Source organism: Streptomyces sp. T028 (assembly GCF_048159505.1).
Lineage (GTDB): Bacteria > Actinomycetota > Actinomycetes > Streptomycetales > Streptomycetaceae > Streptomyces.
This window is the reverse complement of the sequence record NZ_JBLRVZ010000038.1, coordinates 135,666-191,970: the sequence shown is the minus strand read 5'-3', so window position 1 is coordinate 191,970 and position 56,305 is coordinate 135,666. Positions and strand designations below refer to the sequence as shown.

Sequence of the window (56,305 nt, the reverse complement as noted above, 5' to 3'; positions counted from 1 at the left end):
CCGTCATCGGTCGTTCCGGAGCCGCTGGACTTGCTGGGGCTGCTGCCCGTACCCGTGCCGCCGGTCTGGGAGGTGTCGCCGGCGCTGGGGGGCGCCGAGCGGCCCGTGCCCGTCGAGGTGTCGGCGGACGAGGAGCCCGAGCCCTGTCCGCCGGTGCCGCCCTGGGCGGGGGGGTGGGGGAGCAGGGACTGCAGCGGGGCGACCTCTTCGTCTATGGCTTCGAAGACCGACGACACCTGCTGACTGACGTCGCCCAGCTGGACGGGCAGCTTCTCGCGCAGGGCGCCCCAGGCCTCGCGGTGGGAGCGGGAGAAGGCGTCCAGGGCCTGGATGGGGCCCAGGGAGTCCGGGTCGCGCTCGTACGCCTCGTGGAGCAGTCGGTGGCCCTCGGAGGCGTCGTGCCGCATGCCACTGAGGGCGCGGCGGACCTCGCCGAGGGACTCGTGGTCGAGGTGGCCGCCGCGGCCGCGCTCCATGAGGCGGCGGGCCTCGCTGAGCCGGGTGGAGGCCTGGTCGAGGTAGGTCCGGCCGCGCTCGTCGTCGCCGTCGGACAAATAGTCGAGCTTGAACTCCTCGATGCCGCGCTTGAGGCCGTAGAGCCCGTCACCGGGGAGGGCGTCGGAACTCGCGGCCGCCACCCCGCCGAAGGCTCCCGCGGCCACGCCCACGCTCAGGCCGCCCGCGGTGAGACCCTTGGCGATCCGGCTGCGCGGCCGGAACTTTCCCAGGGGGCTCGCCCGGTGCGCGCCGCCCTTGGCGCGATGGGATCGCTGTTCGGGTACCGGCGTGTCCGCCGCCTCGCCTCCCGCGGTGCCCGCCTGCAGCATGGCCTCCATCGCGGCGACCAACTGGGCCCGCTGGACGACCTTGACCTCGGGGTCGAGCTCCGGCTTGGGCAGCTCGGCGAGACTCGTCGCGAGGGCCAGGAGGCGGCCCTGCTCGGTCTGGTCCGCAGCGGCCGGCGCCGGCGGTGATCCTTCGGTCTGCTCGGCCGCAGTGTCCTGGTCGGACTGCTCCTCCAGGGCCTGGGCGAAGGCGTTCGCCCGCCGGTGCGCCGATACGTTCGCGATCACTGGCGGCACCTCCTCTCGTCATGACGGTCGACTCCCCGGGGATCTCGAGGGTTGCACGGCCCGTTCCGCTTTCCCTCGATCGAGTGATCGGGGTCGGCCGGGACGTGACCACAGGGAGCCTGTATCCCGCACAACGACTGGCGCGGCACTTGGGTTACGGACGGCGGATGATCGGATGGGGAAGGCAACGGACTTTCACTGACCGTGAGTTGGGGATTGCCGACAGTTGGTGTGCCGGGCCCTCGCCGGGCCCGGGCCGGGTCAGCGGGCGTCGTCCGGAAGGAGCCGGGCGAGGGTGCGGACGGCGCGGTACTGGAGGGTCTTGATGGCACCCTCGTTCTTGCCCATCACGCGCGCGGTCTCGGCGACGGACAGGCCCTGGAGGAAGCGGAGGGTGACGCACTCCTGCTGCTGGGGGTTGAGCCGGCGTACGGCGTCCAGCAGGGCGGCGTTGGAGAGGGACTCCAGGACGGAGTCCTCGGGGGAGCGCTCGACCTCGTTGGCGTCGAGCATCTCGCCGGTGGTGACCTCCAGCCGGAAGCGGCTGGACTTGAAGTGGTCGGCGACGAGGTTGCGGGCGATGGTGACGAGCCAGGCGCCGAAGTCGCGGCCCTGCCAGGTGAAGGTGCCGATGCGGCGCAGGGCGCGCAGGAACGTCTCACTGGTGAGGTCCTCGGCGGTCGCCTTGCCGCCGACGCGGTAGTAGATGTAGCGGTAGACGGTGTCGCTGTACTGGTCGTACAGGCGCCCGAACGCGTCGGCTTCGCCGGCCTGGGCCCGTTCGACGAGGTCCATCATCCGGGCGCTGTCGCTGTCGGCGGCGGGCCGTCGGGCCGCGGTGGTCGCGCCGCTGGTCGAGCGTCCCCTTCTGCTGACCGCGGCGCTGCTTTCCGCCAGCGCGTAGCACGGGCCCGCGGGTCCCGCCGGGACGGCGGTGGCGAGGGCCGGGACGCCGTACGCGGTGGGGACGCGCAGCGACTCTTTGATCGTGGCGACTGTTGCGCGCAGCGTAGCCAGGCCCGAGGCGTCAACCCCGACGTGTGGGTACACGGGACTCCCAGAGGCAGAGCTTCCATCACGTACAGTGCGGGACCTTTCACCCGTCGTGGCGACAGGGGGGTACCGGTTTGCGTCTGAGGAGAATAACGCTTCGTGTAGGTGCTGCTACACCGAGTTGCTCAAAACTTCGATTACGTCGCTTCTGTGCCCGAATGGCGCGCGATCAAGTTGCGCAGGGTGAGCGGTTATTGATCGGAAAGGTTTGGGTTTCGGGTCGGTCGGGCGCGTGTTGTGGCTGTGCGCGGACAACGCGAGTAGACGGCCGTCGTGGGGGGTACGACCGTCTGTTTGGTGCGGGTCCGTTGTGGCTTGTCGCGCAGTTCCCCGCGCCCCTGAAGACCTGCGCAGTTCCCCGCGCCCCTGAAGACCTGCGCAGTTCCCCGCGCCCCTGAAGACCTGCGCAGTTCCCCGCGCCCCCGAAAACCTCAGCGGCGTCGCTTGTGCAGGGCGATTGCCGCTGCTGTGCCGCCTGCCACCGCTCCCACGCCCGCCGCCGCCGGGATGCCGACCTTCGCCGCCTTGCGGCCCGTGCGGTAGTCGCGGAGGCGCCAGTCGAGGCCTCGGGCGTGTTTGCGGAGTTTGGAGTCGGGGTTGATGGCGTAGGGGTGGCCGACGAGGGAGAGCATCGGGATGTCGTTGTGGGAGTCGCTGTAGGCGGCGCAGCGGGAGAGGTCGAGGCCCTCCGCCGCGGCCAGGGCGCGGACCGCCTCCGCCTTGGCGGGGCCGTGCAGCGGCTCGCCGACGAGCTTGCCCGTGTAGACGCCGTCGACCGACTCGGCGACCGTGCCGAGGGCGCCGGTGAGGCCGAGGCGGCGGGCGATCACCGTGGCGATCTCCACCGGGGCGGCTGTGACCAACCACACCTTCTGGCCGGCGTCCAGATGGGCCTGGGCGAGGGCCCGGGTGCCCGGCCAGATGCGCTCGGCCATGTACTCGTCGTAGATCTCCTCGCCGATCGACTGGAGCTCGGCGACACGGTGGCCCTTGACGATCGACAGCGCCGAGTCGCGGGCGTCCTGCATGTGCTCGGGGTCCTCGACGCCGGCCAGCCGGAACCACGCCTGCTGCCAGGCGAACCGGACCAGGTCGCGGGTCTCGAAGAACTTGCGTTTGTACAGGCCACGGCCGAAGTGGAACAGGGCGGCGCCCTGCATCACCGTGTTGTCCAGGTCGAAGAAGGCGGCGGCCAGCGCGTCGCCGTGGACCGGGAACTGCGGTTCGGTCCCCTCTTCTTCCGGGGTCTGCTGCTGTTCTTCCTGAGTGGACTTGCGGGCGGCCTCAGCCGAGGCCTCGCCAGCCAACACGCTCCGCGCCGTGGCGGAGCGCCTACGGGGGGTGAGCCATCCGAGAGCGGCCATGGCGTGAGCATAGCCAGTTTGTTCGGTGGTTCCGGAGCCACGAGGTTCGGAGGGCGTGAACTCTCCGCGACCGCGTCGTTAAAGAGGTGCGAGGAACGGGGCGGGGACGGGGTGGGGACGACGGCGGGACGGGGCGGGAAGGAGGGGTGAGAATGGCCCGTATGAGTCCCCTCTTTCGACGGAAGGGGCCGGCCGCGCAGGACCGGCTCGTCACGCTCATCGGGAAGCCCGACTGCCATCTGTGCGAGGACGCGCACGCCGTGATCGCGAAGGTCTGCGGTGAACTCGGCGTGTCCTGGGAGCAGAAGGACATCACACAGGACAAGGCGCTGCACGACGAGTACTGGGAGCAGATCCCGGTGGTGCTCGTGGACGGCAGGCAGCACACCTTCTGGCGGGTGGACGAGGTTCGCCTCCGCAAGGAACTGGCCGGCTAGGAGCCGCCCGCCAGGAGCCGGCCGCCCCGGAAGTGACCGACCCGGAACTGACCGATCGGTACAAGACACGCCCGGCGTCGCTTAGGATCGATGGCGCTTTGGTCTCGGGGGCGGGATTCACGAGGAGTGTGTCGGTTTTGCCCCCAGGGATGTCCCTAGGAACGACGCGCGTGACCCCGGTCACGTTGGCCGGGCAAATCGGACACCATCTTTGTGCACGCGTTCACAAAGACATAGCCTGCTGTCGACGGGGCGGTCTGGGGACGCATGACCGCCCGCAGCCCCGCTCTACCCGCAGGAGCACCGTGGCAACTGGCCGAACTCACCGACCGGCGACCCGTAGCCGAGGGATTCCCGAGGCCACTGTCGCCAGGCTTCCGCTGTATCTCCGCGCGCTGACCGCACTGTCGGAGCGCTCGGTACCCACGGTCTCCTCCGAGGAACTGGCCGCGGCCGCGGGGGTCAACTCCGCCAAGCTGCGCAAGGACTTCTCCTACCTGGGTTCTTACGGAACGCGCGGTGTCGGCTACGACGTCGAGTATCTCGTCTACCAGATCTCCCGTGAGCTCGGGCTCACCCAGGACTGGCCGGTAGTGATCGTCGGCATCGGAAACCTGGGTGCCGCCCTGGCCAACTACGGCGGGTTCGCCTCCCGTGGTTTCCGGGTCGCCGCGCTCATCGACGCCGATCCCGCGATGGCCGGAAAGCCCGTCGCCGGTATCCCCGTGCAGCACACCGACGACCTCGAGAAGATCATCAACGACAACGGCGTGTCGATCGGTGTCATCGCCACGCCCGCCGGTGCCGCCCAGCAGGTCTGCGACCGGCTCGTGGCCGCCGGGGTCACCTCCATCCTGAACTTCGCGCCGACCGTCCTGTCCGTCCCGGACGGCGTCGACGTGCGCAAGGTCGACCTCTCCATCGAGCTGCAGATCCTTGCCTTCCACGAGCAGCGCAAGGCCGGCGAGGACAACGCCGCGCACGAGGGCGCCGTGGCGGCGCCGGTCGCCCACGACACCACCGACCAGGGGCCCGACGGGGACGTACCCGCCGTGATGCCGGCATGAGTCTCCTCGTCGTCGGTCTGAGCCACCGCAGCGCCCCCGTCAGCGTCCTGGAGCGGGCCTCCCTCTCCGAGGACGCGCAGTTCAAGCTGCTCCAGGACACGGTCGCCGCCGAGCCGGCCACCGAGGCCGCCGTCCTCGCCACCTGCAACCGCATCGAGCTCTACGCCGACGTGGACAAGTTCCACGCCGGTGTCGCCGAGCTGTCCACGCTGCTCGCCCAGCACAGCGGGGTGGGGCTGGAGGAGCTGACCCCCTACCTCTACGTCCACTACGAGGACCGGGCCGTCCACCATCTGTTCTCGGTGGCCTGCGGGCTGGACTCCATGGTCGTCGGCGAGGGGCAGATCCTCGGGCAGCTCAAGGACTCCCTGGCCAGGGCGCAGGAGCTGCACACCGCCGGCCGGCTGATGAACGACCTGTTCCAGCAGGGACTCAGAGTCGGCAAGCGCGCCCACTCCGAGACCGGCATCGACCGGGCCGGGCAGTCGCTGGTGACCTTCGGGCTGGAACAGTTCGCCGCCGGCGGTGAGGTGCGGGACTGGGCGCGGGGCAAGAGAGCGCTGGTCATCGGCGCGGGCTCGATGTCCTCGCTGGCCGCCGCGACCCTCGCGCGCGCCGGGGTCGCCGAGGTCGTCGTCGCCAACCGCACCTTCGACCGCGCCGAACGCCTCGCCCAGATACTGGCCGAGGACGAGAACACGGACGTGGTGGCCCGCGCGGTCCCGATCGAATCGGTGCCGGCCGAGCTGACACGTGCCGACGTCGCCGTCTCCTGCACGGGGGCGACGGGGCTCGTCCTCACGGCGGAGGCCGTCGCCGTGGCCGTCGAGGGCCGCACCGGCGAGCCCGTCGTCTTCGACGAGGAGAACCCCTCCGTACGGCCCCTGCCGCCGACCTCCCTCGGCACCGACGAGGGCTGCCCGCTGGACCTGTCCGCCGTGCAGCAGCAGCCCGGCTTCTCCGTGATGGGCGAGGCCGCCGTCGCCGGCATGGACGCCGCGACCCTGGAGCAGCACGCGGCCTGGGTCGACAACGCGAGCGTGGACCGCCGTACGGCAGGCCGCCGCGGCCCCGAGGCCGACGCCGAACTGATCACCGCGCTCGCCGCGCTCGCCGCCACCGTCGGCCGTATCCCCGAGCGCCGCAGGCCCGAGCCGGTCGCCACGCCCGTACGCCCCGAGCCGGTGCTGTTCCTGCTGGACCTGGCGATGCCGCGGGACGTCGACGCGGCCGCCCACCGGCTGGCCGGGGTGCGGCTGGTCGACATCGAGTCGCTCGCCGAGGCCTCCGCCGACGCGCCGATGGCCACCGACGTGGACCTCGTACGGCGGATCGTCGGCGACGAGGTCGCCGCGTTCGGCGCCGCCCAGCGCGCCGCGCACATCACGCCGACCGTGGTCGCGCTGCGCTCCATGGCCGCCGACGTCGTCGCCGGTGAGATCGCCCGCCTCGAAGGGCGGCTGCCCGGCCTCGACGACAAGCACCGCGCCGAGATCACCCAGACCGTCAAGCGTGTCGTCGACAAGCTGCTGCACGCGCCGACCGTCAGGGTCAAGCAGCTCGCGGCCGAGCCCGGCGGCGCCGGGTACGCCGACGCCCTGCGGACCCTGTTCGACCTCGACCAGGAGGCGGTGGCCGCCGTGTCCCGGGCCGAGGACAGCACCGAGAAGAACGCAGAGAACCGAGGGCCGGCATGAGCGGCATGAGTACGAGAGCACTGAGGCTCGGGACCAGGCGGAGCAAGCTCGCCATGGCCCAGTCCGGGCAGGTCGCCGACGACGTGCGCCGGGCGACCGGCCGGCCGGTCGAGCTCGTCGAGATCACCACCTACGGCGATGTCTCCCGCGAGCAGCTCGCGCAGATCGGCGGCACCGGTGTGTTCGTCACGGCCCTGCGCGACGCGCTGCTCAAGGGGGAGGTCGACTTCGCGGTTCACTCGCTGAAGGACCTGCCGACCACGCAGCCCGAGGACCTGGTCCTGGCCGCCGTACCGGAGCGCGAGGACCCCCGCGACGTGATCGTCGCCCGGGACGCGCTGAAGTTCACCGACCTGCCGCGCGGCTCGCGCATAGGCACCGGTTCTCCGCGCCGCATGGCGCAGCTGAACGCGTACGCCCGCGCTCACGGCCTCGACATCGAGACGGTCCCGATCCGCGGCAATGTCGACACGCGCATCGGATACGTCCGTGACGGCGTGCTGGACGCGGTGGTGCTGGCCGCCGCCGGGCTGAGCCGCATGGGCCGGATCGACGAGGTCACCGACTTCCTGTCGGTGGACACCGTGCTGCCCGCCCCCGGCCAGGGAGCACTGGCCATCGAATGTGCCGCGGACGCCGCGGACCTGATCGCCGCGCTCGGCGCGCTCGACGACCCGTTCACCCGGGTCGCCGTGACCGCCGAACGGTCACTGCTCGCCGCCCTGGAGGCCGGTTGCAGCGCCCCTGTGGGCGCGCTGGCCGACCTTCTGGCCGACGGGCAGATTGTCAAGGAAATGCGCCTGCGGGCCGTCGTCGGGACCACCGACGGCACCCGTACGGTGCAGTTGTCCACCACCGGTCCCGTGCCCGAGACGCACGACGGGGCAATGGCGCTCGGTCGCGAACTCGCCGCCGAGATGCTTGCCCAGGGCGCGGCCGGTCTGATGGGGGAGCGAGCACAGTGAGCCCCACCGCCCTTCCTGCCGCCGCCGTTCCTGAGCACGGGCACGTCACCTTCCTGGGTGCCGGACCCGGGGATCCGGGACTGCTGACTCTGCGCGCCGTGGAGGCGCTGGCGAACGCGGACGTCCTCGTCGCCGAGCACGAGGTGCTCGACGTCGTACGGACGCACGCGCGGCCCGGCGTGTCCGTCGTGAACACGGAATCGGGTCCTTCGTCGGACCCGCTTCCGGGCACAGGCACGCCTCACCCCAAGCTCGTTGACGGCACGTCAACAAGCGTCGAGGTACCCGCTGTGCGGGATGCCTCACATCTTGTCATGGAGGCCGCGCGGGGCGGCAGGCGGGTCGTCCGTGCGGTGTCCGGGGACCCGGGACTGGATACGTACGCGGCGGAGGAAATGCTCGCCTGCGCCGCCGCCGGGGTGCCGTTCGAGGTGGTCCCGGGCGTCGCGGCGGCCGTCGGCGTGCCCGCGTACGCCGGGGTGCCGCTGCGGGACGCGCAGGGCGCGGACGTCCGGTTCGTGGACGCGCGCACGGCGTCCGACCGCTGCTGGACGGAGGTCGGCGCCTCCGACGGGACGGTGGTCGTCTCCACGACCCTCGACTCCGTCGCCGCGGCGGCCGGTGAGCTGGTCTCGGCGGGCCGCAAGCCCGACACCCCGATGACGGTCACGGTCGCCGGTACGACGACCCGCCAGCGCACCTGGTCGGCCACCCTCGGCACGATCGCGCAGACGCTGAAGCAGGCGAAGGTGCTGCCCTCGCCGGACGGCGGCCGCCCGGTGATAGTCGTGGTCGGCGAGCGTTCCGCCCCCGCCCAGCGCGACCGGCTGGCGTGGTTCGAGTCCAAGCCGCTGTTCGGCTGGAAGGTCCTCGTCCCGCGCACGAAGGAGCAGGCGGCGTCGCTCTCCGACCAACTGCGGTCCTACGGCGCCGTCCCGCACGAGGTGCCGACGATCGCCGTCGAACCGCCGCGGACCCCGCAGCAGATGGAGCGGGCCGTCAAGGGCCTGGTCACCGGCCGCTACGAGTGGATCGCCTTCACCTCGGTCAACGCGGTCAAGGCCGTCCGGGAGAAGTTCGAGGAGTACGGCCTCGACGCCCGCGCCTTCGCCGGCATCAAGGTGGCCGCGGTGGGCGAGCAGACCGCCAAGGCGCTGATCGCCTTCGGCGTGAAGCCGGACCTGGTGCCGAGCGGCGAGCAGAGCGCCGCCGGTCTCCTGGAGGACTGGCCGCCGTACGACCCGGTGTTCGACCCGATCGACCGTGTCTTCCTGCCGCGTGCCGACATCGCCACGGAGACCCTCGTAGCCGGGCTGATCGAGCTCGGCTGGGAGGTCGACGACGTCACGGCCTACCGCACCGTGCGGGCCTCACCGCCGCCGGCGGAGACCCGCGAGGCGATCAAGGGCGGCGGCTTCGACGCGGTGCTCTTCACGTCGTCCTCGACCGTCCGCAACCTGGTGGGCATCGCGGGCAAGCCGCACAACGTGACGGTCATCGCGTGTATTGGTCCCGCTACCGCCAAAACGGCTGAGGAGCACGGGCTGCGGGTCGACGTCATGGCCCCCGAGCCGTCCGCGCTCAAGCTGGCGGAGGCCCTGGCCGACTTCGGCCTGCGCCGCCGCACCGCGGCCCTGGAGGCGGGGGACCCGGTGACCCGGCCGAGCGAGCGGAGGCCGGGGTCGCGGAGGCGTCGGGCGACCTGATCAACCGGTCCGTCCGAGTGACGTGTGTGAGGCCTGCTCCCGAAGTGACGCGAGAGTCTCAGCGACACGCCGTCGGCACGGCGTGTCGCTGAGACTGTGCGCACACTTCCCCCAGCCTTCTACGACGCCCTCGCCGCGACCGATCCGTCGGAGCCCGGAGGCGTACGGCAGGAAGGTCGCCCAGGTGGTGAGGGTGAGGGGCTGCGAACGTCCCTTCCGCGGCCCGCAGCCCAGCGGGAGCGTGAGCGCGGTCAGGACCCACGCCGCGGTGGCTATCAGCATGGACCACACTCCGTGCCGTCCGCGCACGGCACGGACCAGCGCCCACGCGTTCGCCGGGACGCGGGTGGGGGGCGCGCCCCGCCAGGACGGGGGCCACAGGATGCGGTGGGTGCGGACGCCCTTCCCCGGGCTCACGGCCCCTCGCAGGCGGTCACCGACCACACGCCTCACAGCGGTCCTCCTCTCGTGCTCGGCCGGCCGGCCCCTCACGCGGAACGGCGGCGGCCTTCACGATCGGATGTGATCGTGAAGGCCGCCTCCGTTTGCCTTGTCCGCGGACCTACTTGAGGTACACCAGCCCGTCGGTTGTGATCGTCGGGCGGCCGCTGGTGCCCACGACCACGATCTTGATCGTGTGCTTGGCGCTGGTCGACCAGGTCTTGGTCCAGATCGCCTGGCGGTACAGGGTGGTGGAGGACATCAGGTCGACCGTCGCGGTCTTGACGCCGTCGACGTAGACGTACGCCTGGCCGGAGGTGGACGCGCGGGAGACCACCCAGGAGGCGGAGCGGCCGGTGAAGGTCCAGGTCAGGGACGCGCCCTTGGAGCCGCTGGAGTACGACTTGCCGCCGAGGTAGCTGGTCGACGAACGGCTGGTCCAGGTGCCGGACTTGACCGCGGAGGTCTCCTGGAGGATCACCGGGGTGACCGACGTCGAAGCCGTGCGGTAGTTGCCGGCGTAGTCGTAGGCCCGCAGGGACCAGGTGGTGGCGGTGCCCGGCTTGGCCGTACGGCTGGAGCTGGTGACCGTCGGGCCGAAGGTCGCGGTGGTCGGAGCCAGCAGCTTCACGTAGCGCAGGGCCTTGTCGTCGGCGGCCTTCCAGCCCAGGGTGACCGGGACGGCGGTGGAGCTGACGGTGCCGGTGCGCAGGGAGAGCTTCGGGGCGGTGGTGAAGGTGGGGGCCGTGGTCTCGGCGACGAGGTTCAGCGCGGCGGTCGTCGTCACCTTGCCGGACTGGTGCACCGCCCGTACGGCGAGGGTGTGGCTGCCCACCGGGAGGGTGGCGCTCGCGGAGGTGGCGGTGCCCGAGGCGGTGGCCACGGCCTTGCCGTCGGCCAGCAGCTCGAACTTCGAGATCAGTGTGCCGGGCGTGGTCGTCGTCCACTTCACCGTGACGGCGCCCTTGGTGTAGTACGTCGAGCCCGACAGGGTCGCGCCACCGGCCACCGAGGTGACCTTCAGGCCCTGCACCGGACCGGCGGCCCAGGCGCGGACGGTGGGCAGCTGGTCGTAGAGCAGACCGCCGGGGCACTGCGTGTTGTAGCCGTCGCGGTGGCCCGAGATCCGGTTGAAGGTGTAGCGGGTGCCCGAGGTGAAGCTCTTGCCGAAGTAGTTCGTCTGGGTCGCGCCCGCGGTGAGCTGGACGGTACCGGCCGGGTCGGCGCCGTACTGGCCGAGCTTCCAGGCCGCCAGGCGCGCGATGGAGGTCAGCGCGGCGTTGGTGGCGGTCGTCTGGGTGTAGTCGCCGAGGACGGCGACGGCCGCGGCCTCACGGTTCCAGCCGTAGGTGTGGGCGCCGAGCACCGGCAGGTCCACGCCGCCCTTGCGGCCCTCGTACAGGGTGCCGCACTTGTCGACGAGGAAGTTGTAGCCGATGTCCTTCCAGCCGCTGACCTGCACGTGGTACGCGTAGATGCTGCGGATGATCGACGGCGTCTGGTCGCAGGTGTAGTTGTTGGTGCCGTCCGTGTGGTGCACGAACATCGCCTTGACGTCGGCGTTGTACTCCGGCGCGTCCGGGCTGATCGACTCGTCGGCGCCCCAGTCGGCGCGCGAGAGGATCGGCGGCTGGGGGACGGTGGACTTCGGGGCGGTGGGGGTCGTGGGGGTGGGGGAGGCGGTGGCCGACGGGGTCGTGGTCGGGGACGCGCTGCCCGTCGAGGGGTTCGCCGTGACCTCGGGTGCGGTGTCCGTGGGGGAGGCCGAGGCCGTGTCGGTGGCGGTGTCCGTCGGGGAGGCGGAGGCCGTGTCGGTGGGCGAGGCGGACGGGTCGGCCGTCGCCGAGGAGGTGTCGCCGGGGCTCGGCTCCATGACGAAGGCCGCGGGCTCGGTGCCGGTCCTCGTCTCGGCGTCGGTCGCCACGCCCGGGTCGACCAGGTCGACCCGCAGGCCCTTGGGCAGCGCGGCGGTGGTGCCGTTCTTGCGGACGACCTGCACCTGGACACCGTCGGAGGGGCCGACCCAGGCCGGCTCGGACGCGCCGCGCACCTTCGGGCCGGGCTCGTCCAGCGGGTCGACGTCCAGCTCGAGGTCGTGCCAGGCGCTCCACTCGCCGGTCGCCACACTGCGGGTGCGTACCTGCGCTGTGCCGGCCAGCCGCTTGGCGCCCCCGGTCCAGGTGACGCCGAGCAGCGAGAACTCCTCGGTGTCCGTGCGCGGCAGCTCCTGGCGGTCGGCCGAGGCGCCCTTCAGCGCGAGGCCGTAGACCTTCACCGGCCGCTTGGGCCTGGTGCCCTGGTCGGCGGACGGGCCTGCGACGGCGTACGTCACCACACCCCCGCTGCCCAGCAGCACCGCACCGAGCGTCAGCCAGGCTCTTCTGCGCACGCTCAGCGGTCTGTACGCGCGTGTCCCACCCCGGCGTCGACGTCGAGTCACGACGAAACCCCACCCTTATTCAACAAAAATGGTCATTGGGGGCACAGCTGATCAACAGGTGGCCCGTAGAGAGAGCGCTCACGGGTGAAAAAACGTCACACCTGTCCCAGGAGGGCCGACTCGGCGTCGGCAAAGGCAGGGTCGGGACGGGCGTAGCGTGGACGCATGACGAAGTACGGATCCTTCCCCGGTTCGCGTCCGCGGCGGCTGCGGACCACCCCCGTCATGCGGCGCATGGTCGCCGAGACCCGGCTGCACCCGGCGGACTTCATCCTGCCCGCGTTCGTGCGGGAGGGCGTGAGCGAGCCGGTGCCGATCCAGGCGATGCCCGGGGTCGTGCAGCACACGCGCGACAGTCTGAAGAAGGCCGCGCTGGAGGCCGTGGAGGCCGGGGTCTCCGGGATCATGCTCTTCGGTGTGCCGGAGGAGTCGAAGAAGGACGCGCTGGGCACGCCGGGGACCGACCCGGACGGGATCCTCCAGGTCGCCCTCCGGGACGTGCGCGCCGAGGTCGGCGACGACCTGCTCGTCATGTCCGACCTGTGCCTCGACGAGACGACCGATCACGGGCACTGCGGTGTGCTCGACGCGCAAGGGCGTGTCGACAACGACGCGACCCTGGAGCGGTACGCGGAGATGGCGCAGGTGCAGGCCGACGCCGGAGCCCATGTGGTGGGGCCCAGCGGGATGATGGACGGGCAGATCGGGGTCGTCCGCGACGCGCTCGACCAGATCGGGCGGGAGGACGTGGCGATCCTCGCCTACACCGCCAAGTATTCGTCCGCCTTCTACGGGCCGTTCCGGGAGGCCGTCGGCTCGTCCCTGAAGGGCGACCGGAAGACGTACCAGCAGGACCCCGCCAACTTCCGTGAGTCCATGCGGGAGCTGGCGCTGGATCTGGAGGAGGGCGCCGACATGGTGATGGTCAAGCCGGCCGGCCCCTACCTCGACATCCTGGCGCGGGTCGCGGACGCCGTGGACGTGCCGGTGGCGGCGTACCAGATCTCCGGGGAGTACTCGATGGTCGAGGCCGCCGCGGAGAAGGGCTGGGTCGACCGGGACCGGGCGATCTTTGAGACGCTCACCGGGATCAAGCGGGCGGGGGCGCGGAACATTCTTACGTATTGGGCTACTGAGGCGGCACTGAAGCTGCGCTTGTAGTGCCGGGGCAGGTCGTTGGTTCGCTGCGGCTCCGTCGTGGCTGGTCGCGCCCACGCGGCGGAGCCGCACATCGATACGGCCCCGCGCCCCTTTAGGGAGTTGCTGGGGCCGGAGTTGAGATTGGTCCGGTGTTGGAGGGGCCCTCGTCTCGTAGGCCCTGGCCGTCGTTGCAGGCGGTGAGGGTCAGGGCCGCCGTCGCGGTGAGGGCGGCGGCGAGGAGGCGGATGCGTCGTCGGGGCATGGGGCAAGCGTGGGTCGTGGGGCCTCCGGTCTTCCATGTCTGCCGGGCAAGTCGGGACGCTGATCCGGTCCCATGCCGGGTGACCTGCGGAAACGGTGTCCTTTCGGGACGGGTTGTGGGACGCGGACGGGGTAGGGGCGCCGTCCATATGCCAGAAGGTCATGTGTAGGCGGCACCTATCTCTCTAGGGTGCCGTCATGACTCTCAGATCCGTCTCCGCCCCCGTCTCCGCCCCGCCTCCGCTCGCCGCGCGCGCCCGGTCGACCGGGGGCTCTCCCGTCCGGGACATTCTCGCCGTCACCGCCCGCCCCGAGATGATCAACTTCGCGGGCGGGCTTCCCGCGCCGGAACTCTTCGACCGGGACGGCGTGGCCGCGGCCTTCCGGCACGTCCTGGAGGAGACCCCGGCGCAGGCCCTGCAGTACGCCACCACCGAGGGCGAGCCCGCGCTGCGCGAGGCGCTCGCGGCGCGGACCTCGGCACGGGGGCTCGCGACCGCCGCCGACGACCTCCTCGTCACCACCGGCAGCCAGCAGGCCCTCTCCCTCCTCGCCACGGCCCTCCTCGACCTCGGCGACACGGTCCTGGTCGAGGCCCCCTGCTATCTCGCCGCCCTCCAAGTCTTCGGCCTCGCCGGAGCCCGGATCGTCGCCGTGCCGGGGGATGCGGACGGGCCCGATCCCGAGGCCCTGGCCGAGCTGGTGGTGCGCGAGCGGCCCAAGCTGCTCTACACCGTCCCCACCTTCCAGAACCCCACCGGCCGCACCCTGCCCGCCGGCCGCCGCGCCGCGATCGCCTCCGTCGCCGCCCGCCACGGCCTGTGGATCGTCGAGGACGACCCGTACGGCGAACTCCGCTACGACGGTGAGCGCGTCCCCTGGATCGCCGCCCACCCCGACGCCCTCGACCGCACGGTGCTGCTCGGCTCCTTCTCCAAGGTCATGGCGCCGGGCCTGCGGCTGGGCTGGCTGCGCGGGCCCGCCGAACTGCGCCGCGCCTGTGTCGTCGCCAAGCAGGCGGCCGACCTGCACACCCCGACCGTCAACCAGCTCGCCGCGGCCCGCTATCTCGCCGTCAACGACCTCGACGCGCATGTGGCGAAGGTGGCCGCCGTCTACCGCGAGCGGCGGGACGCCATGCTGGCCGGGCTCGGCGAGGCCCTGCCGGACGGCTCGGTCTGGAACCGGCCCGAGGGCGGCATGTTCCTCTGGGTCCGGCTGCCGGAGTCGTACGACACGACCGCCCTGCTTCCGCAGGTGGTGCGGCAGGACGTGGCGTACGTCCCCGGCGCCCCCTTCTACGCCGGCGAGCCCGACCGCTCCACACTCCGGCTCTGCTTCGTGACCCAGACACCGGAGGAGATAGGGGAGGGACTGCGCAGGCTGGGGAAGGGCCTCAAGCGGTAGCGCGGCGCGCTCAGTCCCACCAGAACGACCAGATGTGCTCTCCGACGAGCTGATCGGCGTAGGACTCCGGCGATCCCGGGCCCTGCGTGATGTTGTCCGGGCAGAACGCGAAGTGCTCCGCTGCCACCGCCCGCGCCTCCTCCACCGTGGTCGGCGGGGCGGCGACGGACAGCACGAGAACGTCGAAGCCGAGCCCCACCACCCGTATGCCGAAGCGGTCCTCCCACGAGCGCAGGACGGCCGACAACCGGGCCGTGTCGCCCTCGTAGTTGGCCGGGCCCGCCCAGCCGATGGCCGTGGGCACGTCCGCGCTGCGCCGGGCCGGGACGAGGGCGAGATGCGGCGTCCGGAACCAGGGCGGCACCTCGCTCGTCAGCAGGTCGGCGATGTGCGCGGCGCGGGTGTCCGGATCGGAGGTGAGCGCCGGGCTCGCGGCAGGCCCCGGCCACTCCTCGCCCTCTGCGGCGACCTCCGCCCAGTACTCCGCGAGGACCTCCTCGGCGTCATGGTCACCGGGGTAGGACACCTCCCCCGGCATCAGCTCCCACTCGTCCGGACCGCCCTGCGAACCGCCCAGGTCGACCAGGACCGGCAGCAGCCCCGCCCGCGCCGAACGCGCCCCCAGCGCCGACCAGTTGCCCGCCGCGGCCGGCCGCTCGGCATGCCACAGCAACGGCTCGTGCCACGGTCCCTCGTCGGTCGCGTCGATCAGTCTCCCCGGCGGGAGTTGGAGCCCCAGCGAGCGACCGCTCGGGTCGGAGGCCAACTTGGGCAGCGGGTTGGGAAGAGTCGCCATGCCCGTGACTGTAAGGGCAGGCACTGACAACGAACGGCCTGCCGGCCGCCACGGCGGCGGTCGCCCAGCGGCCCCTGCTATGTCGGGGCGACTTCCAGGACGTAGACACGGGCCAGGTCCTCGACGCGTTTGGGCACGAGTGCCGCCTCGGCCGTCGCGAGGAACACCAGGCCGGTGGTGGAAGCCGAGTGCAGCCGGGTGCCGATGGTGTCGCCGGTTCGTGTGGACATCCGCACCTCGATCACGTCCGGCACCCGGGCCAACTCGTCGGGGGTGGAGACGCGTACGACACGGCCGGGTCGCACCGGCAGGTCACAGTTGGCGATGATCTCGTCCCGTAGGGGTGCGACCGGGCCACTCACCCCGGCCGGGCGACCGAGCGAGGTGTCCATGAACACCCGCCAGAGGTCGATGCCGTACTTCATCTTCACCGCGTCGACGATTCCCCCGCCCGCCGGGCGGCAGGAGATCTCGCCGATCACGAACCCGTCGCCGGTCCCGAACAGTTCCATGTGCGTCACGCCGGTGTCGAGCCCGAGGGCGTTCACCGTCGCCTGGTGCAGTTCGCGGATCACCCCGACAGCCGGGTCGTCCTCCGGCAGCAGATACGAGCCGGTGAAGGCGTCCGTCCGGCCCAGGAGCGGCATGAAGTAGCGCTGCACGGCCGCGAATTCGACTCGTCCGTCCGAGACCACCCCGTCACAGTGGTACTCACCCTCCATCTCGACGAACCGCTCGACCAGCAGCGGGCACTGCGCACGGCGCAGACCGTCCGCGGCGGACGAGGCCAGCAGCTCGGTCAGTTCCTGGGCCGAGGACAGCCGGAAGGTGTTCATCGAGCCGGTACCGAGGGCCGGTTTGAGCACCACCGGCCAGCCGAGCTCGGCCGCCGCGGCGGGCGCCTGCGACAGCGATCCGATCACCCGGTGTGCCGCGACCGGCAGGCCCGCCGCGGTGAGCGCCGACTTCATCACCGCCTTGTTGGAGAACCTGTTCGCCGTCTCGAAGCCGATCCCGCCCAGTCCGAGGAACGAACGCAGATAGCCGCCGGCGGGGAGGCTCCGCTCGGAAGGAGCCACCACATGGTCGATCGGCTGACGCGCCAGCAGATCCAGGGCGACCCGGCGGACGGCGGTCAGGTCGGCGATGTCGTCGACGAAGTGCAGCCGTACGTCCGGGGTGTACATCCGTGCGTACGAGCTTTCGGTGACGACGTCGATCTCGGCATCGGGTGCGGCCTCGCGGAGCCGGTCCACCGCCTCCGACTTGCCGGAGTTCACCACCAACACGTGCTCGCTCATGCCAGCTCCGTCCGTGCGCGGTCGAGGTACCACAGGACATAGGCGTAGACAGCGAGCCAGGTCTGTGCGGTGGCGAGCGCCCGCTCGTACTTCAGCCAGCCCGCGAGGGCGTTCGCCGCACCGACGTACAGCCTGGCGCGCAGGATCGAGGGATCGTTCGGGCCGAGTCCGGCGAGCAGCCGTTCCTCGAGCCGCTTCAGGTTGCCGTCCACCGTGAACGGGGTCGTCAGTCCGGAAAGGTCGAGCGTGCCGTCCGGCACCGAGGGCAGCTCGGGCAGCAGCGACTCGGACGTGCCGTCGGCGACGGCCTGGAGGAGTCCGCTCATCGGCAGCGCGCTGTGCAGCAGGGTCGCGAAGTCGTAGCTGGGATCGCCGAACCCGATGTCCGGCCGGTCCCGGCCGTCCCACACCGTGCGCGGGTCGACGAACACCGGGGAGCCGTCCGCACGGCGCAGCATGTTCTTCAGGTGGACGTCCCCGTGCACCAGACATCCGGAGTCCGGCAGCAGCGAGGCCGAGGCATCGTCCAGCCAGCGAGTCGTCGCCGTGTACCCCGGCAGCCGTTCACCGGTCGGAAGAACCACGTCCGCAGCGAGTACGGCCGTCGGCTCCCAGTCGGGGAAGAAGGCCCGGAAGGTGTCGACGAAGCCCTCGTGCGACACCACGGCGTGGAAGCGCTCACGGAAGAGATAGTCGGCGACGGTGGGCCTTCGCGGTTTCGCCGTCGCCGTGTAGAGGACACTCAGCAACCGAAGGTGCGGTTCGAGCTCCTGCAGCGCGCCCTCGGCGAGTGCGAATTTCGCCTTGTCACCGAAGACGACGTTGTCGAGGGTGAGCGGCTCGACCTGCTCCATCAGGGACGTCGCCTGCGTGCCCTCACGGTGCACACCGTGCAGCACCGGGAACAACGGGCCGGTCCCCTGTGCCGCGAGCCGGGTGTTGACCTCATCGACGAACGCGGTCTCCGCGTCGATGACCGCGCGCGGTCCGACCTTCGCCACGAGCGGGATGCCCGCCTCGAAGGCCACGATGCCCAGTGAGTCCGCACCGTTGGCGTACGTGGCCGTCACACCGGCGGACGCGGAGGCCGGGTCGGCCCCGGCGGCCGTGGCCCAGTCACGCAGGCGGTCCGCGGTGAGCAGGTCGATCACCGCGCGGGTGTGCGCCACGCTGTCGGTGATGCCGGTGACGAGCAGACCGTCGCGCGGCCCGCCGAGCACCATCGTCCAGCGCAGGAGGAAGCGGCCCTCGTCGACATCGGTGTGCGGCACCAACGCCGCGTCGTCCTCCGTGAACCGGGCGATGGACCGGCTGAGTCCGCCCAGATGGACGTGCCTGTCAGGAGGCTCGGTGCTGGCCGCGGCGACGGTGATGCCCAGGTGCGACAGCCGGGCCGACGCGGTGGACAGCAGCAGCATCTGGTTGGTGCAGCCGGACAACTGCGGATGCCGTTCACCGACTCCGTGGCCGGGATAGGCGAACACCACGGTCACCGTGCCCGGGGGCAGGGGTGTGCCGTGCCGCTCGAAGACCGCGTGGACGGCGGCGCGCTCCTCGTCGGTCGTGATGCGCGCGGTACCGTGCAGGTCGGTGGCCGTTGCGGCCGGGATGCTCACGGGTTCGGTGCTCCTAACGGGACTCGACGGACGCGTTCTCGGCGATGGACTGGACAATGTCCGCGGCTCGCATGGGCATCAGGGACAGCAGCACTTCGCTGAACCCGTGCGTGGCCTCCGCGAAGCCCTGGAGGAAGATCCGCGGCCCGAAGCCCTCGACACTCTCGATGGCGTAGTCGCGCCGGATCGCGTACCGCTCCGGGGTCTCCATGCGCAGATACTGATCGAGTCCGGCGAGTGCGGGGATCGGCATCGGATAGCGGTAACCGGTGGCGAGGATGACAGCGTCGGCGTCGACCTCGCTGGTCTCTCCGCTGTCGAGGTGGAAGTAGGTGGCCACCGCGCGCTCGGCATCCGAGCGGGCCCCGACCAGTTCGGTGAACCGGTGGAGGGTGACGAAATGCGTGTCGTCCTCGGGGCGCATGGCGAAACCGCGGATGTTCGTGGTGATCCGCGCGTTCGGATAGGAACGGCGGAGGTGCATGAACACATCGGCGGAGGTCTGGCCGGAGCCGACGACGTTGAAGTGGTACGGCGCGGACAGGTCGTCGAAGGAGCGCTCCAAACGCTCCCGGGTCTCCGAGGCATGGAACACCCGCTCGCCGAGCCCGGCGCCCTCGGGGACGTACGGGGTGCCACCGGGCGCGATCAGCAGATTGCGGGTGAGTACGGAATCCGTCTCCCCGGTGGCCTGATCGCGTAAGACCACCCGCAGCAGCTCTGCGTCGTGCTCGCCCGGAGGTACGGCGGTCACCTCGAGGACGTCGGTACCCCACCGGACCTGCTTGTCGAACTGCTGGGCGGCCCAGGCGTAGTAGTCGTTGAACTCTACGCGCGTCGGGTAGAACGTGCGCAGGTTGATGAACTTCGCCAGCCGGTCCCGGCCACTCCTCGCCCTCCGCGGCGACCTCCGCCCAGTACTTCGCGAGGACCTCCTCGGCGTCATGGTCACCGGGGTAGGACACCTCCCCCGGCATCAGCTCCCACTCGTCCGGACCGCCCTGCGAACCGCCCAGGTCGACCAGGACCGGCAGCAGCCCCGCCCGCGCCGAACGCGTCCCCAGCGTCGACCAGCCGCCCCGGCGGGAGTTGAAGCCCCAGCGAGCGACCACTCGGGTCGGAGGCCAACTTGGGCAGCGGGTTGGGAAGAGTCGCCATGCCGGTGACTGTAGGGGCAGCCACTGACAACGGGGTTACTTCAGGGCGGCGGTGAAGTCGGTCCAGGTGGTGGGGGAGAGGCGGAGGGTGGGGCCGCTGTGGGGGGTGTGCTTGGAGTCGCGGATGTGGATGGCGGAGGGGGTGAGGGCGACTTCGAGGCAGGCGCCGCCTTCGCTGCCGCTGTAGCTCGACTTCCGCCACTCGAAGGCGACTTCGAGGCACTGGCCGCCCTGGTCGCTGCTGTATGTCGACTTGAACCACTGAAGTGCTTCGGCGCTCATCGCTCTCCTAGCAGGCGGTCGAGCAGGCCCAGTGAATCCTGGGTGGTCAGGGCCTGTGTTCGCAGCATCGCATACTTGCGCGCCAGGATGGACACCTCATCTGCGTCGGAAACCCACTGGCTGCCGCGTTGACCCTCGGCATACGCCAGGTGCTGGTGATCCGGTGTTTCGACCAGGATGAAGGGTCCGTCCAAGCCTGCGTTGCACGGGCTCCGCATCGGTAGGAACTGCAAGGAAACGCACGGCAGTTCGGCAAGCTCCCGCAGATACCGAAGTTGCGCCCGCCGATCCCCGATCTCCATGCACAGCACCGGCTCCCACACCACGAAACTCAAGGTGGGCGGGTTCTTTCGGCGCAGGATCTCCTGGCGGTCCAGCCGGAGTGCCGTGTACGTCTCGATCTCGTCCTCGTCGTACGCCGGAACCCTGTTGCGCAGTACGGCCCGGACGTACGGCTCGTTCTGGAGGAGGCCCGGCAGGACCGCGTTGTCGTACCAGGACAGCGCGATCGCCTCCCGCTCATGTTCCATGTACAGCTCGGCCCACAGGGGGAACTGGTCGATCTCCGGGAGGTTGGCCACGCCGGTCGCCAACATCCCCTTCGTGTCGAGGACTTCGTCCAGCAGCGCCGCCAGATCCGGCTTCAGGGCCCGTCTGCCCTGTTCGATCGAGGCGATGGTCTCCTCGTCCAGCCGGACGAGTTCGGCGAGACCGCCCTGGGTGTGGCCTGCCTCGCGGCGGGCCGTGCCGAGCTGTTTGCCCAGCATCCTCATGGTCGAGTGGTTCTTCCTGCGCTGGCTCATGGTGCTGCCCATCCCCGTGTGCGACGGTGCCTGACCCGGGCGGGGCCGTACAGAAATTCCGTACGACCTCACGCACTGCTCAATGATAGTCACTCTCCGCAACTCTCGTCCCGTGAACGAGACGATCCAACTCCCGCCCCTCCGCGAGAGGTTCTTCCGCCGGGAACGGCGCTCCGTGCCGGCCGCGCGGCTGTTCGCGACGGAGACCCTCGCCGGGTGGGGGCTCGCCGGCACCGAGCGGGCCGACGACGTGCTGCTCTGTGTCAGCGAGCTGGTGACCAACGCGCTGTTGCACGGCGTACCGCCCGGCCGTCAGTTCCTGCTGTTCCTGCGGTATGACGGGCAGGTGATCCACGTCGAGGTGCACGACAGCGGGCCCGGGGTGCCCCGGGTGGTCGAGCCGGAGGGTGAAGGCGGGCGGGGGCTGTTGCTGGTCGCCGCGCTGAGTGACGACTGGGGTGTCCGGGAACGTCCGCTCGGGAAGGCCGTGTGGTGCGAGTTCGTCAGCTCGGGTCGCGGTCCCGGACATAGACGGTGACTCGCGCCCCGTTGACGTGCGTCGTCCCGTACTCGCGGAAATGGCGCCGCAGGGTGCTTGTTTTCGCTTCGTTCTGCGGGTCGGTCGGCGCGGGCGCACCCGCCGGGTCGCGGACTGCGACGATCCGGTCGAATTCCAGCATGCGTGCCGCTATTTCCTGGGCGGGAAGCTCGACACCTGCAAGGGTGTTCGACGAAACGGGGTCCTGAGCCAGGGCCAGATCCGTCAGGGAACGGGTGTCCTCGGGGTCGGCCGCTGTCCAGGCCCGGTACCGGCCGGAGACATAGAGCAGCCCGTCGCCGGGACGGCCTTCCTCGCGTACGGCGTCGCCGATGGCGGTGGCGTCATTGCTCCGGCTCTGGGGCGTCCTCAGCGACAGGCTCGGCTGGACGAGCGCGGCGAGTGCGACGACCGCCGCGGTCCACGCGATCCACGCGTTGTGGGAAGCCCGCTGCCGCCGATGGAAGTAGTCCATCCAGGCGCCCAGCAGCAACGCGATTCCGATATTGCCGAAGAGCACATACCGGTCGACGAAAAGGGGCTTGACCAGTGAGGTGATCAGCAGCAGAAGCCCCGGAAGCACAAGGATCGGCACAGCCAGTGCGGAAAGCGGCACGGGCCCCCTCCTCCCCAGAGGCGCCAGGGCACACACCACGCCCACGACCGCCCCGACCACGAAATACTGAAGCCGCACCGGTCCGCCGATCCAGGACACCTGCTCCGACTGCCCGGCACTGAAGATCGCCAGCGGCGCCAACCCGGCCACCACCCCCGCGGCAGCCGCACTCCACGCTCTCAGCACCGGTCGTGGAACACGGGAGACGACCAGGGTGACGCCGTGTGCGACCAGGGCGAGGACCGCGAACTCATGGAGAAGACAGGCCAGCAGCATGGTCGAGCCGTAGACCGCCCACCGCCACCGGGCGCGCTGCGGAACGCTGACCACGAGCGCATAGGTCGCCCAGGTGACCAGGGCGCAGACCATGGCGTACGAGCGGCCTTCCTGCGCGTACTTCTGTACCTGGGGAAGGAGCGGGAACACCAGCCCCGCCAGCAGCCCGACACGGGGTCCCGCCAGGCGTAGCCCCAGAAGCCCGACTCCGCTCGCCGCCACCGACATCGCCAGCACGGACGGCAGCCGCAACGTCAGCAGCCCTCCGCCGAAGAGACCGAAGATCCCGTGCATCACGGCGTAGTGGAGGGCATGGACCAGATCAATGTGCTGGGCGGTGAGCCAGATCTGCGAAAGATCGCGGTGCGCGACCTGATAGGTGACGGCCTCGTCCCCCCACATCGTGTTCTTCCTGCGGATGCCCCAGAGCCCCAGAGCGATGGTCAGGGTCAAGGGCACGATGACGACAACGGCTCCGGCCGGGCTCGGTGCTCGTCGACGGGCGGGTACGGGAGGGAGGACCGCCTCGTCCATGGCGGGGGCACGTTCATCAACGGACATCGGTGGCAGGGCCTTTCAGCAGTGGCGAAGAAACGCCGCCAGCGTGCCGGGACCTCGTTGACCGGATGCTGATCCAACCTGACCGGACGATCAGGAAGGCGGGCCCGCGTTGTGCGAGGCTGCACCGCATGCGCATCCTGGTGGTCGAAGACGAGGTGGACCTCGCCCACACCCTGCACACCGGTCTGACCGCCGAGGGCTACAGCGTCGACCTCGCCCATGACGGCCGGCAGGGACTGTGGATGGCCAGGACCGGTGAATACGCCCTTGTCGTACTGGACTTGATGCTCCCCGGACTCAACGGCTACAAGGTCTGCGCCCAGTTGCGCCGGGAGGGCAACGCGACCCCCATCCTGGTGCTCACCGCCAAGGACGGGGAATGGGATCAGGCGGAGGCCCTGGACACGGGGGCCGACGACTACCTGGCCAAACCCTTCTCCTACATGGTGCTCGTCGCACGGCTGCGGGCCCTGGTCAGACGGGCTGCCGCGGTCGCCCCGCCCGTCCTCGCCGTGGGCGACCTCTCGTTGGACGTCGCCGGCCGGGTCTGCCGCCGGGCCGGGACCCGAGTGGAACTCACACCCCGGGAGTTCGCCGTACTGGAACTGCTGGCCCGCCGGGCGGGCCAGGCGGTCTCCAAAGCGGATCTGCTCTATCACGCATGGCCCGACGAAGCCCTGGATCCCAACCTGGTGGAGGCGCGCGTCAGCGCACTGCGCAAGAAGGTGGACGCCGCGTTCGACCGGCAGTCCCTGCAGACCGTACGGGGCACCGGCTACCGACTGGTGGACGACCGTGAACGCGACTGAGCCGCGACGCCGCTGGTGGCCGCGCTCGGTACGGGCCCGTACGGCCCTGGCCGCCGCTTCGACCGCCGCCGTCATCCTGCTCGGCATCGGCTGGTGGGTGCACCACGAGGTCTACCGCCAGAGCACGCAGATCGCCGAAGACCAGGCCAAGGCACAGCTCTGGGCTCTCTGCGATCAGTTGAGCCAGGGTGTCGTTCCCGACTCCACAAGCACCGTGCCGTACGAGGTCGTCGCGACCGGCCGACGCGGCGCTGTCGCCTATGGCGGAGGCATGGCCGACTTCGATCCCGGCACCCACCACGTGATGCCCGCCCCGCCGAAAGCCCTGCGGGTCGAACGCATCACCACCGTCCGCCTGCCTGCGAACCCCGACTACGACCCCAGTGACAAACTCTCCGTGGCCGGTGGGACCCATCGGGTCGTCACATCCGACATCGAGGCCGATGAACTGAGCAGCGCCAAAGCCGCCGCTCTGGGCGTCGCCGCCGATGCCAAGCTGCGGGTCTATGTCGTGGTGCTCCCGAACACGGCCGAGGCGATCGCCAGGACCACCGACGGCCTGCTGCTGTGGGCCGGGCTCGTCGGCCTCGTACTGATCGCCGCCGTCACCTACTTCGCCGTCCGCATCGCGCTGCGGCCGGTCGAAGCCATCCGCGTCCTCACCGCCTCGGTCACCGCGAACGACCCCCGCGAACGCGTCACCGTCCCCGCCTCGGGACACGAGATCACCGCCCTGGCCACCACCATCAACAGCACCCTCCAACGCCTCGACAACGCCGCAGCCCAGCAACGCCGCTTCGTCGCGGACGCCGCCCACGAACTGCGCAGCCCCCTCACCACCCTGCTGGCCAGCCTGGAGGTCGCGCTCGCCTACCCGGAACGCACCGACTGGCCCGCCGCGGCCACCACCGCCGCACGACAGACCCGCCGCCTCCAGGCCCTCGCCGAAGACCTGCTGCTCCTCGCCCGCCTCGACACCCGTGCCCCCACAGCCGATCCCGAGACCGTCGACCTGACAGCACTCGCCTCCCGGTTGGCCGAGCAATACCCGCTCACCGAACGACCGTTGACCCTCACCTGCGACAGCACCACCCCCGCACGCGCACACGGAAACCCCGACGAATACGAACGGCTGCTGCGCAACCTCGTCGACAACGCCGCCCGCCACGCCGCCCACCGCATCCAGATCACCGTCCGGAACGAGGACGACTGGGTCGTCCTCACGGTGCACGACGACGGACCGGGCGTGCCCACCGAGGACGCCGAGCGCGTCTTCGAACGCTTCGTCCGGCTCGACGACGCCCGCTCCCGCGACCACGGCGGCACCGGCCTGGGTCTCGCCATCGCCCGCGACCTGGCCCACCGCCACGGGGGCACCCTCACCCTCACCCCCCGGACCCTCGGAGCATGCTTCCAGCTGCGTCTTCCCCGGGCCCCCGCCGGTCTGCCGTGCTGAGGCCGGTGAGGCCGCTCAGAGCTTCTCGGGCGTCCGGATGCCCAGCAGGGCCATGCCCTGGTGCAGCGTGCGGGCCGTGACATCGCACAGGAAGAGACGGTTCCCCACCTGCTCCGGCGTCTCGGCCTTCAGGACCGGGCACTTGTCGTAGAAGGCCGTGTAGAGCGACGCCAGCTGGTACAGGTACGCCGCCACCTTGTGTGGGGCGTACTCCGCCGCCGCCTCGAAGACCGTGTCGCCGAACGCGTCCAGGTGCAGGCCCAGCGCCCGCTCCGCCGGGTGCAGTTCGAGCTCCGGGTGGGCGGCCGGGCGTACGTCGCCCGCCTTGCGGAGGATCGACTGGATACGGGCGTACGCGTACTGGAGGTAGACGGAGGTGTCGCCGTTCAGCGAGACCATCTGGTCCAGGTCGAACTTGTAGTCGCGGTTCGCCGACGTCGACAGGTCCGCGTACTTCACGGCGCCGATGCCGACCTGGGCGGCCCGCTCCTGGATCTCGTCCTCGGTGAGGTCCTGCGCCTTCTCCCGGACGACCTCGGCGGCCCGCTGCACCGCCTCGTCCAGCAGGTCCTCCAGCCGTACGGTCTCGCCCTCACGCGTCTTGAACGGCTTGCCGTCCGCGCCCAGCACCGTGCCGTAGCCCATGTTGTGCGCGGTGACGTCGTCGGTGAGCCAGCCCGCCCGCCGGGCCGTCTCGAAGACCATCTTGAAGTGGAGGGACTGGCGGACGTCCACGACGTAGATCAGCGACGTGGCGTGCAGGTCCTGGACCCGGTTGCGGATCGCGGTCAGGTCCGAGGCCGCGTAGCCGAAGCCGCCGTCGGCCTTCTGGACGATCAGCGGGACCGGCTGGTCGTCCTTGCCCCGGATGTCGTCGAAGAAGACCACGAGCGCGCCCTCGGAGCGGACCGCGACGCCCATCTCCTCCAGGATGCGGGCGGTCTCGGGCATGCCGTCGTTGTACGCCGACTCGCCGACGATCTCGTCGTCGCGGATCTCCATGTCGAGCTTCTCGAAGACCGAGTAGAAGTAGACCTTCGACTCGTCCACGAACTGCTGCCAGAAGTCCAGGGTCTCCTTGTCGCCCGACTGGAGGGCCACGACCCTCTTGCGCGCCCGCTCCTTGAACTCCTCGTCCGCGTCGAAGACCGCGCGCGACGCCTTGTACACCCGGTTCAGGTTCGACATGGCCTGCTCGCCGTCGACCTCCGACGCCGGCGCCAGCTCACCCGGGTGCTCCAGCAGGTACTGGATGAGCATGCCGAACTGGGTGCCCCAGTCGCCGATGTGGTGCCGGCCGATCGTCTGCTCGCCGGTGAAGTCGAGCATGCCGCGCAGCGCGTCGCCGATCACCGCCGACCGCAGATGGCCGACGTGCATCTCCTTGGCCACGTTCGGCTGGGCGTAGTCGATGACCGTGATGCCGGGGTCCGCCTTGGCCGGTACGCCGAGACGGTCGCCGTCCGCGTACCGCGCGGCGAGGTTCTCGGTGATCGCCTTGTCGGTGAGGGTGATGTTGAGGAAGCCGGGGCCGGAGACCTCGATGTCCTTGATCACATCACCGGTGGTGATGCCGGAGACGACCTGCGTGGCCAGGTCCCGGGGGTTGGCCTTGTTCTTCTTCGCGAGCGCCAGGATCCCGTTCGCCTGGTAGTCCGCCCGGTCGCTACGTCGCAGCAGCGGGTCCGCGTCGGCCCCCGGCAGGGCGGCGGAGATCGCGGAGGTGAGCTGCTGCTGGACGGAGTCGCTGAGGGACGTGACCGAGGCCATGAGGTGGGTGCCGTTCCGCTCGTAGGGCTATGGAAAACGACACCAGTCTCCCACGCGGGCGGACGGGCGGTCGCATGGATTCCCGCCCGCCCGCGTGGGCGACGCGTCAGGCCGTCGGCGCCAGCGCCACCGCCGTGAGCGCCGGGGCGGACTCGGTGCCGTCCGCGTACACGGCCGTCACCCGGTAGTAGACGGCGGTGCCGGCCGGAGGATCCTCGTCGCGGTAGTGGCGGAAGGAGTCCGTGTTCGGATTCTCCAGCGCACCCTCCGCGATCCGCTCGTACGCGCCCGTGGAGCGGTCCCAGCGGTAGACCCGGTAGCCGGTGGCGCCGTCGAGCGTGTCCCAGTTCAGGGCCACGTCACCGGCGTTCTCCAAGGCGTCCAGGCCGGTCACCGGGGAGCCCGGCGCGGTCGCCTCGGCGGGCCGGGTGTCCTGCTCGGTCGCGTAGACGGTGACGGCCTCGGTGTAGTTGTTCGAGCCGTCCACCGCGCGCAGCTCCCAGCAGCGCTCCTCGCCGTCCGGCAGGCCCTCGGTGTCCTGGAAGGACGTGGCGTCGCCCGCCAGGGTCGTCGAGCCGCCGCCCGCGCAGGTGCGCACCCCGTCGACCGTCTGGGGACTGCCCGCGCGCACCCAGTAGGAGCGCACGTCGGCGGCGGTGGAGCTGTCCCAGCGCAGGGCCGTGCCCCATGGCTCGGGGGTGGCGGCGAAGCCGGTCGGCAGTGGCGGGGCGGTGGTGTCCTCGTAGCGCACGGCCTTGAAGTCGGTGGAGGTCACACCGTTCGCGGCGACGGCCAGCGCGGTGACGTAGCGGTCCGACGAGCCGCCGAAGTCGGTGAGGAAACAGCGGTACTCCACCCACGCGTCGTCGCGGTAGATCTCCTCGGGCGCGCAGGCACGCAGGTTCGTGCGGACCGTGGAGGCGCTGCTGCCGGAATACACCCGGAAGCCGCCGCTGTGGTCGTTGTCCGCGGCGACCCGGATGTGCAGCTCCGGTCGGCCGTTCGCGTCCGGGCGCAGATAGACGGGCAGGGCGGGCGCCACCTGCCGCCGGGAGGTGATCTTCGCCGGGGCGGAGCGGTGACCGGCCGCGTCGACGGCGTACACGGTGTAGGTACGGGTGACGCCCGGCTTCGCCGTCGTGTCGTGGTACGCGGCGGCCGTGGCCGTGCCGAGGAGAACCGGCTGCTCGCTGCCGTCGGCGCCGTACACCTCCCAGCGCACGGTGTCGTCCGACGGCACGTTCCAGGCCAGCGCGACCTCGTCGGTGTCCGCCGTGGCCGCGAGGCCCGTCACCGCGCCCGGCGCCGTCAGATCCGGTGTGGTCACCGCGACCGGAGTGGTGCGCGCCGAGGTGTTCCCGGCGGTGTCGGTGGCCGTCGCCGCGTAGTAGTACGTCTGCTTCTCGGCGGCCGTCTCGTCGTACAGGTACTGCTCACCCGGCGTCTGCCGCAGGTCCATGGTGGCGACCTTGGTGAACGGGCCGGCCGCCGCCGTGGCACGCCACAGCGTGAAGACGGGGCCGTCGGCCGGCTGCACCTGGCCCAGCCAGACGTTGACGCGCGGGGTGCCCAGGTCGTCCGACACCGACACGTCGGAGGCGCGCACGTCCGGGACCGCCGGGGCCGTCTTGTCCGGAGTGGTGACGTAGGGGCCGCAGGCGGTGGCGCCGTAGTTCGTCCACCTGTCGACGGCCTGGACGCAGAACCGGTACTTCCGGCCGTCCCTCGGAAGCGTGTACGAGGCGGTGGTGCCGGTCGTCGTCCAGCGGGACACGCCACCCGTCGTGGTCTCCAGCAGGACCCGGTAGTGGGCGATGTCCAGCTCGCGGTTCTTCCTCCAGCCGGCGCTCGCCCTGCTGGTCGCCGCGTCGTACGTGGTGGTGATGCCGGTCGGGGCGAGCGGCGCCCTGCTGTCGACCGAGGCGGGCCAGGTGAACTTCACCCGGGACGGGCCCGTCCAGTTCACGTGGTCGACGCGTACGGTGTGGCTGCCCGAGCCGATGCAGAACGTGCCCGGGACGCTGTTGCCGGTGTCACCGGTGTTGGTCCACTTGTTCACCTTCCGCACGCCGTCCACGTACAGCCGCAGGCCGTCCGTGCCGGACAGGCGGTAGGTGAAACAGCCGCCCGAACCGAAGTCGCGGGTGAGCGACCAACGGACACCGAAGTAGTTCGTGGCCATCCCGGAGAGCGGAGCGCCCGACCAGTACTGGTCGATCGTGGCGTCGCAGTCCGTCTTCTTCGGCGTGCCGGAGAACGAGGTGTTCGCGTAGAACGTCCGCTTGAATGTGGTGTCGCCGCAGGTCACGGCAGCCTCGGCGGCGGGCGCCGCGAGGACGAGGCAGACCGTCGGCAAGGTCATCGCGAGTCCGGCCGCCCCCACGCGCAGCCCGGCCCGGAATCTGTCTGTGATCACGATGAGAGGACATCCGTGGGGCGCGTGGGGTTGTACGGCGGGCCAATCCGTTTTCCGACAGGAACCGGCGCGGGTGACAATGGGCGACGGGGCCCGTCGGAGCATCGGCGCGGCTCCGAGGACGTAGCTCCACGACGTACCAGAGACGTACCAGAACAAAGAGGAAAGAAGGACGTGCCGACCGTGGCTGACAGCAGCGCCCAGAGCGCCCAGCACGCCGACTGGGTCTCCCGTTTCGCGGATGAGGTCATCGAGGAGTCGGAGCGTCGGGCCCCGGGCACGGTGACATCACTCGCTACCGCTCCGGTGGTCGTCGTCGCGTCCGGACTCTCCCCCTCCGGCCCCATCCACCTGGGCAACCTCCGCGAGGTCATGACCCCGCACCTCGTCGCCGACGAGATCCGCCGCCGCGGCCACCAGGTCCGCCACCTGATCTCCTGGGACGACTACGACCGCTACCGCAAGGTGCCCGCCGGGATCGCCGGGGTGGACGAGTCCTGGGCCGAGCACATCGGCAAGCCGCTGACCTCGGTGCCCGCGCCGGCCGGGTCGGCGTACCCGAACTGGGCCGAGCACTTCAAGGCCGCGATGGTCGAGTCGCTGGCCGAGCTCGGCGTGGAGTTCGACGGGATCAGCCAGACCGCGCAGTACACCGCCGGGGTCTATCGCGACCAGATCCTGCACGCCGTCGCCCACCGCGGTGAGATCGACGCGATCCTCGACCAGTACCGCACCAAGAAGGCGCCCGCCAAGCAGTCCCAGAAGCCGGTCGACGAGGCCGAGCTGGAGGCCGCCGAGGGCTCCGGCGCGGCGAGCGAGGACGACGGCAGCTCGGGCGCCGGCGCTGTCGGCTACTTCCCGTACAAGCCGTACTGCGGCAATTGCGAGAAGGACCTCACCACCGTCACCGCCTACGCCGACGACACCACCGAGCTGACCTACGCCTGCACCGCCTGCGGCTTCTCCGAGACCGTCCGGCTCGACGAGTTCAACCGCGGCAAGCTCGTCTGGAAGGTCGACTGGCCGATGCGCTGGGCCTACGAGGGCGTCGTCTTCGAGCCGAGCGGCGTCGACCACTCGTCGCCGGGGTCCTCCTTCCAGGTCGGCGGGCAGATCGTCGGGATCTTCGGCGGCAAGCAGCCCATCGGGCCGATGTACGCGTTCGTGGGCATCTCCGGCATGGCGAAGATGTCGTCCTCGCGGGGCGGCGTGCCCACTCCGGCCGACGCGCTCAAGATCATGGAGCCGCAGATCCTGCGCTGGCTCTACGCCCGCCGCCGCCCCAACCAGTCCTTCAAGATCGCCTTCGACCAGGAGATCCAGCGGCTCTACGACGAGTGGGACAAGCTCGACGGCAAGGTCGCCGACGGGTCCGCGCTGCCGGGCGACGTCGCCGCGCACTCCCGCGCCGTGCGCACGGCCGGCGGTGAGCTGCCGAGGACGGCGCGCACGCTGCCGTACCGGACGCTCGCGTCCGTCGCGGACATCACCGCCGGGCACGAGGACCAGGCGCTGCGGATCCTCAGCGAGCTGGACCCGTCCGACCCGCTCGCCACGCTCGACGAGGCCCGCCCGCGCTACGACAAGGCCGAGGCCTGGATCAACACGCACGTCCCCGCCGACCAGCGGACCGTCGTACGCGAGCAGCCCGACGCCGAACTCCTGAAGTCCCTCGACGAGGCCTCCCAGCAGTCCCTGCGGCTGCTGCTCGACGGGCTCGCCGAGCACTGGTCGCTCGACGGGCTGACGCACCTCGTCTACGGCGTTCCGAAGGTGCAGGCCGGCTTCCCCGTCGACGCCACCCCCAAGGAACTGCCCGCGGAGATCAAGACCGCCCAGCGGACGTTCTTCGCGCTGCTCTACCACCTGCTCGTCGGGCGCGACACCGGGCCGCGCCTGCCCACGCTGCTGCTCGCGGTGGGGCAGGAGCGGGTGCGGGGGCTGCTCGGGGAGTGACGGCCTGACGAAAGCGCCCGGTGCCGTGAGGTACCGGGCGCTTTCTTTCTTGTGGCTTACGCGATGTGCTCGTCCGCGAGTTCCGCGTTGAGACGGTTGGAGAAGCGGTTCACCATGCGCTTCGACTCGGCCTCGGGGAGCGTGATGCCGTACGTCGCCTCGACGTCGGCGATGAACGCCTTGGGGGTCGGCGCGCCGTTCCCGCCCTTGATCGACTCACGGAAGACCTGGTAGTACGCGTCCTCGTCCGGCTCCGGGGTGCCGCCGCCCCCACCCAGTTCGCGGGTGCGGCCCGGGACCACCGGGATGGGGAACGTGCCGGTCTCCTCCGGGGCCGGTTCCTGGCCGGGGGCCGGGGGTTCCTCCTCGTACTGCTCGCGGTACTGCGTGGCCTGCTGCTCCTGCTCGTACCACTGGGCGTACTGGTCCGAAGGGTCGTACGTGGGGTCGTAGTCGGGGTTGTAGCCGCCGTGGTACTCGACCTCTTGCGGGGGTGTCTGGAACCAGGGGCTCTGGTCGGGCCCGGGCTCGGGTTCGTACAGGGGTTGCCCGGAGGGCTGGTCGCCGCCGAGGTATCCCCGCTGCTCGCTGGGAGGTGCCGCTGCGCCCACCCGTGCCGCCCCAGCGGCACGACTGCCCGCAGCTGCCGGCGGCAGCTCCTGGTGTGGGGGGGACGGGGGGAGGACTGCTGGTTCTATGCCTGCTGCTGCCAGGCCTGCTGGGGCCGTTTCTGCCAGGGGGACGCCGTAGCGGGCCAGGCGGAGGGGCATCAGGGACTCGACCGGGGCCTTGCGGCGCCAGGCCCGGCCGAAGCGGGAGCGCAGACGGGCCTGGTAGACGAGACGTTCCTGCTCCAGCTTGATCACCTGGTCGTAGGAACGGAGCTCCCACAGCTTCATACGGCGCCAGAGGAGGAAGGTCGGGACGGGGGAGAGCAGCCAGCGCGTGATGCGCACGCCCTCCATGTGCTTGTCCGCCGTGATGTCCGCGATCCGGCCGATCGCGTGCCGGGCGGCCTCCACCGCGACCACGAACAGGATCGGGATCACCGCGTGCATGCCCGTACCCAGCGGGTCCGGCCAGGCCGCCGCGCCGTTGAAGGCGATCGTGGCCGCCGTCAGCAGCCACGCCGTCTGACGGAGCAGAGGGAACGGGATCCGGATCCAGGTCAGCAGCAGATCCAGGGCGAGCAGGACGCAGATACCCGCGTCGATGCCGATCGGGAACACATACGAGAAGTTCCCGAATCCTTTCTTCAGAGCCAACTCGCGCACGGCCGCGTACGAGCCGGCGAAGCCGATGCCGGCGATGATCACGGCGCCGGTCACGACCACGCCTATGAGAACGCGGTGCATCCGAGTCAGCTGGATTGGCGCGGCCACCTACTCCCCTCCCCTTGCGTGTTCTTGCGCGCAACAGGGTGGCACATGTGTGCGGCGCACGTGTTGCCGGATCGTCAGCTCCACTCAGCGTTTGGTGGCCGAGGCCTTCGCCGTCGTCTTCGAGACCGAGTTCGTGGCGGTGCTGGAGGGGGTCTTGGACGCCGTCGCGTTCGGGGTCGCGGAGGCGGACTTCGACGCCGACTTGGTGGGGGTCGGGCTCGTCGTGGCGCCCGAACTGCCGCCGCTGCCCTCGCCGTTGGCGGACTTCACCGCGGCCACGACCTCCTGGGCGGCCTTCTTCGCGGACGCCGTGAGCGTGTCCGCGCTCGGCGTCTTCTCGCCGGCCAGACCGGCGCCGTTGTAGTCGAGCGTGATGACGACGTTCTCGACCCGGGCCACGACCGTCTGCTGCTTGAAGGCGCCCTCCTTCTTCTTCAGGTCGTAGCGCACCACCGTCGCCTCGTCGCCCGTCCCGGTGACCGTCTCCGTCTTGGCGTTCTTCGCACCCGACACCGTCTGGGCGGCTTTGACCTGCTTCGCGTAGTACGTCTCCGCCTGTGACTCGGCATCACCGGTCGCCGCGTCCGACTCGAACCGCAGCAGGGAGACATTGAGCCAGCGGAACTGCGAGCCCTTCACCCCGTTGTTGTCCAGGCTCGACCAGGAGCAGCTGGTACGGGCGCCGGTGTCGGAGGAATCGCCTTCCTTGCCGGAGGACGTCCCCTTCGGCACCAGGCCGGTCAGCGTCTTCTTCGACAGCACCTTGCAGGCACTCGGCAGACTCGCGTACGCCGCCGCCTGCACGGTGGGAGAGGAACTCACGGCGACATCACCGGTGCCGCCCGCACCCTGCGCGTCGTCCGCCGCGGTGGTGCTGGAGCCAGAGTCCGAGTCGGAGTCCGAGGAGCACGCCGCCGCGAACACCATCACGGGCACCGCGAGCGCGGCGGCCAGGACGCGGTTCAGGCCTCCCATGCGGGTGGCGCGCTGGTCAAACTGGTCGTCTCGCTGGGCTCGTCGCTGCATGGTTCCTTCACTCATGACGCTCGTGGTTCCTGCGGTCGGATCGGGTCCGAGGGGCCACGGTACGCGGTGAGGCAGCTGTGCGGTTCCGCTTCACCCGCTTTGCGGACCCGCCGCGGACACGCCCCGAAGGCCGTTATCCGGCCAGGGAGTCGGCCAGCTGAGAAGCCAGTTTCCGGGCCTTGTCCTGCATTTCCTCGCTGTCCGGGACGGTTCCGACCGTCGCCGGCTGCTCCTCGTACTGGATGGTCACGATCACGTTGGACGTGCGGAACGCCACAGTCACCGTGCGCTGCTTCACCGTCGAACCCGAGCTGCTGAGCGCGTCGTCGACGAACGCCTCGTCACCGAGGTCGTCCAGGAGACGGGGCTGGAGGTCGGTGGGAGTGGCGGAGGGGGACGCGGAGGACGAGGCGGAGGACGAGGCGGAGGAGGAAGGGGACGGGCTCGACGAACCGGATGGACCGGGCGAACTGGGTGAACTGGACGCGGGGCTCTCCGTGGTGGACTCGGAGGCCGTCGGCTCCGGGAGGTCTGCTGCGGTGACCTTCCTCGCGAACAACTCCTCCGCCTCGTCGTCGTCGCTGACGGAGTTGTCGTAGGAGACGACGCGTTCGAGGTCGACGAAGAGGTGGTTGGTGGCGTCCGTCGACTGCACCTTCCAACGGCAGCCGACCTTGCGGTCCGTGTCGAACGTCGGCGACGCCTCACCCTCGTAGGCGGTCTCGCGCTGCCGCTCGTCGGCGAGTTCCTTGATGCCGGGCAGGAGGGAGCCGAGGGTCGACTGCCCGATGGCGCTGCAGGCTTCGGGGAGGGTCGTGTACTTGCCGGGCTGCGCGGTGGCGGAGGTCGTGCCCGCCTCGCCGGGGTTGGAGTCGTCCGTGGAACCGCCGTTGTCCGAGCTGCCGGTGCAGCCGGCCAGCAGCGCCGCGAGGAGTGCGGCGACGCCGGGTACGTAGGCCTTCCGGTGCACGGTCGGCTCCTCTCGACGGTTCGCGTGGTGATCGGTGGCGATCGGGTGGCGATCTTGGTCCAGTGTCCCCGCTGGTTAATCGCTTGCCGGACGGGGGCGGCCCCAGCAGACAATGTGTATCGCACGCAACACCGTGGACGCCGGTCCGTTGTCCCATTCGTTTGACCTTGGCGCCGGTTTTGCGAGTTGAGACTTCTGCTGTGAATCCGGGGGATTGGGGACGATATGTCGTACGTGGAAATGCCGGGCGCGAAGGTACCGATCCGGATGTGGACCGATCCGGCGTCGGTGGAGGACGGGGCACTCCAGCAGCTGCGCAACGTCGCCACCCTGCCGTGGATCAAGGGCCTGGCGGTCATGCCGGACGTCCACTACGGAAAGGGCGCGACGGTCGGGTCGGTCATCGCGATGCAGGGTGCGGTGTGTCCGGCCGCGGTCGGCGTCGACATCGGCTGCGGGATGTCGGCCGTCAAGACGTCCCTGACGGCGAACGACCTGCCCGGTGACCTGTCGCGGCTCCGCTCGAAGATCGAGCAGGCGATTCCGGTGGGGCGGGGGATGCACGGGGATCCCGTGGATCCGGCCCACCTGCACGGGTTCGGGACCGCGGGGTGGGACGACTTCTGGGGGCGGTTCGACGGGGTTGCGGAGGCGGTGAAGTTCCGGCGGGAGCGGGCGGCTTTGCAGATGGGAACACTTGGCTCGGGGAATCATTTTGCGGAACTCTGTATAGATATGCAGAATGCTGTGTGGCTGATGCTCCACTCCGGATCCCGGAACATCGGGAAGGAACTGGCTGAGCATCACATCGGTGTGGCCCAGAAACTTCCGCACAACCAGGGTCTCATCGACCGTGACCTTGCGGTCTTCGTGGCGGACACTCCGCAGATGGCGGCCTATCGCAGCGATCTGTACTGGGCGCAAGAGTATGCGAAGTACAACCGCTCCATCATGATGGCGCTCTTCAAGGACGTGATCCGCAAGGAGTTCAAGAAGTCGAAGCCGACCTTCGAGCCGGAGATCTCCTGTCACCACAATTACGTGAGCGAGGAGCGGTACGAGGGGATGGACCTGCTCGTGACCCGCAAGGGGGCGATCCGGGCCGGCTCCGGTGAGTACGGGATCATCCCCGGCTCCATGGGCACCGGTTCGTACATCGTGAAGGGGCTCGGAAACGAGAAGTCCTTCAACTCGGCCTCGCATGGCGCGGGTCGGCGCATGAGCCGCAACGCGGCCAAGCGGCGCTTCTCGACGAAGGACCTGGAGGAGCAGACACGGGGTGTGGAGTGCCGTAAGGACTCCGGCGTCGTGGACGAGATCCCGGGTGCCTACAAGCCGATCGAGCAGGTCATCGACCAGCAGCGGGATTTGGTACAGGTCGTGGCGAAGCTGAAGCAGGTTGTCTGTGTGAAGGGTTAGCCCGGGGGGTGTTGCACCGTGCCTCCCTGCGCTGGCTAGTTGGGAAGAGGGGCAACGCCGTCGAGTAATTTTGTGAGGCGGGCGCGACAGGCATTCTGGGAGTGGCCCAACTCGGCACAGGCTTCGTCAATGGACTGCGCATACAGGAGGATCTTGTCCTTGTCGGACGTCCACTCGATGCGTTCGGGACCAGGCTTCTTGGCTGGCGGACGAACCCAGTTCATGATCCTCTCGGCAACCGCCTGCTTGCGCCTCAGGGAGATGCAGTTCGGGTAGTAGAGGTGAGAAGTCAGCGCTTGCGCGGCCTTGCCTGCATAAAAGATGTTGTAGGCATTGTCCCGCTTGTTGCGGCGGGGGTGGCGCACGGCCCCAGTAACCGTCTGTGCGTACCAGCACATGTAGGCGCCGATGGCTGTGCTACTCGTACTCAAGGAGATGAAGGGAATGTCACGGCTGGTGAAGCCGACTGACCCGTCTGCGTCGATGATGCCTCGCAGATAGTCGCGTTGTGAGAACTCGCCGAGCGGTGGGGAGATCGTTTCCGACTTCCGCCCGTAGGGCAGGCCGAGTCCATTGAGATTGGTCCTGGCTTCGAGGGAGCACAGACTCCAGATCGCTGTGTGGGAAGTCTTGGCGAAGTTTGTGGAGCGGGTGCGCTGCCTGACGCTGCTGTAGTACGGCGTCAGTTTCTGGAATTCCCGTAGGAGATCAATGTCCCGTGCGTTGATTTCAACGCTCAACCGGCCTTTCTTCCCGGGGCCTTGCTTGAGATGCCCATCCGCCTGCAGAAACCCGAACATGTACGCGTACTCGGGGATCGTCAGGTCCATGAACCGGTGGGCGTTAGGCTCGCAGTCAGCCATGAGGAAGTCCTACCTTCCTTGCTGGTCAGGCCTTCGCCGGGGATGCCGCCCCGGCGGGGGCCGTTGTCTTGGCGTTCTCTTGCGAGGCTAGATCGCCAGTTTGCCCTCCGGCCGGGTGATCGATGACGTTCACTCGGATGGGTTTAGGAGAGCCGTTTCTTCAGCGGCGTGACCCTGTGCGGGCGGTTCGGAACCGTGGGGGTGCGAACTGGTGTCTTAGGTTGGCCAGTTCGGCTCGTTGACACGGGGGTGTCGGATGCAGCGGATGCGTGGGTCGGTGACGGTGGCGGGGCTCGTGCTTGTCGTGGGGGTGCTGCTTGGCGGGTGTTCGCAGGAGTACGAGGACGAGCGGGGGAAGGGGGATGCTCCGGTCGCGGGGAAGGCGGGGGACGACACTCCGGCGGAGGTGTTCAACATGCCGGACGGGTTCGGGAACGTGGCCACGAAGTGTGTGGGGCACGGGTTCCGGGCCTATGTGACGACCAACGCGACCGGGCCGTCCAATGTGCAGATCGTCGAGGACAAGTCGTGCGGTGGGTGAGCGCGGGGGTGGTGGCCGTGCTCGTTCTGGCGCTCGGGGGGTGTTCGCGGGAGTACTACGACGAGCGGGGGAAGGCCGACGCCCCGGTGGCGGGGAAGGCGGGGGACGACTCCGCCGCCGAGGTCTACAACTTCCCCGACGGTTTCGGGAACCTCGCCACCAAGTGCGTGGGAAAGGGCAAGCGGGCGTACGCGACCACGAAGTTCGTGCAGGTCGAGGACAAGGACGACGTGATCATCATTCCGGCCAACGCCGTGATCGTCGACGACCCGGGGTGTCAGGCCCCCTGAGCGGTCACTTCGCGTGCCGTACCGCGTAGATCATGACGAACGCCACGATGTGGATACCGAAGAGGAAGTAGCCGAGCCACCACCACATCTGGCGTTCGTTGTGGTGCTCCCGCGGGACCGGCGGCTGCTCCTGCAGTCCCTGCGGTTCCTGCTGCTCCTGCCGCTTCTGCTGTTCCTCGGCGCTCATCACAGCTCCCGGTGGACCTTGGTGTTCGAGGCCTGGGCGCGGGGGCGCAGCACCAGGAGGTCGACGTTGACGTGGCTGGGGCGGGTGACGGCCCAGCTGATGGTGTCGGCGACGTCGTCGGCGGTGAGGGGTTCGGCGACGCCCTCGTAGACCTTGGCGGCCTTGTCCTCGTCGCCGCCGAAGCGGGTCAGGGCGAACTCGTCGGTCCTGACCATGCCGGGGGCGATCTCGATGACGCGGACGGGCCGGCCGACGATCTCCAGGCGGAGGGTCTCGGCGAGGACGTGGGTGCCGTGCTTGGCGGCGACATAGCCGGCGCCGCCCTCGTAGGTGCCGTGGCCGGCGGTGGAGGAGACGACGACGATCGTGCCGTCGCCGCTCGCGTCCAGTTTGGGCAGCAGGGCCTGGGTGAGGTTGAGGGTGCCGATGACGTTCGTCTCGTACATCGTGCGCCAGTCGTCCGGGTCGCCGGTGGCCACCGGGTCGGCGCCGAGGGCGCCGCCCGCGTTGTTGACCAGGACGCCGATGGTCGTGAAGGCCGTCGCGAACTCGTCGACCGCCGTGCGGTCCGTGACGTCCAACTGGTACGCCGTCGCCGAGCCGCCCGCCGCGACGATCTCCTCGGCCAGTGCCTCGATACGGTCCTTGCGGCGGGCGGTGAGCACGACGCGGTAGCCGGCGGCGGCGAGCCGGCGGGCCGTGGCGGCGCCGATTCCGCTGCTCGCACCGGTGACGACGGCGATGCGGGAGGCGGCGGACGGTGCGGCGGTGGCCATGGAACTGCTCCTCGGGCGTACGCGAAAGAATCCCCAGCCTCGAAAGGCTGTCCGGCCAGGATAGGTGTCCGGCCGGGGTAGGTGTCCGGCCAGGATAGGTGGGAAAATCGAGACGGGTGATCCTCTGTCCGGGAGGTGGACCATGGGACAGGCGCGAGAGGTCATGGACCGGCTCACCGAGGCGCTGACCACGAACACGGACCTGAAGGTCGTCGGTGAGCTCTTCGCACAGGACGCGGTCGCCGTCACTCCTGACGGCGGGGAGCTGCGTGGCCGGGACAGCATCGTCGAGTACTGGCGTCAGCTGACGGACGCGGTGCCGGAGGCGCGGTACGAGCCGGTGCACGCGTACGAGATCGGGAGCACGGCCATCGACGAGGGGTACTTCGGGGGCCGTAACACCGGGCCGATCCAGTTGCCGACCGGGGAGTCGCTGCCCGCGACGAACAAGGAGGTCAGGATTCGCGGGGTGGACTTCGCGACGGTCGACGCGGAGGGCCGGATCGTCGACTACCGGCTCTACTTCGACGAGATGGAGTTCCTGGAGCAGCTGGGGCTGCTGCCCGAGGACAAGCAGTAGAACACCGGTTGTCGACCGGTTATTCGCCTCTCGGGGCCCACATGATCACGGCCATGCCCGCGAGGCAGATCAGTGCGCCCGTGATGTCCCAGCGGTCGGGGCGGTAGCCGTCGGCGACGACGCCCCACAGGATCGAGCCGGCGACGAAGATCCCGCCGTACGCGGCGAGGACGCGGCCGAAGTGGGCGTCGGGCTGGAAGGTGGCGACGAAGCCGTACGCGCCGAGGGCGAGGACTCCGCCGCCGGCCCAGAGCCGGCCGCGGTGCTCGCGTACGCCCTGCCAGACCAGCCAGGCGCCGCCGATCTCGAAGAGCGCGGCGAGGACGAAGAGGGCGGCGGAGCGGAGGATCAGCATGCGGGTCAGCCTCGCATGCGCGCCTTTTTTCACCCGCCGCGCCTGCTGCCCCTCCTGCCTCACGGGCTTCACCTGTTGTCCCTGAGTACGATCTCGGCAGGCGGCGCTGACGAAGGGGTAGGGCGATGTCCGGGAACGTGCGGTCGAGGCTGCTGGACGAGTTGTCCGTGGTCTCCCGCCGGTACGTGGCGTCGTACGCGCTGTTCAACCAGGCGCTGGCGGACCGGCTCGGGCTGCATCCGACCGATCTGCAGTGTCTGAACCTGCTGACGCTGGAGCCGGAGCCGGTGACGGCGGGCCGGGTGGCCGAGCTGACGGGGCTGACCACGGGGTCGGCGACGCGGCTGGTGGACCGGCTGGAGAGGGCGGGGTACGTGGTCCGCGAGCGGGACGCGGGCGACCGGCGGCGGGTGCTGGTGGCGCCGGTGCCGGAGCGGATCGCGGAGTTCGGGCGGATGTGGGAGCGGCTGGGCGGGGACCGTACGCCCCTGTTCGCGGATCTGGCGGATGCCGAACTGGCGGTGATCGTGCGGCACATGCGGCGGACGGTGGAGTTCCACGGGGAGCGGATCGCGCGACTGCGGGAAGGCCGGGTGTAGGGGGACATGCGGGACACGGGCAGACGGGGTTCCGGCATACCGGACTCCGAGACGCTGGAGTTCGGCGTACTGCAGGCCCGTCGGCAGGCGCAGGCGGCCGAGCGGATGCGGGCGAGTGAGGCAGCGCAGGAGACCGAGGGGGTGGCCGCGCGGGGGCTTCCTCGGCACTGGGTTCTGCTGCTGCTCGGTGCGGCGGTGGTGCCGGGGGCGGTGCTGGTGCTCGTGGGGCGGGGGCTGGAGGAGCCGGCCGTGCAGGCCTGGCGGACGGTGTGTCTGGCGGTGACCGTGCAGGCGCTGCCGTTCCTGTTGCTGGGTACGGCGCTGTCGGGGGCGATCAACGCGTTCGTGCCGGCGACCGTGTTCGGCCGGCTGCTGCCGAAGCGGGCCGCGCTGGCGGTGCCGGTGGCGGGGGCGGCGGGGGTGGTGCTGCCGGGGTGCGAGTGCGCGTCGGTGCCGGTGGCGAACAGTCTGATCGGGCGGGGGGTCACTCCGGCGGCGGCGTTCGCGTTCCTGCTGTCGGCGCCCGCGGTCAACCCGGTGGTGCTGACGGCTACGGCGGTGGCGTTCCCGGGCAGTCCCGAGATGGTGCTGGCGCGGCTGCTGGCCTCGCTGGTGACGGCGGCGGTGATGGGCTGGCTGTGGCTCTGGCTGGGCCGGGAGGAGTGGCTGCGGCCTGCCGTACGGCACACCGGGCATCAGGCGGGGCACAGCCGGTGGGAGGAGTTCCGGCGGGGTTTCCAGCACGACTTCCTGCACGCGGGGGGTTTTCTGGTGGTGGGGGCGATGGCGGCGGCGACGTTCAATGTGGCGGTGCCCCGGTCGGTGCTGGACGTGTTCGCGGGTTCGCCGTGGCTGTCGGTGCTGTTCCTGGCGGCGCTGGCGATCGTGCTGGCGGTGTGCAGTGAGGCGGACGCGTTCGTGGCGGCCTCGCTGAGCGGGTTCTCGCCGGTGGCGCGGTTGGCGTTCATGGTGGTCGGGCCGATGGTCGATCTGAAGCTGATCGCGTTGCAGGCGGGGACGTTCGGGCGGGCCTTCGCGGTCCGGTTCTCCTCGGCGACGGCCGTCGTCGCGGTGGTGTGCAGCGCGGTCGTGGGAGGGGTGCTGTTGTGAAGCGGTTCGTGCAGGTCGCGCTGCTGGTGCTGGGCGGGCTGGGGTTGCTGCGGACCTCGCTGTTCACGGACGAGTACCTGCGGTTCGTGAAGCCGGGGATGCGGTGGCTGCTGATCGGGTCGGGGGTGGTGCTGGTGGGGCTGGGGGTGCTGGAGGCGGTGGCGGGGCGTTGGCGGCGGGAGGCGCGCGAGGTGCGTGGGGAGCGCGAGGATCGCGGGGTGCAGGGTGACGGTCATGGTCATGGTCACGGACATGACCACTCCGGTGTTCCGCGCGTCGCCTGGCTGCTGTTCCTGCCGGTGCTGAGCCTGCTGTTCTACGCCCCGCCCGCGCTCGGCTCGTACACGGCCTCGCGGGAGCCGGCCAAGGTCGTCGCGGTGCAGGACGACGGTTTCGACCCGCTGCCCGCGACCTCGCCGCTGCCGATCACGCTGACCGACTTCACCCAGCGGGTGCAGCAGGACCGCAGCCGGGCGATCAAGGGGCGCGCGGTGCGGCTGACGGGGTTCGTCTCACCGGCCGACGGGGGCGGCTGGTATCTGACGCGGATCCTCATCAGCTGCTGCGCGGCGGACTCCACCACGCTGAAGGTACGGGTGTACGGCGACACCGTGCCGAAGGCCGACACCTGGGTGACGGTCACCGGGACCTGGCATCCGAGCGGCAAGCTGGGCACCTCGTCGGCGGCGGTCGCCCTGGACGCCGGCAGTCTGAAGAAGGTGCGCAAGCCGTCCAACGCGTACATGGACGCGCTAATCCTTGGCTGAGGCGAGTGCGTAGGCGGTCGGTGACACACCCACCGTCGCCTTGAAGACCCGTACCAGGTGGGCCTGGTCCGCGTAGCCGAGGTCGGCGGCGAGGGCGGCCCAGTCCAGGTCGCCGCCGGTGCCGGCCGCTTCCAGTGCCTCGTGGAAGCGGTAGCGCAGGATGGCGGACTTGGGGCTGACGCCCACGTAGGCGGCGAACAGGCGTTGCAGGGACCGCACGGACAGGCCCTCGGCGTGAGCGAGGTCGTCGACGCGGCGGACGGTGCGGTCGGTGCGGATGTGGCGGACGAGTTCGACGGCGCGGTCGGCGCGGGGGTCGGGCTCGGGGCCGAGGGAGAGCAGGAAGGCGTCCAGGGCGGCGACCCGGGCGCGGTCGTCGGCCTGGGTGACGACCGAGCGGGCGGTGTCGGCGTCGGCCTGCGGGAAGACGTCCTGGGCGGGCAGGGCGCGGCCGGTCCAGTGGGAGACGGGGAGAGCGGGGGCGTAGGGCCGGAAGCCGCCGGGGTGGAACTTCACGCCGCAGACCCGGCCGCGTCCGGTGAGCTTGCGGGTGTAGAGACCGAGGGCGACGCCGGTCAGCTCGCCGTACGGGGGACCTTCGTCCTCGTCCCACTGGAAGGTGAGGTTGACGGCGGGGTGCGGGACGACGTGGGAGGCGTACGGCTCGGGCAGGTCCCAGTCGATGAGCCAGTACGTCTCGACATGGCGGCGCAGCGGCTCGGCGGGCAGGTGGCGGCGGAACCGCACACGGGTCAGCAGCCCGGCCGGGTCGACGATCCCCCGGGTGTCGCGGCGCGGTGCGGCCATGGTCGGATCGTACGTCGCGTTTCTTCAAGAAGGGCGGGATCCGGTGTCCCTACGGTCGGGGCATGGACACGCAGACGAATGCGAAGACGACATACAGCATGGGTGAGCTGCTGGGCAGGGCGCGGGAGCGGGCCGTGCCGGTGGTGCGGGGGATTCCGGACGGGGCGCTGGCCGCCGCCACGCCGTGCGCGGAGTACGACGTGAAGGCCCTGGTCAACCATGTGTTCCAGGTGGTGGAGCAGTTCCAGCGGCTGGCGGTGAAGGAGGCGGCGGACTTCGGCGGGGCGATGCCCGACCGGGTGGGGGAGAGGCCGGACTGGCGGGAGGGGTTCGTGGTGGAGGCGGACCGGCTGGTGGCGGCCTGGTCGGCGCCGGGGGCGGAGGAGGGGACGACCGGGGCGATGGACCTGCCCGCGCGGCTGGTGGGGTCGATGGCGCTGCTGGATCTGACCGTGCACGCGTGGGATCTGGCGCGGGCGACGGGGCAGGCGTACCCGGCGGCGGACGAGGCGGTGGTGGAGGTGCTGCTGGGCGCGGTGGCCGAGCTGGCGCCGACGGCCCGGCGGATGGGGGTGTTCGGGGAGCCGGTGGCGGTGCCGGAGGGGGCGTCGGCGTTCGAGCGGCTGCTGGCGGGGACGGGGAGGGATCCCTACGGGTGGAAGGGGTGACGGGAGGGCGGGGGTTCGAGGGCGGGTGCGGGTCCGGTGGCGGGGTGCCGCTGCGCCCACCCGTGCCGCCCCAGCGGCACGACTGCCCGCAGCTGCGCAAGCCGGCGGGAATAGCCCGGAAGCGGGGGCCGTTCAACGGGTATAGTTGAACGGTCAACAACTTGGAGGGTGAGCGACCATGCAGTTCGGGATCTTCACGGTGGGCGATGTGACGCCGGACCCGACGACCGGCCGTACGCCGAGCGAGCGCGAGCGGATCAAGGCCATGGTCGCCATCGCGCTGAAGGCGGAGGAGGTCGGGCTGGACGTCTTCGCGACCGGTGAGCACCACAACCCGCCGTTCGTGCCCTCCTCGCCGACCACCATGCTCGGGTACGTCGCGGCGCGGACGGAGAAGCTGATCCTCTCCACGTCCACCACCCTCATCACCACCAACGACCCGGTGAAGATCGCCGAGGACTTCGCGATGCTCCAGCACCTGGCCGACGGGCGCGTGGACCTGATGATGGGGCGCGGCAACACCGGTCCCGTCTATCCCTGGTTCGGGCAGGACATCCGGCAGGGCATCAACCTCGCCATCGAGAACTACGCCCTGCTGCGCCGGCTGTGGCGGGAGGACGTGGTGGACTGGGAGGGGAAGTTCCGCAGCCCCCTCCAGGGGTTCACCTCCACCCCGCGCCCGCTGGACGACGTCCCGCCGTTCGTCTGGCACGGCTCCATCCGGTCTCCGGAGATCGCCGAGCAGGCCGCCTACTACGGCGACGGCTTCTTTCACAACAACATCTTCTGGCCCGCCGACCACACCAAGCGCATGGTCGAGCTGTACCGCTCGCGGTACGCCCACTACGGGCACGGCACGCCCGAGCAGGCGATCGTCGGCCTCGGCGGCCAGGTGTTCATGCGGAGGAACTCCCAGGACGCGGTGCGCGAGTTCCGGCCGTACTTCGACAACGCGCCGGTCTACGGCCACGGGCCGTCCCTGGAGGACTTCACCGACCAGACCCCGCTGACCGTCGGCACGCCCGAGCAGGTCATCGAGAAGACCCTCGCCTTCCGCGAGTACGCGGGCGACTACCAGCGCCAGCTGTTCCTCGTGGACCACGCGGGGCTGCCGCTGAAGACCGTCCTGGAGCAGCTCGACCTGCTCGGCGAGGAGGTCGTACCGGTGCTGCGCAAGGAGTTCGCGAAGGGGCGTCCGGCGGACGTGCCCGAGGCGCCGACCCACGCGTCCCTGCTCGCCGACGCGCAGAAGAAGGAGACCGTCGCATGAAGCTCGTCGTCGTCTCGGCGGGACTGAGCGTTCCGTCGTCGACCCGGCTGCTGGCCGACCGGCTCGCCGGGGCCGTCGGGGCGCGGACACCCGTGGACATCGAGGTCGTGGAGCTGCGTGACCTCGCGGTCGAGATCGCGCACAACTTCACCAACGGGTTCGCCGGACGGAAGCTGGCGGACGCGCTCGACGCGGTGGGCTCCGCCGACGGACTGATCGTCGTCACCCCGGTGTTCTCCGCGTCGTACAGCGGGCTGTTCAAGTCGTTCTTCGATGTCCTCGACCCGGACGCGCTGACCGGCAAGCCGGTGCTGATCGCGGCGACCGGCGGCTCCGCCCGGCACTCGCTGGTCCTGGAGCACGCGCTGCGGCCGCTCTTCGCTCACCTGCGGGCCGTCGTCGTACCGACCGCCGTCTACGCCGCCTCGGAGGACTGGGGCGCGCAGGGCCTGCCGGAGCGGATCGAGCGGGCGGCGGGGGAGCTGGCGGCGTTGATGGGCGGGTTGTCGGCGGTCCGTCCGGCGAAGCCGGCGAAGGACGCCTTCGAGGTCGTGCCGTTCGCCGAGCAGCTGGCGGCGATCTCCAGCAGGTGAGTCTCGAGCGCCGGCCGAGGTGTGTTTCAGCCTGTCTGGGGGTCCCCCCTCTGGGGGAGTTTGAGGACGAGGCCCGTTCAGGGCCGAAGCGGGGTCTGGGGGCGGCAGCCCCCAGGCACGGCCGGTGCAACGGTGAGAGCCCAGTAAGAAGGGTGATCGTAGGACCTACCTCACGGCCGAACCGCCGGAGGCCTTGGCACACTGGCTCCGTGCCTCCCACCCTGCTGCTCGCCGAAGACGACCGCGCCATCCGCCACGCCCTGGAACGCGCCCTTGCCCTGGAGGGATACCAGGTCACCGCGGTCGCCGACGGCGTCGAGGCGCTGGCCCACGCCCACAAGTCGCCGCCGGACGTGCTCGTCCTCGACGTGATGATGCCCGGGATCGACGGACTCCAGGTCTGCCGGGTGCTGCGCGCCGAGGGCGACCGCACGCCGATCCTGATGCTGACCGCGCTGGTGGAGACCGCCGACCGGATCGCCGGACTGGACGCGGGCGCCGACGACTACGTCGTCAAGCCGTTCGACGTCGAGGAGGTCTTCGCCAGGCTGCGGGCGCTGCTGCGGCGGACCAACCCGGGCAGTGTCCCCGTACCGTCGGAGACCGCCGCCGCCCCGAAGCAGACGTCCGAGCGGTACCTGGAGGCGGCCGGGCTGCGGATGGACCCGCAGGCACGCCGGGCCTGGCGGGCCGAGCGCGAACTGGAGCTCACCCGCACCGAGTTCGAGCTGCTGGAACTGCTCGTGCGCAACGCCGGGATCGTCCTCGACCACTCCACGATCTACGACCGCATCTGGGGCTACGACTTCGGGCCCGGCTCCAAGAACCTCGCCGTCTACGTCGGCTACCTGCGCCGCAAGCTGGACCAGCCGGGCGCCGGACAGCTGATCCACACCGTGCGCGGAGTGGGCTACGTGCTGCGGGAGGACTGAATGGGGTGGCTGCGCCGGCTGTCGGCGCGGCTCGGGGTGGTGTCGTTGCGGACCACGTTCGCGGTGTCGTTCGCGGCGGTGACCGCCGCTGTGACCGTGCTGGTGGGGGTGCTGTCGTACTCGGCGGCGGCCCGGCTGGTGCGGGTCGACCAGGAGTCGGTGTTCGACGAGGTCGTGCAGGATCTGCGGGACGAGGTGCGCGGGCACGCGATGGCGCCGGAGGACTTCTTCTCGGCGGCGCCGGGGCACGACATCGTGCGGCCCGCGCGGACGAACGTGCAGGTGCTCGGGGCCGATGGGACGGTGGCCGACGGTGGGAGCCCGCGGCTGCCGGTGGTGGCCGTGGACCGGGAGGTCGCGGCGGCCGGCGCGGCCGGGCGGATGGCCGAGCACAAGGACGTGGACGTCGGCAGTGACGTGTACCGGGTCGCGACCGTCGCGCTCGGTGGCGGGCGCGGCGCGGTGCAGGTGGCGCAGGAGTTCAGCGACACCGAGGACCTGCTGCGGGCGCTCCAGCAGCGCACCCTGGTCCTGATGACCGCCGTGGTGCTGGCGGCGGGTCTGTTCGGCTGGTGGCTGGCCCGGCGCATCACCCACCGTCTGGTCATCCTCACCACGGCCGCCGAGGACGTCGCCCGCACCCGCCGTCTCGGTGTGCAGGTGCCGGTCACCGGCCATGACGAGGTGGGCCGCCTCGGCCGCGCCTTCGACCGCATGCTGGGCCGGCTCGCGCAGTCGGAGGACGACCAGCGGCGGCTGGTCCAGGACGCCGGGCACGAGCTGCGCACGCCGCTGACCTCGCTGCGGACCAACATCTCGCTGCTGCGCCGGATCGACGAACTGCCGCCCGCCATGCGCGAGGACCTGGTCGCCGACCTCACCCAGGAGGCCCGTGAGCTGACCGACCTGGTCAACGAGCTCGTCGACCTCGCCGCCGGGCAGTCCGACAACGAGCCCCCGCGGAAGCTGGACCTGGCCGACATCGCCGAGGAGGTCGCGGGGCTCGCCCGGCGCCGTACCGGGCGGGCCGTCCTCGTCCGGGCGAGCGGCGACACCACGACCGACGGACGGCCGGGCATGCTCCAGCGGGCCCTGTCCAACCTCGTGGAGAACGCCACCAAGTTCGACCGCGAGGGCGGGGCGCCCGTCGAGATCTCCGTCACCGGGCCCGCCCGGCCGGGGGTCGTCCGCGTCGAGGTCCTCGACCGCGGGCCCGGCATCGACCAGGCCGATCTGACCCGGGTCTTCGACCGCTTCTACCGCGCCGCCGACGCCCGCTCCCTGCCCGGATCCGGCCTCGGCCTGTCCATCGTGCGGGAGGTGGCCCTCTCCCACGGCGGCGCCCCGTTCGCCCACCGGCGCGCGGGCGGCGGCTCGGTGATCGGGTTCACCGTGGGCGGGGGCTTGTGACGAGGGCGGTCGGCGTACGACGCTCACCACGTCGGAGGCGGTACACCGAGGGGAGCGGACACGGTGCTGAGCGATCAGGAGAAGGCCGTACTGGCGGCGGTCGACGAGACGGACGCCGTACGGACGCTGCGGGAGCTGATCGCGATCCCGAGCGTCACCGGGAGTGCCGCCGAGTCCGAGCTGCAGCACCATCTCGCCGGACGGCTGGAGCGGCTCGGCCTCGACGTCGACCTGTGGTCCATGGACCTGCCGGAGCTGTACGCGCACCCCGACTTCCCCGGTGTGGAGGTGCCGCGTGAGGAGGTGTGGGGGCTGGTCGGCCACACCGCGGGCGGCGCCGGGGACGGCGGCGACGGGCCGACGCTGATCCTCCAGGGGCATGTGGATGTCGTACCGCCCGGCGACCCGGCCGCCTGGGACGGGGATCCGTTCGTGCCGCGGGTGACCGGCGATCTCGTGCACGGGCGCGGGGCCTGCGACATGAAGGCCGGGCTGGTGGCGCACCTGGCCGCGCTGGCGGCGGTCCGGGCGGCCGGGGTGCGGCTGCGCGGGCGGGTCGCCGTGCACTTCGTCGTCGGCGAGGAGGACGGCGGGATCGGCGCCTTCGGGACCCTGCGGCGGGGACACGGCGGTGACGTGTGCGTGATCGCCGAGCCGACCGGCGGCACGGTCGTCACCGCCAACGCGGGCGCGCTGACCTTCCGGATCACCGTGCCCGGCAGGGCCGCCCACGCCAGCTCGCGGGAGGCCGGGGTGAGCGCGATCGACGCCTACCTGCCGCTGCACCGCGCCCTGGCCCGGCTGGAGGCCGACCGCAACCGCGACCCCGATCCGCTGCTCGCCGAGTACCCGATCCCGTACTCCCTCTCCGTCGGCACCCTGCGCTCCGGCGACTGGGCGAGCAGCGTGCCCGACACGCTCGTCGCGGAGGGGCGGCTCGGGGTGCGGCTCGGGGAGGACCCCGCCGTGGCGCGGGCGGAGCTGGAGCGGTGCGTGGCCGAGCGTTGCGCGGAGGATCCCTGGCTGCGGGAGCATCCCGCCGTCGTGACCTGGCCGGGCGGGCAGTTCGCGAGCGGGCGGCTGGCGGCCGGGCATCCGCTGCGGGACACCGTCGCCGGGGCGTACGCCGACGCGACCGGTGCGGCCCGGCCCCGGGAGCGCGGGGCGACGTACGGCAGCGACCTGCGCCACTACACCGCCGCCGGGATCCCCACGCTGCAGTTCGGGCCGGGTGACATCGGCGTCGCGCACAGCGCCCGGGAGCACGTGTCCGTGCGGGAGGTGACCGCCGTGGCCCGGACGCTGGCGCTGACGGTGCTGCGGACGGTGGGGGTGAAGTGAGGCGCGGGCGGGGGCGCGTGCGGTGAGGAGAGGGCGGCGGGCGGATGAAGTGAGGGGCGCCGGTGGCGCGTCGTTGGGGAGGGGGCCCCGTGAGAGTGCCGGCGTTCGCCGTCGTGTTACGGCATGCGCGGTTCCGGCGGGTGTGGTGCGGGCAGGTGGCGAGCGCCGTCGGGGACGGGGTCACGCTGGTGGCGCTGCCCGGGGCGATCCTCGCCGCGCACTCGAAGACCGACCTCGGGCTGGTGCTCGGGGCGCAGAGTCTCGCGCTGGTGGGGGCCGCGCTGCTGGGCGGTGTGCTGGCGGACCGGCTGCGGCGCTCGTGGGTGATGGCCGGGGCGGACGCGGTCCGGCTGGTCACGGCGGTGTGCTTCGCGCTCGGCGCCGCCCGGGCCCCGCTCGCCGTGCCCGTGCTGCTGGCGCTGGTGACCGGGTTCGCCGCCGGGGTGTTCACCCCCGCCTTCGGGGCGCTGATCCCCGATCTGGTGCCGGACGAGGACCTGCCGAAGGCGAACGCCCTGCGCTCGATCACCGTCCGCACCGGCCAGGTCGCCGGACCGGCGCTGGGCGGGCTGCTGCTGGCGGTCGGGACGGCGGACCTGGCGTTCTGGGCGGACGCCGGGACGTTCGCCGCGAGTGTCGCCACCCTGGTGGGGGTGGGTGACTCCCGGGGGACCCGGGCGGCGGGCGGCTCGGTGCTGCGCCAGGCCCGTGAGGGCTTCGCCGCCGTACGGGAACGGACCTGGGTCCTGACGATCATCGTGCAGGGCACCCTCCAACTGTTGCTGGTGATGGCCCCGGTGGCGGTGCTGCTGCCGATCATCCTTCAGGAGCGGGGCGAGTTCGCGGCATACGGGCCGATGGTCGCGCTCCAGGCGGCCGGATCGGTCGCCGGCGGGATGGCGATCGCCGCCTGGACCCCGCGCCGCCCCGGCACGGTCGCCGTCCTCGCGCTCGGCCTGCTCGCCGGCCAGCTGGCCTGTCTGCTGGCCGGGGCGCCGCTCGTGCTGCTCGGTGTGTCGGTGGTCGTCACCGGCTTCGGGTACGCCGTCTTCAACGTCTGCTGGGCGAGCGCCCTGCACCGCGCGATCCCCTCCGACATGCTCGGCCGGGTCTTCGCGATCGACACCATCGGCACGTACGGCCTCCAGCCCGCCGGTCTCGCCCTGACCCCGGTCGCCGCGACCGCCTTCGGCAACGGGCCGGTGCTGTGGGTGGGCCTGGTCGCGCTCACGCTGACCACCGTGGTGCCGCTGTTCCAGCGTGAGGTGCGGGCCTTCGCGGACGTACCGGCGGTGCCGGCGCCGTACGCCTGAGCGCCCGTTCGGGAACCCCGGGCGGCCGGTTTCCCTCCTGCGAGGTGTCGGCGGCCGGTGAGCGCGAGCCCATGGATGTGCGTACCACCGCATGACGGTCCCTGTCCGGATGCGAGGATGAGGCGCCATGACCGCCGGGTGGTGTACGCGCACGCTGCGTGCCGCGATGTTCGCGGCCGTCTGTGTGCTGCTCGCCGCCCTGGGGCACGTCCTGATGTCCGGCGACCACGTCCCCGCCCGGGCCCTGGCCGCCGCCACGGCCGTGACCGGCGGGGTGGGCTGGTGCCTGGCGGGCCGGGAGCGGGGGCCGCTGTCGGTGGTCGCGGTCGTGGTGGCCGCGCAGACCGGCCTGCACTGGGCGTTCGAGTACGCGCAGTCGACGGTCGCGGACCCGGCCACCGGGGAGACGGGCGCGATGCCCATGGGCGCCATGGGTGCCATGGGCGGTATGGACATGGGGCACATGGCCGGCATGGGCCACACGGGTCACGCCGGGAGCGGTGGCCGGGGCGCCGTCGAGAGCGTCGTCGGCTCCTCCTCGTCCGGGATGCTCGCCGCCCACCTGCTGGCCGCGCTGCTGTGCGGGCTGTGGCTGGCCCACGGTGAGCGGGCCGCGTTCCGCGTCCTGCGGGCGGTGGCCGGCCGGCTCGCGGCGCCGCTGCGGCTGCTGCTCGCCCTGCCCCTCGCGCCCGAACGCCCGCGCGTCCGCCCGCGCCGCCGCCGTTCCGAGCGGGCGCCGCGGCTGTTTCTCGTCCACACGATCACTTCTCGGGGTCCGCCCCCGGGGGCCGCTGCCGTCTGACGGCAGCCGGTGACCCGGGCCGCCCCTGTGCGCCCCGGGCTACGGCCGTACGTGCGCGCAGACGCCGTAGGGCCGTCTCCCCGTACCCGGACCGCGGGGCCATCGGGCCCGCGGCACCCGGACGACCGAGAAGGACACCCCAGGTGATCACCTCTGGCCCCACGTCATGTCCCCCGCCACGCCCCGATTCCCGGCCCGATTCCCGGCTCGGTTCCCGTCCGGATTCCCGGCCCGATTCCCCGCCCGAGTCCTGCCCCGACGAGTCGATCACCGCGTGGGCGCTGGCCGCACGCGGGGGCGACCCGGTGGCCGTCGAGCGGTTCGTGCGCGCGCTGCACCGGGACGTGACGCGGTACGTCGCCCATCTGTGCGCCGATCCCCAGGCTGTGGACGACCTCGCGCAGGACACGTTCCTGCGGGCGCTCGGCAGTCTGCACCGGTTCGAGGGCCGTTCCTCGGCGCGCTCCTGGCTGCTGTCCATCGCCCGCCGGGCGGTGACCGACAGCTACCGGTACGCCTCCGCCCGGCCGCGCCCGGCCGACGTACCCGACTGGCAGCTGGCCGTGGAGTCGGCCCAGCCGCGCGGGCTGCCCGGGTTCGACGACGGGATCGTGCTGCTCGACCTGCTGGCCGCGCTGCCGGACGAGCGGCGTGAGGCGTTCGTCCTCACCCAGCTGCTCGGACTGCCGTACGCGGAGGCGGCGCAGGTCAGCGACTGCCCGGTGGGCACGGTCCGCTCCCGGGTGGCCCGGGCGCGGGCCTCGCTGACCGGCCTGCTGGACGAGGCGGAAGAACTCACGCCTGTCGCCGCCTGAAGAGTGGTACGAATGGGTAATAAGGGCCAATAGTGCGACATGTGCGCGATGCCGTACGCCCGATGTACGTCACGCAGGAGAGCGAGATGAGCTGCCATGGAGGCACTCACCGCACGGGTCACCCTCGACGAGCACGCCACCGTGACCGGCTGGAACGACGGTGCCGAGCGGCTGCTCGGGTACCCGGCGGAGGAGATGGTGGGCCGGCCGGCGGCCGGGCTGCTGGCCGAGGAGCCGGCCGGCCGCGATCTTCCGCCGCTCGCCGCGCTGCCCGGTTGGCACGGCACGCTCGCTCTCCGGCACCGGGCCGGCCGGCGGCTGACGGCCAGGGTGCTGGCCCACCACCGCACGGCGCGGGACGGCAGCCGTGACTGGCTCCTCGTCTCCGCCGTACCCGGGTCGCAGGGGTCCCAGGGGTCGCGTCCCGGGCCCGAGGACGAGGCGCTGATGTGGCGGGGCCTGATGCAGTCCCCGTCCTGCGCGACCTCGGTGTACGACACCGACCTGCGCTACCGGCGCTCCAGCCGGGCCGCGCAGCGCGCCCTCGGGCTGAGCGAGGAGGAGGTGCGCGGGCTGCGGATGACGGACGTGGTCCCCACGCCGGTGTCGGAGGCGGTCGAGCGGCGGATGCGGCTGGCCCTGGAGACGGGTGAGCCGCAGTATGTCGAGAACCACGCCCGCGCGCCCGGCGAGGCCCGTGAGCACGCCTGGTCGGTCCATCTCTACCGGGTGGAGGACCCGGACGACGGCCGGGTGCTGGGTGTGGCCGCCACCGGGCACGACGTGACGGACCAGTACTGGGCCCGCAAGCGCCTCCAGCTGATCGCCGCGGCGAGCTCCCGGATCGGCAGCACCCTCGACGTGACCCGGACCGCGCAGGAGCTGGCGGACGTGGCGGTGCCGGACCTCGCCGACTTCGTCAGCGTGGACCTGCTGACCTCGTTCGAGGAGAGTCAGGAGGAGGCCGTGGCCGGTGACGGGGTGTCGCTGGCGTTGCGGCGGGTCGCCCACCAGTCCGTACTGCCGGGCGTCCCCGAGGCGGTCCTCGCGCTGGGCGAGGTGGACGAGTACCCGGAGGGCTCGCCGCCGGTGGAGAGTCTGCGGTCGGGGAGCGCCCTGCTCCGTCAGGTGTCCCTGTCCGCGCTGCCCGCCTGGGTGGCCGGCGACGAGCTGCGCACGGCCCGCATCCGCGACTTCGGCTTCCATTCCGTGATGGCCGTGCCCCTGTCGGCCCGCGGCACCACCCTGGGGGTCGCGATCTTCGCCCGGCACCGGCGCCCCGAACCCTTCGAGCAGGACGATCTCGTCCTCGCCGAGGAACTGGCCGCCAGGGCCGCGGTCTGCATCGACAACGCCCGCCGCTACACCCGCGCCCGGGGCACGGCGGTCACCCTGCAGCGCAGTCTGCTGCCGCAGCGGCTGCCCGAGCAGTCGGCGGTGGAGGTCGCCTCCCGCTATCTGCCGGCCGGCGCCCGGGCCGGGGTGGGCGGCGACTGGTTCGACGTGATCCCGCTGTCCGGGGCGCGGGTGGCGCTGGTCGTGGGGGACGTCGTGGGGCACGGCATCCACGCCTCGGCGACCATGGGGCGGCTGCGGACGGCCGTACGGACCCTCGCCGACATCGATCTGCCGCCCGACGAACTCCTCACCCACCTCGACGACCTGGTGGGCCGCCTGGCCACCGAGGCGGAGGCCGCCGGGCACGGGGCGACCACCGGGGACGTGGGCGCGACCTGCCTCTACGCCGTCTACGACCCCGTCTCGCGGCGGTGCGCGCTCGCCCGGGCCGGGCATCCGCCGCCCGCGCTGGTGCGGCCGGACGGCGCGGTGGAACTGCTCGACCTGCCCGCCGGGCCACCGCTGGGCCTGGGCGGACTGCCCTTCGAAGCGGTGGAGTTCGAGCTGCCCGAGGGCAGTGTGCTCGCCCTCTACACCGACGGTCTGCTCGACACCCGCACCCGCCGTGCCGAGGACGGGGTCTCCCGTCTCTGCCGGAGTCTGGCCGAGCCCGCCGGGTCGCTGGACGCCCTGTGCGACACCGTTCTCGGCGGGATGCTGCCGCACCGGCCCGCCGACGACGTGGCACTGCTCGTCGCCCGCACCCGGGGCCTGGACGCCTCCCGGGTCGCCATCTGGGACGTGCGGCCCGATCCCGCCGCCGTCGCCGAGACCCGCAAGAACGTGATCGCCCGCCTGGAGGCCTGGGGGCTGACCGACGCGGCCTTCGTCACCGAGCTGATCGTCAGCGAGCTGGTCACCAACGCGATCCGGCACGCCGAACCGCCCGTCCAACTGCGCCTGATCCACGACCGCGCCCTCATCTGCGAGGTCTCCGACGCCAGCAGCACCGCCCCGCACATGCGGCGGGCCCGCACCTACGACGAGGGCGGCCGCGGTCTCCTCCTGGTCGCCCAGCTGACCGAACGCTGGGGCACCCGCCCCGGCACGAAGGGCGGGAAGACGATCTGGGCGGAGCAGAGCGTGTAGCGGTTTCCCGCGGAGCCCCGGTGTGCCCGTAGCCGTGACCACCCGGCACGCCCTCGATGTGACCCCCCTCACAGCCGTACGGGTGGCTTTGCATGGTCATGCGTGGTGATGCATACTCTTCCTATGTCCAAGGTCCTCACCTCCCTTCCGGTCGGCGAGCGCGTCGGCATCGCCTTCTCCGGCGGACTCGACACGTCGGTCGCCGTCGCGTGGATGCGCGACAAGGGCGCCGTCCCCTGCACCTACACCGCCGACATCGGCCAGTACGACGAGCCCGACATCGCCTCGGTGCCCGGCCGTGCGAAGACCTACGGCGCCGAGGTCGCGCGCCTGGTCGACTGCCGCGCGGCGCTGGTCGAGGAGGGCCTGGCCGCGCTCGCCTGCGGCGCGTTCCACATCCGCTCCGGTGGACGGGCGTACTTCAACACCACCCCGCTCGGCCGTGCCGTCACCGGCACCCTGCTGGTGCGCGCCATGCTCGAGGACGACGTCCAGATCTGGGGCGACGGCTCGACCTTCAAGGGCAACGACATCGAGCGGTTCTACCGCTACGGTCTGCTCGCCAACCCGCACCTGCGGATCTACAAGCCCTGGCTGGACGCCGACTTCGTGACGGAGCTCGGCGGCCGCAAGGAGATGTCCGAGTGGCTCCTCGCCCACGGACTGCCCTACCGGGACAGCACCGAGAAGGCGTACTCCACCGACGCCAACATCTGGGGCGCCACCCACGAGGCGAAGACGCTGGAGCACCTGGACACCGGCGTCGAGACCGTGGAGCCCATCATGGGCGTGCGGTTCTGGGACCCCCAGGTCGAGATCGCCCCCGAGGACGTCACGATCGGCTTCGACCAGGGCCGCCCGGTCACCGTCAACGGCAAGGAGTTCGCCTCCGCCGTGGACCTGGTGATGGAGGCCAACGCCATCGGCGGACGGCACGGCCTCGGCATGTCCGACCAGATCGAGAACCGGATCATCGAGGCCAAGAGCCGCGGCATCTACGAGGCGCCGGGCATGGCCCTGCTGCACGCCGCGTACGAGCGTCTCGTCAACGCCATCCACAACGAGGACACCGTCGCCCAGTACCACAACGAGGGCCGGCGCCTGGGCCGTCTGATGTACGAGGGCCGCTGGCTGGACCCGCAGGCGCTGATGGTCCGTGAGTCGCTCCAGCGCTGGGTCGGCGCCGCCGTCACCGGCGAGGTCACCCTGCGGCTGCGGCGCGGCGAGGACTACTCGATCCTCGACACCACGGGCCCGGCGTTCTCGTACCACCCGGACAAGCTGTCCATGGAGCGCACCGAGGACTCCGCGTTCGGCCCGGTCGACCGGATCGGCCAGCTCACCATGCGCAACCTCGACATCGCCGACTCCCGCGCCAAGCTGGAGCAGTACGTCGGCCTCGGTCTCCTCGGCGCCACGGCCACCCCGGCGCTCGGCGCGGCCCAGGCCGCGGCGACCGGTCTGATCGGCGCCCTCCCCGAGGGCGGCGCCGAGGCGATCGCCTCCCGCGGCGAGGTCTCCGAGGAGGACGCCCTCCTGGACCGCGCGGCGATGGAGTCCGGCACGGACTGACCCACCCACAGCCGAAGAAGGGCCGG

The 56,305-nt window shown here is 71.1% G+C and carries 51 protein-coding genes and 1 pseudogene (1 of these 52 running past the window's edge); 29 read left to right on the top strand and 23 right to left on the bottom strand.

The features are described 5' to 3' along the window. The 3 genes from ACLZN2_RS34170 to ACLZN2_RS34160 all read right to left on the bottom strand — a co-directional run. Positions 1-1,073 carry the 5' portion of a DUF5667 domain-containing protein gene (locus ACLZN2_RS34170; protein WP_416983303.1) on the bottom strand. 163 nt of this gene lie to the left of the window's left edge, so 1,073 of the gene's 1,236 nt are visible here — the first part of the coding sequence; the start codon lies at positions 1,071-1,073; the stop codon falls past the left edge of the window. A 261-nt stretch (positions 1,074-1,334) separates the two neighbouring features. Further along, positions 1,335-2,123, bottom strand: coding sequence for an ECF subfamily RNA polymerase sigma factor, BldN family (locus ACLZN2_RS34165; RefSeq protein ID WP_416983302.1), 789 nt, complete (start codon positions 2,121-2,123; stop codon positions 1,335-1,337). Between the two features lie 434 nt (positions 2,124-2,557). Then, positions 2,558-3,490 (bottom strand): HAD family hydrolase, encoded by a 933-nt coding sequence (locus ACLZN2_RS34160; protein ID WP_416983301.1) that lies wholly within the window; start codon positions 3,488-3,490, stop codon positions 2,558-2,560. A 152-nt stretch (positions 3,491-3,642) separates the two neighbouring features. Between ACLZN2_RS34160 and ACLZN2_RS34155 the strand changes: the two genes are divergently transcribed. The 5 genes from ACLZN2_RS34155 (at position 3,643) to ACLZN2_RS34135 (ending at position 9,362) form a co-directional block, all read left to right on the top strand. Next, positions 3,643-3,927, top strand: coding sequence for a glutaredoxin family protein (locus ACLZN2_RS34155; RefSeq protein WP_416983300.1), 285 nt, complete (start codon positions 3,643-3,645; stop codon positions 3,925-3,927). 305 nt (positions 3,928-4,232) lie between these two features. After that, entirely contained in the window at positions 4,233-4,994 is a 762-nt protein-coding gene (locus tag ACLZN2_RS34150; protein ID WP_416983298.1) for a redox-sensing transcriptional repressor Rex, read from the top strand. Beyond that, complete coding sequence (locus ACLZN2_RS34145) at positions 4,991-6,691, top strand: glutamyl-tRNA reductase (RefSeq protein WP_416983297.1); 1,701 nt, start codon at positions 4,991-4,993, stop codon at positions 6,689-6,691. Before ACLZN2_RS34150 ends, ACLZN2_RS34145 begins: the two co-directional genes overlap by 4 nt. A gap of 5 nt (positions 6,692-6,696) precedes the next feature. Further along, the gene (hemC, locus tag ACLZN2_RS34140; RefSeq protein ID WP_416983296.1) at positions 6,697-7,656 is read left to right on the top strand and encodes a hydroxymethylbilane synthase; all 960 of its coding nucleotides are present in this window, start codon (positions 6,697-6,699) and stop codon (positions 7,654-7,656) included. Next, the gene (locus ACLZN2_RS34135) at positions 7,653-9,362 is read left to right on the top strand and encodes a uroporphyrinogen-III synthase (RefSeq protein WP_416983295.1); all 1,710 of its coding nucleotides are present in this window, start codon (positions 7,653-7,655) and stop codon (positions 9,360-9,362) included. The genes hemC and ACLZN2_RS34135 overlap by 4 nt, the downstream gene beginning before the upstream one ends. 562 nt (positions 9,363-9,924) lie before the next feature. On the opposite strand, the gene ACLZN2_RS34130 is transcribed toward ACLZN2_RS34135, so the two are convergent. Then, positions 9,925-12,192, bottom strand: a complete 2,268-nt coding sequence (locus ACLZN2_RS34130) for an N-acetylmuramoyl-L-alanine amidase (RefSeq protein ID WP_416983294.1) — start codon at positions 12,190-12,192, stop codon at positions 9,925-9,927. A gap of 216 nt (positions 12,193-12,408) precedes the next feature. Between ACLZN2_RS34130 and hemB the strand changes: the two genes are divergently transcribed. Further along, entirely contained in the window at positions 12,409-13,404 is a 996-nt protein-coding gene (gene hemB, locus ACLZN2_RS34125; RefSeq protein WP_416983293.1) for a porphobilinogen synthase, read from the top strand. 91 nt (positions 13,405-13,495) lie between these two features. On the opposite strand, the gene ACLZN2_RS34120 is transcribed toward hemB, so the two are convergent. After that, positions 13,496-13,645, bottom strand: coding sequence for a hypothetical protein (locus tag ACLZN2_RS34120; RefSeq protein WP_416983292.1), 150 nt, complete (start codon positions 13,643-13,645; stop codon positions 13,496-13,498). 197 nt (positions 13,646-13,842) lie between these two features. Between ACLZN2_RS34120 and ACLZN2_RS34115 the strand changes: the two genes are divergently transcribed. Continuing rightward, entirely contained in the window at positions 13,843-15,051 is a 1,209-nt protein-coding gene (locus tag ACLZN2_RS34115; protein ID WP_416983291.1) for a PLP-dependent aminotransferase family protein, read from the top strand. A 10-nt stretch (positions 15,052-15,061) separates the two neighbouring features. On the opposite strand, the gene ACLZN2_RS34110 is transcribed toward ACLZN2_RS34115, so the two are convergent. The 7 genes and pseudogenes from ACLZN2_RS34110 to ACLZN2_RS34080 all read right to left on the bottom strand — a co-directional run bounded on the left by ACLZN2_RS34110 (position 15,062) and on the right by ACLZN2_RS34080 (position 21,006). Then, complete coding sequence (locus tag ACLZN2_RS34110; RefSeq protein WP_416983290.1) at positions 15,062-15,847, bottom strand: DUF4253 domain-containing protein; 786 nt, start codon at positions 15,845-15,847, stop codon at positions 15,062-15,064. Between the two features lie 77 nt (positions 15,848-15,924). Then, positions 15,925-17,148: a hypothetical protein gene (locus ACLZN2_RS34105; protein ID WP_416983289.1), complete on the bottom strand. Its 1,224-nt coding sequence runs from the start codon at positions 17,146-17,148 to the stop codon at positions 15,925-15,927. Beyond that, positions 17,145-18,764 (bottom strand): phosphotransferase family protein, encoded by a 1,620-nt coding sequence (locus ACLZN2_RS34100; RefSeq protein ID WP_416983287.1) that lies wholly within the window; start codon positions 18,762-18,764, stop codon positions 17,145-17,147. The genes ACLZN2_RS34105 and ACLZN2_RS34100 overlap by 4 nt, the downstream gene beginning before the upstream one ends. A gap of 13 nt (positions 18,765-18,777) precedes the next feature. Beyond that, the gene (locus ACLZN2_RS34095; protein ID WP_416983285.1) at positions 18,778-19,710 is read right to left on the bottom strand and encodes a SidA/IucD/PvdA family monooxygenase; all 933 of its coding nucleotides are present in this window, start codon (positions 19,708-19,710) and stop codon (positions 18,778-18,780) included. Further along, a pseudogene (locus ACLZN2_RS34090) lies at positions 19,637-19,922 on the bottom strand (hypothetical protein); the annotation flags it as partial. The gene ACLZN2_RS34095 and the pseudogene ACLZN2_RS34090, both read right to left, overlap by 74 nt. Positions 19,923-19,957: 35 nt before the next feature. After that, the gene (locus ACLZN2_RS34085; RefSeq protein ID WP_416983283.1) at positions 19,958-20,203 is read right to left on the bottom strand and encodes a DUF397 domain-containing protein; all 246 of its coding nucleotides are present in this window, start codon (positions 20,201-20,203) and stop codon (positions 19,958-19,960) included. Next, positions 20,200-21,006 (bottom strand): helix-turn-helix domain-containing protein, encoded by an 807-nt coding sequence (locus ACLZN2_RS34080; RefSeq protein ID WP_416983281.1) that lies wholly within the window; start codon positions 21,004-21,006, stop codon positions 20,200-20,202. The genes ACLZN2_RS34085 and ACLZN2_RS34080 overlap by 4 nt, the downstream gene beginning before the upstream one ends. Before the next feature lie 112 nt (positions 21,007-21,118). On the opposite strand from ACLZN2_RS34080, the gene ACLZN2_RS34075 reads away from it, so the two are divergent. Beyond that, a complete protein-coding gene (locus ACLZN2_RS34075; RefSeq protein WP_416983279.1) occupies positions 21,119-21,544 on the top strand; it encodes an ATP-binding protein in 426 nt (141 codons plus the stop codon). Here ACLZN2_RS34075 and ACLZN2_RS34070 read toward each other — a convergent pair. Then, the gene (locus ACLZN2_RS34070; protein WP_416983277.1) at positions 21,510-22,997 is read right to left on the bottom strand and encodes a glycosyltransferase family 39 protein; all 1,488 of its coding nucleotides are present in this window, start codon (positions 22,995-22,997) and stop codon (positions 21,510-21,512) included. The genes ACLZN2_RS34075 and ACLZN2_RS34070 overlap by 35 nt on opposite strands. 128 nt (positions 22,998-23,125) lie before the next feature. Between ACLZN2_RS34070 and ACLZN2_RS34065 the strand changes: the two genes are divergently transcribed. Together ACLZN2_RS34065 and ACLZN2_RS34060 are read left to right on the top strand one after the other, a co-directional pair. Further along, positions 23,126-23,806, top strand: a complete 681-nt coding sequence (locus tag ACLZN2_RS34065) for a response regulator transcription factor (protein ID WP_416983276.1) — start codon at positions 23,126-23,128, stop codon at positions 23,804-23,806. Then, entirely contained in the window at positions 23,793-25,262 is a 1,470-nt protein-coding gene (locus ACLZN2_RS34060; RefSeq protein WP_416983275.1) for a sensor histidine kinase, read from the top strand. Before ACLZN2_RS34065 ends, ACLZN2_RS34060 begins: the two co-directional genes overlap by 14 nt. Before the next feature lie 15 nt (positions 25,263-25,277). Here ACLZN2_RS34060 and argS read toward each other — a convergent pair whose 3' ends face one another. Next, positions 25,278-27,032 (bottom strand): arginine--tRNA ligase, encoded by a 1,755-nt coding sequence (gene argS, locus ACLZN2_RS34055; RefSeq protein WP_416983274.1) that lies wholly within the window; start codon positions 27,030-27,032, stop codon positions 25,278-25,280. A 106-nt stretch (positions 27,033-27,138) separates the two neighbouring features. Beyond that, on the bottom strand, positions 27,139-29,448 hold the full coding sequence (locus ACLZN2_RS34050; RefSeq protein ID WP_416983273.1) for a PA14 domain-containing protein: 2,310 nt from the start codon (positions 29,446-29,448) through the stop codon (positions 27,139-27,141). Positions 29,449-29,631: 183 nt separating this feature from the next. On the opposite strand from ACLZN2_RS34050, the gene lysS reads away from it, so the two are divergent. Further along, positions 29,632-31,404: a lysine--tRNA ligase gene (gene lysS, locus ACLZN2_RS34045; RefSeq protein ID WP_416983272.1), complete on the top strand. Its 1,773-nt coding sequence runs from the start codon at positions 29,632-29,634 to the stop codon at positions 31,402-31,404. Between the two features lie 56 nt (positions 31,405-31,460). On the opposite strand, the gene ACLZN2_RS34040 is transcribed toward lysS, so the two are convergent. The 3 genes from ACLZN2_RS34040 to ACLZN2_RS34030 form a co-directional block, all read right to left on the bottom strand. Beyond that, positions 31,461-32,786 carry a DUF2637 domain-containing protein gene (locus tag ACLZN2_RS34040; protein WP_416983271.1) on the bottom strand — a complete coding sequence of 442 codons (1,326 nt, stop codon included), beginning with the start codon at positions 32,784-32,786 and terminating at the stop codon, positions 31,461-31,463. A gap of 84 nt (positions 32,787-32,870) precedes the next feature. Further along, on the bottom strand, positions 32,871-33,827 hold the full coding sequence (locus tag ACLZN2_RS34035) for a DUF3558 domain-containing protein (RefSeq protein ID WP_416983270.1): 957 nt from the start codon (positions 33,825-33,827) through the stop codon (positions 32,871-32,873). Between the two features lie 118 nt (positions 33,828-33,945). Beyond that, positions 33,946-34,782 (bottom strand): DUF3558 domain-containing protein, encoded by an 837-nt coding sequence (locus ACLZN2_RS34030; RefSeq protein ID WP_416983269.1) that lies wholly within the window; start codon positions 34,780-34,782, stop codon positions 33,946-33,948. Positions 34,783-35,007: 225 nt separating this feature from the next. Here ACLZN2_RS34030 and ACLZN2_RS34025 point away from each other — a divergent pair, with 225 nt between their 5' ends. Next, positions 35,008-36,201: an RtcB family protein gene (locus ACLZN2_RS34025; RefSeq protein ID WP_416983268.1), complete on the top strand. Its 1,194-nt coding sequence runs from the start codon at positions 35,008-35,010 to the stop codon at positions 36,199-36,201. Positions 36,202-36,236: 35 nt separating this feature from the next. Here the strand turns inward: ACLZN2_RS34025 and ACLZN2_RS34020 are convergent, their stop codons facing one another. Next, complete coding sequence (locus ACLZN2_RS34020; RefSeq protein WP_416983267.1) at positions 36,237-37,031, bottom strand: hypothetical protein; 795 nt, start codon at positions 37,029-37,031, stop codon at positions 36,237-36,239. A gap of 289 nt (positions 37,032-37,320) precedes the next feature. On the opposite strand from ACLZN2_RS34020, the gene ACLZN2_RS34015 reads away from it, so the two are divergent. Then, a complete protein-coding gene (locus ACLZN2_RS34015) occupies positions 37,321-37,605 on the top strand; it encodes a hypothetical protein (protein ID WP_416983266.1) in 285 nt (94 codons plus the stop codon). Continuing rightward, the gene (locus ACLZN2_RS34010) at positions 37,593-37,895 is read left to right on the top strand and encodes a hypothetical protein (protein ID WP_416983264.1); all 303 of its coding nucleotides are present in this window, start codon (positions 37,593-37,595) and stop codon (positions 37,893-37,895) included. Before ACLZN2_RS34015 ends, ACLZN2_RS34010 begins: the two co-directional genes overlap by 13 nt. Positions 37,896-37,899: 4 nt before the next feature. Here the strand turns inward: ACLZN2_RS34010 and ACLZN2_RS34005 are convergent, their stop codons facing one another. Together ACLZN2_RS34005 and ACLZN2_RS34000 are read right to left on the bottom strand one after the other, a co-directional pair. Further along, positions 37,900-38,082: a hypothetical protein gene (locus ACLZN2_RS34005; protein ID WP_416983263.1), complete on the bottom strand. Its 183-nt coding sequence runs from the start codon at positions 38,080-38,082 to the stop codon at positions 37,900-37,902. Beyond that, positions 38,082-38,858 (bottom strand): SDR family NAD(P)-dependent oxidoreductase, encoded by a 777-nt coding sequence (locus ACLZN2_RS34000; RefSeq protein ID WP_416983262.1) that lies wholly within the window; start codon positions 38,856-38,858, stop codon positions 38,082-38,084. The genes ACLZN2_RS34005 and ACLZN2_RS34000 overlap by 1 nt, the downstream gene beginning before the upstream one ends. A gap of 142 nt (positions 38,859-39,000) precedes the next feature. On the opposite strand from ACLZN2_RS34000, the gene ACLZN2_RS33995 reads away from it, so the two are divergent. Beyond that, on the top strand, positions 39,001-39,438 hold the full coding sequence (locus ACLZN2_RS33995; protein ID WP_416983261.1) for an ester cyclase: 438 nt from the start codon (positions 39,001-39,003) through the stop codon (positions 39,436-39,438). Between the two features lie 19 nt (positions 39,439-39,457). On the opposite strand, the gene ACLZN2_RS33990 is transcribed toward ACLZN2_RS33995, so the two are convergent. Then, positions 39,458-39,793 (bottom strand): YnfA family protein, encoded by a 336-nt coding sequence (locus tag ACLZN2_RS33990; RefSeq protein ID WP_416983260.1) that lies wholly within the window; start codon positions 39,791-39,793, stop codon positions 39,458-39,460. Between the two features lie 125 nt (positions 39,794-39,918). Here ACLZN2_RS33990 and ACLZN2_RS33985 point away from each other — a divergent pair, with 125 nt between their 5' ends. The 3 genes from ACLZN2_RS33985 (at position 39,919) to ACLZN2_RS33975 (ending at position 42,269) form a co-directional block, all read left to right on the top strand. Continuing rightward, complete coding sequence (locus ACLZN2_RS33985; protein WP_416983259.1) at positions 39,919-40,392, top strand: MarR family winged helix-turn-helix transcriptional regulator; 474 nt, start codon at positions 39,919-39,921, stop codon at positions 40,390-40,392. Between the two features lie 105 nt (positions 40,393-40,497). Then, a complete protein-coding gene (locus ACLZN2_RS33980) occupies positions 40,498-41,502 on the top strand; it encodes a permease (protein ID WP_416983320.1) in 1,005 nt (334 codons plus the stop codon). Further along, positions 41,499-42,269: a TIGR03943 family putative permease subunit gene (locus ACLZN2_RS33975; protein WP_416983257.1), complete on the top strand. Its 771-nt coding sequence runs from the start codon at positions 41,499-41,501 to the stop codon at positions 42,267-42,269. The genes ACLZN2_RS33980 and ACLZN2_RS33975 overlap by 4 nt, the downstream gene beginning before the upstream one ends. Here ACLZN2_RS33975 and ACLZN2_RS33970 read toward each other — a convergent pair. Continuing rightward, positions 42,255-43,076, bottom strand: a complete 822-nt coding sequence (locus ACLZN2_RS33970) for an AraC family transcriptional regulator (protein ID WP_416983255.1) — start codon at positions 43,074-43,076, stop codon at positions 42,255-42,257. The two genes, ACLZN2_RS33975 and ACLZN2_RS33970, sit on opposite strands and share 15 nt — an antisense overlap. 62 nt (positions 43,077-43,138) lie before the next feature. Between ACLZN2_RS33970 and ACLZN2_RS33965 the strand changes: the two genes are divergently transcribed. From ACLZN2_RS33965 to argG, 11 genes are all read left to right on the top strand, one after another. After that, positions 43,139-43,744 carry a TIGR03086 family metal-binding protein gene (locus ACLZN2_RS33965; protein ID WP_416983253.1) on the top strand — a complete coding sequence of 202 codons (606 nt, stop codon included), beginning with the start codon at positions 43,139-43,141 and terminating at the stop codon, positions 43,742-43,744. 178 nt (positions 43,745-43,922) lie between these two features. Continuing rightward, a complete protein-coding gene (locus ACLZN2_RS33960) occupies positions 43,923-45,014 on the top strand; it encodes an LLM class flavin-dependent oxidoreductase (RefSeq protein WP_416983251.1) in 1,092 nt (363 codons plus the stop codon). Then, complete coding sequence (locus ACLZN2_RS33955) at positions 45,011-45,607, top strand: FMN reductase (protein WP_416983250.1); 597 nt, start codon at positions 45,011-45,013, stop codon at positions 45,605-45,607. The genes ACLZN2_RS33960 and ACLZN2_RS33955 overlap by 4 nt, the downstream gene beginning before the upstream one ends. A gap of 221 nt (positions 45,608-45,828) precedes the next feature. Beyond that, positions 45,829-46,539: a response regulator transcription factor gene (locus ACLZN2_RS33950; protein WP_416983319.1), complete on the top strand. Its 711-nt coding sequence runs from the start codon at positions 45,829-45,831 to the stop codon at positions 46,537-46,539. Further along, on the top strand, positions 46,540-47,949 hold the full coding sequence (locus tag ACLZN2_RS33945) for an ATP-binding protein (RefSeq protein ID WP_416983249.1): 1,410 nt from the start codon (positions 46,540-46,542) through the stop codon (positions 47,947-47,949). A gap of 63 nt (positions 47,950-48,012) precedes the next feature. Further along, positions 48,013-49,290 carry an ArgE/DapE family deacylase gene (locus tag ACLZN2_RS33940; RefSeq protein WP_416983248.1) on the top strand — a complete coding sequence of 426 codons (1,278 nt, stop codon included), beginning with the start codon at positions 48,013-48,015 and terminating at the stop codon, positions 49,288-49,290. 89 nt (positions 49,291-49,379) lie between these two features. Then, on the top strand, positions 49,380-50,603 hold the full coding sequence (locus tag ACLZN2_RS33935; protein ID WP_416983247.1) for an MFS transporter: 1,224 nt from the start codon (positions 49,380-49,382) through the stop codon (positions 50,601-50,603). A gap of 127 nt (positions 50,604-50,730) precedes the next feature. Beyond that, entirely contained in the window at positions 50,731-51,405 is a 675-nt protein-coding gene (locus ACLZN2_RS33930) for a hypothetical protein (protein ID WP_416983246.1), read from the top strand. Between the two features lie 143 nt (positions 51,406-51,548). Then, the gene (locus ACLZN2_RS33925; RefSeq protein WP_416983245.1) at positions 51,549-52,220 is read left to right on the top strand and encodes a sigma-70 family RNA polymerase sigma factor; all 672 of its coding nucleotides are present in this window, start codon (positions 51,549-51,551) and stop codon (positions 52,218-52,220) included. A gap of 96 nt (positions 52,221-52,316) precedes the next feature. After that, a complete protein-coding gene (locus ACLZN2_RS33920) occupies positions 52,317-54,707 on the top strand; it encodes a SpoIIE family protein phosphatase (RefSeq protein WP_416983244.1) in 2,391 nt (796 codons plus the stop codon). A gap of 123 nt (positions 54,708-54,830) precedes the next feature. Continuing rightward, positions 54,831-56,279 carry an argininosuccinate synthase gene (gene argG, locus ACLZN2_RS33915; RefSeq protein WP_416983243.1) on the top strand — a complete coding sequence of 483 codons (1,449 nt, stop codon included), beginning with the start codon at positions 54,831-54,833 and terminating at the stop codon, positions 56,277-56,279. Positions 56,280-56,305: the final 26 nt, after the last annotated feature.

What these genes read in the sequence shown, in the direction of transcription:
- ACLZN2_RS34160 (WP_416983301.1), bottom strand. Translation starts at nt 3,490, where the DNA reads ATGGCCGCTCTCGGATGGCTCACCCCCCGTAGGCGCTCCGCCACGGCG.
- ACLZN2_RS34155 (WP_416983300.1), top strand. Translation starts at nt 3,643, where the DNA reads ATGGCCCGTATGAGTCCCCTCTTTCGACGGAAGGGGCCGGCCGCGCAG.
- ACLZN2_RS34145 (WP_416983297.1), top strand. Translation starts at nt 4,991, where the DNA reads ATGAGTCTCCTCGTCGTCGGTCTGAGCCACCGCAGCGCCCCCGTCAGC.
- hemC (WP_416983296.1), top strand. Translation starts at nt 6,697, where the DNA reads ATGAGTACGAGAGCACTGAGGCTCGGGACCAGGCGGAGCAAGCTCGCC.
- hemB (WP_416983293.1), top strand. Translation starts at nt 12,409, where the DNA reads ATGACGAAGTACGGATCCTTCCCCGGTTCGCGTCCGCGGCGGCTGCGG.
- ACLZN2_RS34120 (WP_416983292.1), bottom strand. Translation starts at nt 13,645, where the DNA reads ATGCCCCGACGACGCATCCGCCTCCTCGCCGCCGCCCTCACCGCGACG.
- ACLZN2_RS34115 (WP_416983291.1), top strand. Translation starts at nt 13,843, where the DNA reads ATGACTCTCAGATCCGTCTCCGCCCCCGTCTCCGCCCCGCCTCCGCTC.
- ACLZN2_RS34110 (WP_416983290.1), bottom strand. Translation starts at nt 15,847, where the DNA reads ATGGCGACTCTTCCCAACCCGCTGCCCAAGTTGGCCTCCGACCCGAGC.
- ACLZN2_RS34105 (WP_416983289.1), bottom strand. Translation starts at nt 17,148, where the DNA reads ATGAGCGAGCACGTGTTGGTGGTGAACTCCGGCAAGTCGGAGGCGGTG.
- ACLZN2_RS34095 (WP_416983285.1), bottom strand. Translation starts at nt 19,710, where the DNA reads ATGACGCCGAGGAGGTCCTCGCGAAGTACTGGGCGGAGGTCGCCGCGG.
- ACLZN2_RS34085 (WP_416983283.1), bottom strand. Translation starts at nt 20,203, where the DNA reads ATGAGCGCCGAAGCACTTCAGTGGTTCAAGTCGACATACAGCAGCGAC.
- ACLZN2_RS34080 (WP_416983281.1), bottom strand. Translation starts at nt 21,006, where the DNA reads ATGAGCCAGCGCAGGAAGAACCACTCGACCATGAGGATGCTGGGCAAA.
- ACLZN2_RS34070 (WP_416983277.1), bottom strand. Translation starts at nt 22,997, where the DNA reads ATGTCCGTTGATGAACGTGCCCCCGCCATGGACGAGGCGGTCCTCCCT.
- ACLZN2_RS34065 (WP_416983276.1), top strand. Translation starts at nt 23,126, where the DNA reads ATGCGCATCCTGGTGGTCGAAGACGAGGTGGACCTCGCCCACACCCTG.
- argS (WP_416983274.1), bottom strand. Translation starts at nt 27,032, where the DNA reads ATGGCCTCGGTCACGTCCCTCAGCGACTCCGTCCAGCAGCAGCTCACC.
- ACLZN2_RS34035 (WP_416983270.1), bottom strand. Translation starts at nt 33,827, where the DNA reads ATGAGTGAAGGAACCATGCAGCGACGAGCCCAGCGAGACGACCAGTTT.
- ACLZN2_RS34025 (WP_416983268.1), top strand. Translation starts at nt 35,008, where the DNA reads ATGTCGTACGTGGAAATGCCGGGCGCGAAGGTACCGATCCGGATGTGG.
- ACLZN2_RS34020 (WP_416983267.1), bottom strand. Translation starts at nt 37,031, where the DNA reads ATGGACCTGACGATCCCCGAGTACGCGTACATGTTCGGGTTTCTGCAG.
- ACLZN2_RS34015 (WP_416983266.1), top strand. Translation starts at nt 37,321, where the DNA reads ATGCAGCGGATGCGTGGGTCGGTGACGGTGGCGGGGCTCGTGCTTGTC.
- ACLZN2_RS34005 (WP_416983263.1), bottom strand. Translation starts at nt 38,082, where the DNA reads ATGAGCGCCGAGGAACAGCAGAAGCGGCAGGAGCAGCAGGAACCGCAG.
- ACLZN2_RS34000 (WP_416983262.1), bottom strand. Translation starts at nt 38,858, where the DNA reads ATGGCCACCGCCGCACCGTCCGCCGCCTCCCGCATCGCCGTCGTCACC.
- ACLZN2_RS33995 (WP_416983261.1), top strand. Translation starts at nt 39,001, where the DNA reads ATGGGACAGGCGCGAGAGGTCATGGACCGGCTCACCGAGGCGCTGACC.
- ACLZN2_RS33990 (WP_416983260.1), bottom strand. Translation starts at nt 39,793, where the DNA reads ATGCTGATCCTCCGCTCCGCCGCCCTCTTCGTCCTCGCCGCGCTCTTC.
- ACLZN2_RS33985 (WP_416983259.1), top strand. Translation starts at nt 39,919, where the DNA reads ATGTCCGGGAACGTGCGGTCGAGGCTGCTGGACGAGTTGTCCGTGGTC.
- ACLZN2_RS33980 (WP_416983320.1), top strand. Translation starts at nt 40,498, where the DNA reads ATGCGGGCGAGTGAGGCAGCGCAGGAGACCGAGGGGGTGGCCGCGCGG.
- ACLZN2_RS33970 (WP_416983255.1), bottom strand. Translation starts at nt 43,076, where the DNA reads ATGGCCGCACCGCGCCGCGACACCCGGGGGATCGTCGACCCGGCCGGG.
- ACLZN2_RS33965 (WP_416983253.1), top strand. Translation starts at nt 43,139, where the DNA reads ATGGACACGCAGACGAATGCGAAGACGACATACAGCATGGGTGAGCTG.
- ACLZN2_RS33960 (WP_416983251.1), top strand. Translation starts at nt 43,923, where the DNA reads ATGCAGTTCGGGATCTTCACGGTGGGCGATGTGACGCCGGACCCGACG.
- ACLZN2_RS33955 (WP_416983250.1), top strand. Translation starts at nt 45,011, where the DNA reads ATGAAGCTCGTCGTCGTCTCGGCGGGACTGAGCGTTCCGTCGTCGACC.
- ACLZN2_RS33945 (WP_416983249.1), top strand. Translation starts at nt 46,540, where the DNA reads ATGGGGTGGCTGCGCCGGCTGTCGGCGCGGCTCGGGGTGGTGTCGTTG.
- ACLZN2_RS33930 (WP_416983246.1), top strand. Translation starts at nt 50,731, where the DNA reads ATGACCGCCGGGTGGTGTACGCGCACGCTGCGTGCCGCGATGTTCGCG.
- ACLZN2_RS33920 (WP_416983244.1), top strand. Translation starts at nt 52,317, where the DNA reads ATGGAGGCACTCACCGCACGGGTCACCCTCGACGAGCACGCCACCGTG.
- argG (WP_416983243.1), top strand. Translation starts at nt 54,831, where the DNA reads ATGTCCAAGGTCCTCACCTCCCTTCCGGTCGGCGAGCGCGTCGGCATC.